Below are 47,617 nucleotides of genomic sequence, written 5' to 3'. Positions count from 1 at the left end.
TTATTAATAGGTTTTTAACAATGAATAATTATTAGCGTAGTGTATAATTAATTAAAGAAAAGCAATAAAACGTATGCAGAAAAAAATAGACTATTCTATGATTTTCTATTATTGGACAAAGCATATATAATATTTTCCCATGTTTCTTTTAGCTTGTACACCAGTCCGAAGAACCACTTTTTTGATTTTCTGACTTTAAAAGAAAATCATGAGATTCTTCGCTGACGCTCAGAATGATAACATTAGGTCATTCTTTGTCATCCTAAGGCCGAAGGATCTCATTGTTTTAATGTGTTTTAAAAAGAAAGAAACAAAAATAGGAGATTCTTCACCGGCTGCAGAATGACAAACAAGAAATACCATTATCAAAAACTTTTCAAAAAGTCTCATTCCTCATAGGTAGGCTACAAACTAAACAGAAGCCACAAGGACAAGAACGGTGAATGGAGTTTCAATTCCTCATAGGTAGGCTACAAACTCCAACAAATCCAAAATCTGATAAGCAAATGGCAGTAGTTTCAATTCCTCATAGGTAGGCTACAAACGATAACCAGGAGGATAAAATATTACAGGCGGGTATGAGTTTCAATTCCTCATAGGTAGGCTACAAACAAAGCAAGCTACACCGTATGGTAGTAGAGAGATTACTGTTTCAATTCCTCATAGGTAGGCTACAAACTTATAAGAATTTTCAAGATAATTTTTAAGATAATCGAGTTTCAATTCCTCATAGGTAGGCTACAAACGTTTTCTCTTGTTTTGAATGAGAAGTTTTTAAATTCGTTTCAATTCCTCATAGGTAGGCTACAAACCCGTTAAATTTTAACTCAAAAATAAATTCGCAAAAATCTTATTCAATTGCCAATGTGTAAAACATTATACCAAATTTTTAAAAAATCCGCAAGTTGAAGTTTTTTGCAGCAAACCTCGATATACAGAAAATATATTATTATATTTTATCCTTTAACATCCCATCACAAGCCTCCTGCTGAAGACCTAAAACTCAGAAGCCCGCTGCAAATATCACTCCTTAACTTCCCGATCTTAAAAAATTTTAAAATAAAAAACTCCTAAATCTCAAAAACTTAAATGCTTAAAATTTCAAAATCAAAAAATTTAATATAACAAATACTTACATTCACTTTTCAAAAAATCTTTTTAAAAACATCACTACACGAGCTTAAATCAAACATCAAAAAATAAAATCACATTACCAATACCTTAGCTTTACTGACTTTTAAATCACCCCACCAAGTCATCAATCAATCAGATAAAAATCACTAAATTATTGATAAACCAATATTTAACGTCTCACATCTCACGTCTCACGTTTTCACGTAAAACAAGCTTGTGCGGGCTAACCTATTCAATTTCCAAGGTACAGTTAAAAATCTAAAAAGCTAATATAAATATACAAAATAATTTTTAACCTGTCAAGCAGAAATGAGAGAGTGTTCCAAAATTCTTGTAAGTTTACCTTTCCGTGTCATCCTGAAGCTGTAAGTCGAAGGATCTACTCTTCTTATTTTTAATTTAAAAAGAAAAACATGAGATTCTTCGCTTCGCTCAGAATGACGATTTGGATTTTTGGAACAGCCTCAGCAGAAAATGAAAATGCTTATAAAATTCTCTTAAGCTTACCTTTCTGCGTCATCTTTTAAAAATTGAGAAAAATAGATTCTTCACCGGCTGCAAAATAACGGTATGGATTTTTGCAAGTCTTCTCTTATAATTCCTTGACTGATTTATCAGTCATATTATATAATGAAAGCAAGATAACCAAACGTTGGAGCAAATAATGTATAGCTTTTTTATAAGAAGACCAATCACAACATGGATGTTTATGTTTGCTTTCATAATTGCTGGTTTATACAGTCTTAAAAACATTCCAGTTGATAGAAATCCAAACGTAGATTTTCCAATTGTTTCAGTAACTACAACGTATAAAGGAGCTTCTCCTTACGTAGTTGATACAAACGTTACAAGAAAAATAGAAGACCAGCTTGCAACTATAAGCGGTATAGAGGCTATAAACTCAGCAAGTTTTACAGGAACTTCAAGAATAACAGTAATCTTTGACCTTGATAAAGATATTGATATTGCAGCTCAGGAAGTGAGGGATGCTGTAAACAGGGCACAAAGAAGTTTTCCTGTAAACGTTGACCCGCCGATTGTTAGAAAAGTAGATACCGGGATGGCTCCAACGATGGCTATCTTGCTTCATGGCTATACTGACTATGGAACTATGGCTTACTATGCTGATAAGGTAATCAAAAGAGAGTTTGAAAGGGTTAAAGGAGTTGGTCAGGTAGACCTTGGAGGTTTTAGAGATTATGTAATGTGGGTTAGAATAGACCCGTTAAAACTTGCAGGATTTAAATTAACACCTATGGACGTTGTTAATGCACTACAAAAAAATCATGTTGAAATTCCGGCAGGTAGAATAGACAGTCAAAATAGAGAGTACACAATAAGAGTCTATGGAAAGGGTCAATCTCCTGAAGAGATAAACAACATCATAATTAAAAACAATATAAGAATTAAAGATGTTGGAAAGGCTGAATTTACATTTGACGAAAAGAGGGGATTAGTAAGATTTAAAGCTTTTGACTCTAAGGAAGCGGAGCCGGGTATTGCTTTGATCATTTACAGACAATCAAAAGAAAATACGGTAGAAGTCTCTAAAAGAGTTATCGAAAAAATGAACGAGCTTAACAAACAACTTCCAGCCGGCTTAAGATTGGACATAAACTATGATGCTTCTACGTTTATTGAAAGAAGCGTAAACGATGCTTTGCATGAGATAGTCATCGGAGCACTGCTAACTGCTTTTGTAGTTTTCTTATTCTTAGGAAGTTTAAAGATGACTTTTATACCATCTATGGCAATTCCAGTGTCTGTTTTAGGGGCTATAGCTGTTTTATTCTTTGCCGGTCAATCTTTAAACACATTTACACTATTAGCTTTAGCCGTTGCGGTTGGTTTAGTTATAGACGATGCGATAGTTGTGATGGAAAGTATTTATAGAAGAAATGAAGAAGGATTAACAGGTATAGAGGCAGCAGAAAAGGGAACAAAAACAGTTATATTTGCATTACTTGCATCAACAGCTTCTTTGGTAGCTATTTTTATACCTGTCTTATTTGTTAAAAGTGTAATTGGTAAGTTTTTCTTTGGATTTGCACTTACGCTAATTGTAGCAATAGCAATTTCTTACATAGTATCTTTAAGCTTTACTCCAATGATTAGTGCAAGATTAGTTCAAGCTAAGGAGAAAAATATCTTTCAGAGAGCTTATGATAAATTTGAATCTCTTTTTGATGTTGCTTTAAAATGGTCTTTAAATCATAAAGCTATTGTTTTAGCTATCTCAATAGTTACAGTTATGATCGGTTATAAACTTGCAAGCTTTGTTCCAAAAGAGTTTACACCGGTTGTAGATGAAGGAAGATTTTTAGTCAGATTTGAAACACCTACCGGTTCATCTTTTGATTTTACAGATAGAAAGGCAAAGGAGCTTGAAAAAATAGTAGAAAAAAATCCATATGTTTTAAGGTACGGGGTTGCTTTTGGTGAAGGTATAGCAGGAAGACCGGAAGTTAACGGTGGAATATTCTTTATCACACTGAAAGACAGGTCAACAGGAAGACCACATCAAAAAGTAATCATGGATTGGTTTAGAAGTGAGTTTAGAAAGGTTCAAGATGTTAGGGCTATAGTAGATACACCATCAGCGGTAGGACCGGCAGCAGGAAGGTCTGCAGATGTTATGTACATCATCAAAGGTCCAGAATTGCCTGTTTTATCCCAAATAGCAAATAAATTGGAAGGACGGTTAAGACAAACGCCGGGCTATACAGACATTGATACAGATTTAAGAATAAATAAACCGGAGGTAAAAGTATTTATAGATAGAGATAAAGCTTCAACACTTGGTATTTCCGTTGAAGATATAGCAAATACGCTAAACTTTTTGTTTGGAAAGTTTAAAATTGGCACTTACGAAAAAGGGTCAGAAAGTTATGACATGATAGTTAAGGCTGATGAAGAGTTTTTAAAAAGCTTTGAAAATCTCTCGAAGGTTTACGTTAGAGGAAAAGATGGAGGTTTAGTTCCGCTTTCTAATGTAATCAAGCATGAATTGTCTCCAGGTTATAACGTTATCAACAGATATAACAGACAGTATAGCTTTACACTTTATGCTAACGTGACAGGTGGAAAGTCGGTTGGTGATGCAGTGGCAGAGGTAGAGAATTTCATAAAACAAACATTGCCGCCGGGATACAGCTATGAAATCGGAGGACAGACAAAAGAGTTTAAAAGAACATTTTCTTATTTAGGACTTGCTCTAATTGTTGCAATCATAGCTGTATATATGATTCTTGCATCATTATTTGAAAGCTTGCTACATCCATTTACGGTTTTACTAACTTTGCCACTTGCAATTTCAGGAGTGTTTGGATTTATTCTATTGACCGGTACATCGCTAAACGTAACATCATACTTTGGAATTATTTTGCTAATTGGCTTAGTTACAAGAGATAGTGTTTTATTCATAGAAAGAATTATTCAGCTTAAAAAAGATGGATTAGACACTTACAACGCAATCATTCAAGCAAGAAAAGAGAGATTAAGACCAATCTTAATGACAACTTTAACAATAGTAGCATCGTTAATTCCTGTTGTACTTGGACTTACAGAAGGTTCAGAGATGCGTCAGCCGCTGGCAATAGCTGTAATCGGTGGACTAATGACAGCACTTCCACTGAGTTTATTTGTAATACCAATTTTTTATATGATTATAGATAAAATAAGATACACAATGTCGTACCTTAAAATAGGAGGCAGTAAAAATGCATGACTTTGAGTTTTATAATCCGACAAAAATTATTTTTGGGAAAGGTAAGGAAAACCTTATCGGAAAAGTTTTGAAAGATTACGGCATCCAAAAAGTTTTATTTGTATATGGTCAATCATCGATTAAAAAGATAGGCTTGTATGATAGAGTGATATCAAGCTTAAAAGAAAATGGTATCCAGTGGATTGAACATGGTGGTGTTAAGCCTAACCCAGTGCTTAGCCATACAAGGGAAGGGATACAAAAGGCTAAAAAAGAAAATGTAGATGCAGTTTTAGCTGTTGGTGGTGGCTCTGTACTTGATGAAGGAAAAGCCATTGCAGTAGGAGCAAAATCAGATGTAGATGTATGGGAATACTTCCATAGAGACAAAGAGATCACAGATGCACTTCCTGTGTTTACAATTCTTACATTAGCAGCAACAGGAAGTGAAATGAACGGATACGCTGTTATCACAAATGAAGAAACGCAGGAAAAACTATCCATAGGCTCTGAGTTAATCTATCCAAAAGTTTCTATTTTAAACCCAGAATTGACTTTCACGGTATCCAAGGAGTATCAAGCTTACGCAGCAGTTGATGCAATAGCACACACAATAGAATGGTATTTTACTTGCACAGTCTGTCCTAATTTAGAAAACAGGCTTGTAGAAAGCATAGTAAAAACAGTTATGGAAACAACAGAGAAAATACTTCAAAATCCAACAGATTATGATGCAAGGGCTGAATTTATGTGGGCGGCAACTCTTGCACTAAACGGCATTACAAGAACAGGCTATGCAGGTGGTGTTTATGTAAATCATATGATAGCCCATTCTCTTGGAGCTTTATACGACCTTCCACACGGAGCTTGTTTATCCATCGTAATTCCTGCTTGGATGTGGTGGTATAAAGACAAAAACAGAAAACAATTTGATAGATTTGCAAAAGAAGTGTTTAACCTACCGACAGCAGAGGAAGGAATAAAAGCTTTAAAAAATTGGTTTAGTAAAGTTGGAGCACCAGTTTCACTTCAAGATGGAAAAATACCATCGTCAGATATAGATAAAATAGCCAACCATGTTTATAACACAACTGCAAAGCTATGGGGATTGGATAAAGTCTATACAGTAGACAAAATAAAAGAGATTTTATACTTGGCATTAAGGAGTAATACCCTATGAGCACAAAGGATAGAATTATCTTAGCAGCAAAAGAGCTGTTTTCTACACAAGGATATCACGAGACGAAAGTCTCTGACATTGTAGAAAAAGCCGGCGTTGCACAAGGAACATTTTATCTATACTTTAAAAGTAAAGAAGATTTATTCTTAGAGCTTATAAAAACTCTTCATCGCAGCCTTATGGAGGATTTAGAAAAATACTATCACAAAGAAGACAGCTTTGAAGTTAAAATAAAGAATCTTTTAGAAGAATTTATAACAGAAATCTACAACAACAAAGAAATAGCAATAATATTCTTCCATTATCTACTTGGAATCAATGAAGAGTTTAAAAATATCTACATTCAAAAAATCTCAGATTTACAGAAACTTTTAGCAAAAATCATAGAAAAAGACCTGCCAAGTCAGGACTCTTTTGTCGTTTCCAATCTTATCATCGGATACATTAGACAGCTTATTTTTAACTGTTTACTTATAAAAAATGAAAGCTTAGAGAAATTAAAGGACAGGTTAGATAAAGGTTTAAATATAATATTTAAAGGCATAAAATAAAGAGGTTTTGTAATGAAAAAATTAATTCTTCCCATCTTAGCAGCTTGGACGTTTTCCTACGGACTTACCTTACATGATGCTATAAATGAAGCAGTTGCAAATAATCCAGAGCTAAAATCCTATAGCCAGCAGATAGTAACTTCTGAGTATCAGTTAAAAGCAGATGAAAATCTCAAATTTCCAACTTTTTTTGCATCGGCATCAGAAAAATTTTATAACAAAACACCAATGACAAAAATTCCAAGCTTCCCAGTCTCCTTTAAACAGTCAAACAAAGACTTTTTTACATTTGACATAGGACTAAATCATGTAATCTTTACAGGTGGGCAGGTAAAAAACAAGATTCAGATATCAAAGCACAACCTTGAAGCTACTAAGTATTACTATAAAGAGATGAAAGATGAGATTACAGCACAAGTGATAAAAGCTTATTTAGATGTTTTTGTTGCATCGGCGCTAGTAGATGTTTATAAAAAAGAGTATCAAGCTGTTGAGTCTATCTATAAACAACAGCAAGAATTTTTTAAAGAAGGATTGATAACAAAGGTTGACCTACTACAATCAAAGGTAAGACTTGCAGAAGTAGAAAGGTCTTTAACAGAAGCAAAAGGAAATCTGAAAATAGCACTTGCAAGACTTTCAAAGCTAACAGGAAAAAATATACAAGAAGATGAAAAATTTGAAAAACCAATTTTAAACATAAAAGAGCCAGAAAATTATCAAGAGCTTTTAATGAAGGCATTAAATAACAGAAATATAATATCATTCTACAAAGAAAATATAAAGCAATCTCAGCTGTCAGAGGAGATAGAAAAGGCACAGTTTCTACCAAAGGTTTTTGTTCAAGGTGAATATCTATACACAACCCAAAGTCCCTACCTTGACCCAAAAGGAAATCTTATATTTACAGCAGGTTTGCAGTTAGAATTCCAAGGAGTAGAGCCATATTATAAATACCTGCAAGCAAAATCAAACACACAAAAGCTTAACTATGACCTTGAAAATATTAAAGAGAATATAAAACTTGAGATAAAAACAGCCTATGAAAACTACATCACTGCAAAACAAAACCTAAAAGTAGCAGAAGAAAGTCTTGCCTATGCAAAAGAGTACTTTGAGCTTGTAAAAGAGCAGTACGCTAACCAGCTTGCAACAAACACAGATTTATTAAATGCTGAAAGCTCATATACAAAAGCCTACGAAAGCAGAGAAATAAACTTCTACAATCTGCAAAAAGCATACGTTGACCTTATGAAGTCAGTAGGAAGATTAGAAGAGGTATTAAAATGAAGAAAAGTATAGGTCTTTTTGTTGTCTTGGTTTTGATTCTTATCTTTGCTTTTTTTGCCTTCACATGGATAGAACACAGAATGAAGTATGTAATATCAGATGCTGTTTTTGTTGAGACTGATTATTTATCTAATGTAGGATTTAATAGAGTAAGCGGGAAAATTATCCAGCTTTACAAAAAAGAAGGCGATTTAGTAAAAGCAGATGAAACAATAGCTAAAATAGATGATACAGATTACAAAATCCAACTTGAAAATATAAACTATGAGATAGAAAGTCTAAAAAAACAAAAATCACAATTAGAAAACCAACTTTCAAGAATCATACAAGAAAATGAATTAAATCAAAAAATAACAAGCTTAACCACGCAGGAGATTGATAAAAAAATAGAGAGCCTAAGCGCACAAAAATCACAAGTAGAAGCACAGATTGAAAAAGCTAAAAAAGATGAAGAAAGATACAGAAACCTTTTAGAAAAGGGTCTTGTACCAAAGGCTAAGTATGAAGAGATAAACACACAGCTAAAAGTGTTATTAGACCAGAAAAAAGCAATAGAAAAATCTATCTCAGAGCTTAATGTATCAAAGGCTAAATCTAAAGAGAGTGTAGAGCTTGTAAAAACACAAGGACAGGTAAGTAAAGAAATCCAAGATCAAATCTCAGCACTTGAAAATAAGATTTTAGCACTTACAAAACAGAAAGAAGATTTAGAAAATCAAATAAAATACACAGAGCTTAAATCTCCGTATAATGGCATCATTGCTAAAAAGTACGTATCCATTGGTGATATTGTAAAAGCCGGACAGCCGGTTTATGCAATAGTCAAAGAAAATAGCTTTTATATAAAAGTTTTACTTGAAGAGACAAAGCTAAGCGGTGTAAAGGTTGGCAACAAAGCATACATAAAGTTGGACGCATATCCTGACAAAACCTTTGAAGGTGAGGTGGAAAGTATAGATATTGCATCTGCTGCAAAGTTTGCACTAGTTCCAAGGGATATATCAGCAGGTGAGTTTACTAAATTGGCACAAAGGATACCGGTGAAAATAAGAATAACAAAAGGAGACATGAGCCTTTTAAGAGTTGGCTTGGGTGGAGAGGTAGAGATTGAGAAAAAGTGATGGAAAATAAACCTATCTACGAAACAATTACAAACTTAGAAAGAGGATTAATCACTTTTATAGTTATGACCGGAGCCTTTATGGCTATCTTGGATACAACCATCGTTGACATTGTTGTTCCAAAGATGATGGGACCACTTCAAACAGACCTTTACGGTATTCAGTGGGTAATAACAGCCTACATGATAGCTTCAGCTGTAATGCTGATTTTATCAGAATGGCTTGATAAAGTCATAGGTCTTAGAAAGGTATTTATAGCCGGAATAGTGGTATTTACGCTTTCATCTTATATGTGTGGAGTAGCACAATCCTTAGATTGGATGATATCGTCAAGAATCACGCAAGGTATCGGCGAAGCTTTGATTATGGCAACAGCACAAACGATTTTATTTTCTGTCTATCCGGAAGAAAAAAAGGGCTTAGCAATGGGAATTTTTGGGCTTGGTGTTAGCTTCGCACCAGCACTTGGACCAACTCTTGGGGGATACATTACAGAGTATTTAAATTGGAGATGGGTATTTTTTATCAACCTTCCGGTAGGAATTTTAACAACCATCCTTGCAATTTTTTATCTTCCGGAAACAAGCATGATAAGAGAAAAGGCAAGGCTAAATTTTATATCCTACTTTTTCTTGTCTGTCTTTACAATAGCTTTATTAATATTACTTTCAAAAGGGCAACAGCTTGGTTGGTTTATGTCTGATACGATAGTATATCTAACCATAATTTCAGGGTTTGCATTACTGTTATACATTCTTTCAGAGATCTTATCAAAAGAGCCGCTGATAGATTTTAAAATTTTTTTAATCAAAGAATACTTTGTAGGTTTTATGGTGTTTTTCTTACTTCTTGGATTTTCTATGTATCAGGTTTTTTACCTTCTTCCACTTTACTATGAAAACCTAAAAGGGCTTCCAACCTTTGAGGCAGGACTTCATATACTCGCCTTTGCGTTTTTTATAGCTTTATTCTCTCCCGTTGCCGGCATTTTGTCTGATAAGTGGAATGAAAAGTATGTTTTATACATAGCAACAGTTTTATACTTGATCACATCTATCTTTATAATTCCAAAGTTAGATTACTACACACCGACAGTTAAAGCTGCATTAATGACCGTTCCTCTTGGTATTTCTATGGGAATGTTTTTTGCACCGGTTACAACCTTGGCACTTAGAAAGCTTGGACCAAAAACATCTCTCGGTACAGGACTTATGCATTATGGAAGGTTTGTAGGTGGTTCATTTGGGACTGCAATAGCTACAAATGACTTATACAAGCACCAATGGGAGCATTTTGAAGGGATAAATGCAATGCAAAATTACAATTACGTCAGTCAGTTTATTGATAAAATCAAAGAAAATATGGTAGCAGTTCCGGAAAACGTAGCAGAGCTAAAAGCTAAGGCTTTATTTTATGGCGTCGAATATCTTCACAGTCTAAACTTTTCATTTCAAGATACATTTTTTATTGCCGGACTATTTGGCTTACTTGGAGCTTTACCGGTTATTTATATGTGGATTTCCGATTTGATTGACTTTAATTCTAAAAATACTTCCAATTAAAGTATGTCGGGGTAATAAATTAGGTAAAAACAGAAGATTTTTGCCGACTGCAGGATGACGGATAAAGGTTGAATGGTAAACATTAGAGAAAGGGTAACCTATTTTGTCATTCTGAGCGAAGCGAAAAATCTCATGCTTTTATTGATTTTCTCACCCTGACGCATTCGTTTTATTTTACTTTTACATTCATATATACTTGCTATCGAATATTATCTCTAAAATTATACCTAAATTCAAACTCTTTTTAGATATTAGATAAAGATGCCCTTACTTACACCATGAAATTTTATCAACCTCTTTTGTTATTTCTAAGTATTTATCCATACGATCTCTTTCAAAACCATTTTTTTGATAAAATATTTCTTTAAAGATGATTGTAAGCATGTAAAAAATATCAAGAAGCATTAATTTAATAAAAACTATATAACGCTAAACCAAGGAGAGATATGGCAATCTTACCGTTTTATAAAAAAGTTGATATATTTACAAAGCAATCGGAAGAAGCTAAGAAATTTTCAAAAGAATTGAAAGCATGGCTTGAAAGTAAAAACATAGAAAGCAATATTTTTGAAAATTTATCAGACCTTGAAAAAGAAGAAAACTTAAAATGCACGGATTTATTAGTTGTTGTTGGTGGAGATGGTTCTTTATTGATAACTGCAAGAAGAGTTGCAAAATTTCAAATTCCAATAATCGGAATCAATCTTGGAAGGCTTGGATTTTTAACAGAAATTAATAAAGATGATGCTTTTAAAGAGCTTGAAACCATACTATCCAAGCCACTTTGTATATCAAAGCGTATGATGTTAAGAGTAAGTCTTTTCAGAGAAGGAAATAAAATATTAGAAGCTGATGTATTAAATGATGTAGTTATCAATAAAGCAATCCTTGCAAGAATCGTTGATGTTTCAGTTTATGTTGGAGATAGATATATAACTACTTATAACGGAGATGGAATTATCGTATCAACGCCAAACGGTTCTACTGCTTACGCTTTATCAGCAGGTGGTCCGATTGTATATCCAATGATGGAAGTATTTGTTTTAGTCCCTATCTGTCCCCATACTCTAACAGACAGACCTATAATTTTGCCAACCTTAGAGCCAATCACCATTAAAATGGTATCTAAAGAAAAAGATGCATGGTTAACCTTAGACGGACAAGAAGGTACTCAAATTTTTTATGGTGATGAGATTGTTGTAAAACAATCTCCATATTATGCACATATCGTAAGAACTCCATATAAAAATTACTTTGATATTTTAAGGGAAAAGTTAAATTGGAAGTAAGAGTTGGTATCGGATACGATATTCATAAATTAGAAAGTGGTAAAAAGTTAATCATTGGCGGTGTGGAAATACCATCTGAAAAAGGTTTTTTAGCTCATTCTGATGGTGATATCTTCTTTCATGCTTTAACTGATGCACTTCTTGGAGCTATAGGATACGCAGATATTGGAGAGCTGTTCCCAGATTCAAACCCAGAATATAAAAACAAACCAAGTGAATACTTTCTCTTTTATGCTAAAAAATTAGTAGATGATAAAAAATATAAAATCTCAAACATAGATGGCGTTATAATAATAGAAAAACCTAAGCTTTTACCTTACAGAAGGCAAATTATACAAAACACAGCCAGAATTCTTGGAATAAGCGAAGACAGAATTTTCATAAAAGCTAAAACCAATGAAAAATTAGACAGCATAGGCAAACAAGAAGCAGCATCTTGTTATGTTGTAGTTCTACTGACAAAAACGGAGGATTAAATAATGAAAGATATAGATTTAAACACAACGGTAGAGCAAGTATTAAGAAAGTATCCATTTACAAGAAGATTTTTTGAATCTAAAAACATGTACTGCAATGTTTGTGCTTGCAAACCTCATGAAAGATTACAGATCGCAGCCATAAACTACGGACATGACCCAAATCAATTTGTAGAGGAGCTAAAGCAGTTTATAGCAGATTATGGAAAAAATCAACAAAACACTTGAAATTATTAGAACCGTTTTATCTTACAACGATAAACTTTTAGAAAGAGTAAAAGTATCCCAAGCTATACTTGAAAACGTAGGCGATATTCTTACTCCCGGATTAAAAGAAGATTTAAAATCCATTGATAATATAAACGTCAATAAAAAAAGAGAATTTTTAAAGATAGTCTTAAACTTTTTAGAAGAAGTAAAATCAAAGTATGAAAAACAAACTACACAAAAACAAGAAGAAGCTAAGTTTGATTTAGTCCAGCTTGCAAAGTTAAGCATTGAAAAACTTCAATCTTTGTTAGCTACAGAAAAGAAAGCCTTTAAAAAAATCCAGGTTAGCAATGTAAGAGATGCTCTTTTTAACCTTCCAAACAGATATGAAGACAGAAGAATAAAGAAAATACTAAAAGTCAAAGACGGAGAAACAGGAACATTCATCGCAGAAGTTGAGGATATAAAAAAAGTTGGCAGAGGAAAGTTAAAAGTAGAGGTCATTTTAAAACAAGACAATGTAAGATTTTCAGCATTTTTCACCCATGAAAGCCCTTATCTTTTCATAGCATTTAGAAAAGGTAAAAAAGTAAAAATATTTGGAAAAGTTAGCTTTTTTAATAAAAATATATCAATCATTCAGCCAGAGATTTTAGAGCCGGTAGAAGATATTATAGATAGAATAGCACCTGTTTACTCTTTAAGAGGAGACAGTTCTGTAAAAACAACAGGACAGACTTTAAACCATCTAAGAAGAGGAATGTATAAGATTGTAGAAAAATTCTCATCTGTGAAAGATTATATGCCTGATGATATATTAAGTAAGTATAACTTTCCATCACTTTCAAAAGCTATAAAAAATGTCCATTTCCCAGAAGACAGCTTTGATATAGATTTATTAAACAACTTTCAAGATATACATCAAAAGCGTTTGATTTTCGATGAGCTTTTTTTATTGCAACTTGCCCAAAAATACAGAAGATACTTACTACAAAAACATCCAAGCTATAAAATTAAGATAGATTCAAACTTTTTAGAAAACTTTCAAAAAAATCTACCTTTTGAACTAACTCAAGCTCAGGTTAGAACCATAAAAGAGATTTTAGAGGATATACAAAAAGAAATCCCGATGAATAGAATGGTCCAAGGAGATGTTGGAAGTGGTAAGACGGTTGTAGCAGCGGCTGCATCTTTGGCAGCGGCTTTAAACGGCTACCAAGCTGCAGTAATGGCACCAACAGAAATTCTTGCATGGCAGCATTATCATAATTTTAAAAACTTTCTCAAAGATTATCTGAAAGATTATGAAATAGCTATTTTAACAGGAAGTATGAAAGCTTCAGAAAAGAAGCAGGTATACAAAGCGGTAGAACTTGGAGAGATAAAAATCTTAATCGGAACCCATGCATTATTAGAAGAAAAATTAAAATTCAAAAACTTAGCTTTGGCAGTGGTTGACGAACAGCACAGGTTTGGAGTTGAGCAAAGAAAAGCATTGATTGAACGTTCAGACAAAATGCCCCATGTATTAGTAATGACAGCAACACCAATTCCAAGAACCTTAGCATTGGCAAACTATGGAGACTTAGATATATCTAAATTAGACCAGCTTCCAAAAGGCAGAAAACCCGTAAAAACAATTTTGCTTTTTGATGACGAAAGAGAAAAAATGTATGAAATTATAAAACAAGAGCTTGATAAAGGAAGACAAGCCTTTGTAGTTTATCCATTAATCCAAGAATCAGAAAAATCAGACCTAAAATCTGCTGAAGAAGGCTACAAACATTGGCAAGAAAGATTCCCGGATAAAAAAGTTTTACTACTTCATGGAAAAATGAGCCAAGAAGAAAAAGATGAGATAATGAAACAGTTTAAAGAAGGAAAAGCTTATATTCTTGTATCAACAACGGTTATAGAAGTTGGTGTAGATGTTCCAAATGCAACGGTGATGGTAATAGAAGAAGCTCATAGATTTGGACTTTCTCAAATTCATCAGCTAAGAGGTAGAATTGGAAGAGGTCAGTATGAAGGCTACTGCTTTTTAGTAGCCCCGGCTAATCTAAAATATCCACTGAAAGATAGTACAAAAGAAAAATCAAGATTAAAAACCTTAGAAAGATTAAAAATTCTTGTAAAAACAACAGATGGGTTTAAGATTGCAGAAAAAGACTTAGAGCTTAGAGGAACAGGAGAAATTACAGGAACAAGACAATCCGGCGAAAGCGATTTTTCTATTGCCGACTTAACAAGAGATAAAGAAATCTTAGAATTAGCTACAAAAGAAGCTGAAGAATTGATAAAAAAAGACCCAGAGCTTGAAAATCATAAAGAATTAAAGCAGATACTATTTGAAAAGTACGGTCAAAGATTCGATTTAGTTAACATTGCTTGAAAGGCTGCTTGTAAAAATCAACACGCTACCTTTGAGGCTGTAAGCCGAAGGATCTCCTCTTTTAAAAATTGAGGAAAAGAGAAGATTCTTCGCCGGCTGCAAAATGACAGCAAGATAATACCTTTATCATTTTTTAGAACAGCCTCATGTCAAATTATACTTTTATTCCTAAGAACTCTTTATCAACCAAGGAAGTTGTATAAGTTCCTTTTATAAATTCTGGATGTTCAAGCATTTTTAGATGGAAAGGAATGGTAGTTTTGAGCCCTTCAATAATGAATTCTTTTAAGGCTCTCTTTCCTCTTTCTATAGCCTCTTCTCTCGATTTTCCCCAAACGATAAGTTTAGCCATTAAAGAATCGTAGTATGGTGGAATAGTATATCCTTGATATATATGTGTATCTACTCTCACGCCATAGCCACCGGGAAGATATAGTTTTTCTATTTTCCCCGGTTGAGGAACAAAAGAGATTGGGTCTTCTGCGTTTATTCTAAACTCTATGGCATGACCGTTTGGTTTAATTTCTTCTTGTCTTAGGGTTAGCTTTTGTCCGTCTGCTATTTTTAATTGCCAAGAGACTATATCAACACCTGTAACCATTTCTGTAACAGGATGTTCTACTTGTATTCTTCCATTCATTTCAATAAAATAAAAATTCTTATTTTTATCAACGATAAACTCAACAGTCCCAGCACCTGTAAAATTAACAGCCTTAGCAAACTTAACAGCCGCTTCTCCCATCTCTTTTCTTATTTTATCATCTATAAATGGAGATGGAGATTCTTCTATAAGTTTTTGATGTCTTCTTTGGACAGAACACTCTCTTTCTCCAAGATGTATGACATTTCCAAACTCATCAGCTAATATCTGGATCTCTATGTGTTTTGGATTTTCTATAAATTTTTCTATATAAACTCGCCTATCACCAAAAGAACTTTCTGCCTCTCTTTGTGCTAAAGGTAAAAGCCTTGCAAGTTCTTGCTCGTTATGGGCAACTCTCATACCCCTGCCACCACCACCGGCTGCAGCCTTTATAAGTACAGGATATCCAATTTCAGAAGAAATTTCTAAAGCTTCTTTTAGTTCTTCTACTGGTGGACTACCGGGAATTATTGGAACTCCCGCCTTTTTTGCTGCTTCACGAGCCTGTGCTTTGTCTCCTGTAAGTTTTATTGTTTCTGAAGATGGTCCAATAAATTTTATATTGCTTCTTTCACAGATAGCTGCAAAGGTAGGGTTTTCTGCTAAAAAACCATATCCAGGATAAACTGCATCAGCATGGGTTAAATCTATAGCAGAAAGCAACGCAGGAATATTTAAGTAACTCTTTGTCGCATTAGCAGGTCCTATACAAACTGATATATCAGCTAAATCTTTATGAATACAATCTTTATCTGCTTCGGAGTAAACAGCAACACTTTCTCCGCCAAGCTCTCTAATGGACCTGATAGCCCTAATAGCAATCTCTCCTCTGTTTGCAATCAATATTCTTTTAATTCTTTTTAACAACTCCTTTACTCCTGACAAAAAATTATTAATAAATTATATTACATATGCTTGGGGTGAGAAATTACATCTAAAAAACTCCTTGGCGGTAGTTAAAATTGTAATAGCAAAAATTCCACCAAGGAGGCAAAAATGCAAAAATCTAATCTTTATTTTACAATATTTCAAAAAATCTATGATATCTAATATTCTTACACTTGCCAGATTTCTAATTTTTCCTTCTATTCAATCCTAGTATCTGTTTAGAAAATCAAAATCAGAAAGAGTTTATAAAGTCCTTAGAGAATATTGAGGGTGTTCCAAAATTTTCGTAAGCTTACCTTTCCGTATCATCCTGAGGACGAAGTCCGAAGTATCTTTTTTTGATTTTTTGACTTGGAAAGAAAACAAGAGATTCTTTGTCGGCTTCAGAATGACGGCGTGAATTTATGGAACCAGTCTCCCTATAACAACTTCCCAAAAAATACAAATTTATGATATAATACTTTTTTAACTTAAATTTAACAAGGAGGAAGCTTAGAATGATTCAAACCATAGAATGGAAAGCATTACCAAGAAAGAAAACTGTTAAAAGCGAATTAAAAAATTACAGAAAAAAAGGCTATTTACCGGCAGAGATTTATGGTAAAGGGCACCCAAACATTTCAGTTTACATTACTAAAAAATCGCTACTTTCAAGACCACACGGAAACTTTTTAATTAAGCTAATAATTGAAGGAGATCCAGAGCCAAAATTGTGCATTTTAAAAGATATTCAATACAGCTACTTAGGAGACGAGCCTATTCATGTTGACCTTTACGAAGTAACGCAGGGTGTAGAGCTTGATATTGAAGTTCCTGTTGAATTTGTTGGAAAAGTTAAAGGTGTGGAAAAAGGCGGTATCTTTGAAGCTCATTTACACTCTATCTTGGTAAGAACAACTCCAAAGAATATTCCAGAAAAAATTGTTATAGACGTTTCTGATCTTGATTTAGGAGACGTTTTCCATGTTAGAGATATAAAAGCTCCAGAAGGTGTGAAGATTATGACACATCCGGATGAAGTTGTTGCAGTAGTTTCTGAACCTGAAGTTGAAGAAGTATCAGCTGAAGAAGGAGAAGGAGCAACAGCATAATTGATTAAGGCAATAATAGGACTTGGCAATCCGGGTGAGAAGTATAAAAACACTCGTCATAATGTAGGCTTTATGGTTGCTGATTTGGTTGCCAAGTCTTTAAACTGCGATAAAAAATATAAAGAAAAAGCTTTTTCGCATATTTTCGAATGCCCTGATTACGATGTTATTATTGCAAAACCACAAACTTATATGAATTTAAGCGGTAATGCTGTATTAAATATACTTAAAGACTACAAAATAAAACCATCTGAAATTTTGGTTGTGTATGATGACTTAGACCTTCCGCTTGGAGTAGCAAGATTAAGGTTAAAAGGTTCAAGTGGTGGACATAATGGGATAAAATCTATTATTAATACAATCAAAACGGAAGAATTTCCCAGATTGAAAATAGGAATAGGCAGACCGGAAAAAAAGGAAGAAGTGTCCGATTATGTTTTATCACCTTTTACAAAAGAAGAAAAATTCATGTTAGATAAAGTTTTAGCCCATGCAAATGAATGCATTCTAAATGTGTTAAAATATGGTGTAGAAAAATCTATGAATATGTGTAATAAAAATGTAATATAAAGCCTTGCTTTCCTGCAAATTGGCGGGAAGGCTGATTTAAAAAATCATCCAAAAGGAGGAAGATGTATGAGACATTACGAGTTAGTTTTCGTGCTTAAGCCAACTTTGTCTGAAGAGGAAATCAAAACCAGAGTTCAGGCAATCAAAGATTTAATCCAGCAAAACCAAGGTGAGATTTACAACGAAGAAAACTGGGGAAGAAGAAATCTTGCCTATCCAATTAACAAGTTCAATTCTGGATACTATTTCTTAATCAACTACAAAACAGAAAATTATAAACTACCGGCGATCTTAGAGTACAATCTAAGAATCAATGAAGACATAATCAGATTTTTAAATATGAAATTAAAAACTCCTAAAGCTGTTGCTAAAGGAGAATAAAGAGGTTGCATAATTATGCTCAATAAGGTCATGTTAATCGGAAGGCTTACAAGGGACCCGGAAGTTAGGTTTCTTCCAAGCGGTGTACAGGTAACAAATCTTACTATAGCTGTAAATAGAAGATATAAAGACAAAAGCGGAGAGTGGAGAGAAGAGAGCTACTTTTTTGACATTGAAAGTTACGGAAAACTTGCTGAAAGAGTAGGATCTCAGCTTAGCAAAGGGTATCAAATTCTTATTGAAGGCTCATTAAGACAGGATAGGTGGGAATCATCTTCTGGCGAAAAAAGAAGTAAGGTAAAAATTGTGGCAGATAGAATAGCCTTACTTGGAAAGCCCGGCGATAGAAATGCTAAATCAACCTCTACAGAGGAAGACCTTGACATACCGCTCGAAGATTTTGAATCAGACGAGGATGTACCATTTTAAAAATTTATTTAAAGGAGGAGAATAAAAATGACTAATGCTGCTCAAAATAAACCATACTTTCCAAAAAGAAAAAAATACTGTAAATTCTGTGCAGAAAAAAAAGAACCAAGTTACAAAGACATTGAAACATTGAGAGAGTTTATATCTGAAAGAGGTAAAATAATTCCAAGTAGAACTTCTGGAACTTGTGCTAAACATCAAAGAAGGTTGGCTGTTGAGATTAAAAGAGCAAGACAGCTTGCTTTAATACCTTACGTAATTATTTAAGGAGGTGAAATATGAAGGTTGTTTTAACTAAGGACGTAGAAGGCTGGGGAACTATTGGTGATGTTATAGAGGTTAAAAGAGGTTTTGCAAGAAATTATCTTATTCCAAGAGGATTGGCATTAGAATTAACAGAAGAGAATAAAAGATTTATTGACAATATTTTAGCCCAAAAAGCAAGAAAGCTCCAAAGAGAAAAAGAGAAAGCTCTTGAATTAGCAAAAAAACTAAACGGCGTTGAGGTTGAAATAGGAAGACCGATTGGTGTGACCGGAAAAATGTATGGTTCTGTTACAACGTCAGATATTGCTGAAAAATTAAAAGAAAGAGATATTGAAGTTGATAAGAAAAAAATAATGCTTAGAAGTCCAATTAGAAATCTTGGAAGTTACAATATCCAAGTTAAATTACATCCTGAAGTATCAGCAACTATCAAAGTACACGTAGTACCAGAATCTAAATAATAAAAGCTATGGAAACTCTAAAGGATTTGCCCTTTTTGCCTTATGATGAAGATGCAGAAAGGGCAATCCTTGGAAGTTTAATCGTTTATCCTGAAATCATTGACTCAGTCCTTACTAAGCTAAAAATTGATGATTTTTATCTTCAAAAACATAAAATCATTTACGAGACCATTATTGATTTATTCAACCAAGGGAAATCCTTAGGATTGATCATCTTAAAAGACGGATTAGAAAAAAAGGGAAAATTAGAATTCATAGGAGGAATAAGTTATTTATACCAAATTTCCGAAGAAAGTGTTCCGCCTGACATAGCATTTCAAATTGTTGATATCATTAAAGAAAAATCCATTTTAAGGTCTTTAATAGAATCTGCGCAAAAGATAATTGCCAAAGCAAAAAATAAAGAATCTGATATAAACAGTTTATTAGAGGAAGCGGAAAGTATAATTTTTCAGGTAACAGAAAATAAAGAAGTAGTAAATTATTACAGTCTTGGAGAAGTTTTAAAAGAGACTTTAAAAATAATCAATGAACTTTCCAAAAAGGAAACAGTGGTCACAGGAATACCAACTGGATTTTATGATTTAGACAGATTAACCACCGGATTTCATCCGGGTGATTTAGTCATAATTGCTGCAAGACCGGGTATGGGAAAAACAAGCTTTGCATTGTCAATTTTACATCATCTATCCGTTGTAGATGAAGTTCCCTCTGCATTTTTCTCATTAGAAATGTCAAGACAACAAATTGCAATGAGACTTCTTGGAGAAGAATCTAAAATTCCACTTAAAAAAATAAGGTCTGGATTTTTAAATGAAAGTGAGATTGAGAAATTAACAGAAGTTGCATTAAAAATGATGAATGCGCCATTGTATATAGATGATACTGCCTCTTTATCTATCTTAGATTTAAAAGCAAAGGCAAGAAGGTTGAAAAAAGAAAAAGATGTCAAGATAATCGTTGTTGATTATCTGCAACTGCTTCGCTCCCATAGAAGAGTAGAAAATAGACAACAAGAAGTAGCAGAAATATCAAGAGGGCTAAAGGCTTTAGCAAAAGAGCTTGGAATTCCTGTTGTAGCTTTGGCACAGCTTTCAAGGCAAGCTGAAATGCGAGCAGACAAAAGACCACAGCTTGCAGACTTAAGAGAATCTGGTAGTATTGAGCAAGACGCAGACCTTGTTTTATTCATACATAGACCTGAGTATTATAAGAAAAATCCTTCGCCGCAAGAAGAAGGGTTAGCGGAGATAATAATTGCAAAGCAAAGAAACGGACCAACCGGCACGGTTCATTTAGCATTCATTAAAGAAATAACTAAATTTGAAAATTTAGCTAAAACAAGTCATAATATAGAAGAAGAAATTTATGAAGAAGAGCAGGAATATATAGAAGAGTCTGAAGACGGAGTAGATTTTTAAAATGGGTGTAATAAATTCTTTAATAGAGCATACAGGAAACATAACAATTTTTTTTCTTAGAACGTTATTATCTTTTAAAAAATTTCCAAAGATAAAGCATATACTTAAATATATGGAAGATATTGGCGTCAATGCTGCACCTTTGATAGTATTAACCGGATTTTTTACCGGTGGTGTTTTAGTTGTAGAGACTTATCCAACCTTTCATAAATTCAACGCTGAGTTTTTGATGGGAGCTTTGGTATCATTGTCGCTTGCAAGAGAATTATCGCCTGTTTTAGTAGCTCTTTTAGTTACTGCAAGGTCTGGTTCTGCAATTGCTGCAAATATAGGCACAATGAGAATAACAGAGCAGATAGATGCTCTTGAAGTTATGGCAGTAGACCCAATGAGATATCTTGTTGCTCCAAGAATAATTACAGCAATACTAATGGTGCCATTCCTAACAGTTTTATCCTATACAAGCGGTGTAATTGGTGGATACTTTACATCTGTTTATGTTTACGGAATAAATGAATACATGTATTGGGAAAAATTAAAAGATTTTACAGAGCTAAAGGATATTATGGGTGGTTTGTTTAAATCTGCTGTGTTTGGTGTTGTTCTTGTTACGATAGCAGCTTATTTTGGGTACATTACCAAAGGTGGTGCAGAAGGTGTTGGTAGGTCAACAACAACTGCTGTAGTTGTTGCATCAGTAGTTATCTTAATCCTTGACTATTTCCTAACTGCACTTATTTACTGATGCGAATTTTAGATGCTTACATTTACAAAAAGCTTTTTGTATATTTACTTATCATTTTTCCATCTTTCTCAATAGTCTCTGCTTTAATTGAGCTTATTGAGATTTTAAAAAAAGCAAAAAACATAGAATTTAGCACTTTAACTTTGTACATCCTAACAAAGCTTCCTGAAAATGCTTATTACATAATCCCAATTTCTTTAATAGTAGCATCTTTTATGTTTATCAATGACTTAATAAAAAGCAGAGAAATTTATCCAATCATACTAAATGGAATATCCTTAAATTATATCTCAATAAGAATTATGCTCTTTTCAATCTTGGTTGTGGTTTTACAAGTCATAAATTTAGAAACCGTTATGCCAAAGACTAATCAGATATATCAAACTTTATATTTAAAGTTAAAAAATCAGCAAGAAGATGAAAAAGTCAAAGGCATAGCTTATAAAATGTGGCTAAGGATAGGAGAAAACCAATTTTTATACTTTGATTTTTTTGATTTAAACTCAAAGGTTGGAAAAAAACTAATATTTATTAGCTTAGATAAGGAGTTTAACCCAATTTACAGATTAGAAGCAGAAGATTTTAAAGTTAGCTTAGATAAAATTGAAGCATCAAACGGAAGGTTGATAAAAATAAATAGCTTAGATAACATTATAGTTGAAAAATTTGATAAAAAAATTTTAGATATAAATATTGATGTAGAGAACATAAAAAAAATTATCCTGGCTAAAAAGCCTGTGTCAATTTCAGAGTTATACAAAATAGCTTCCATATCTCAAGCTTATGGTTATGAATCATATTATTTTTGGAGCAAGTTTTATGAAAAGTTGGCTACTGTTATAGCACCTTTTATTTTAACGGTTTTCATTCTTGGATTTATATGGACTAATAATAAGCTTTACACTGCTTTAGGATTTTTGGCAACAGTATTTTACTGGTATGGAACATCACTAATATCTGCCGTTGCTGAAGTTGGCAATATTCCGTATTTTTCTATATTCTTTTTTGACGTTGTGTTTTTAGTGATTGGTCTTTATATTTTAAACAGTAAAAAGGTTAGTTTTTCGTGATAATTATCAAGCTCAACTAAAATTTATAACACCTGTAATCTCACGTTTTTGTTGAATTTCTTGTAAGATATACTTCTCTGATATGTTTTTTACCTAATCTACTTACTCACTTGTTTAACGCCTTCTTGATAATCTCTAATCTATCTTTAACTTTTTCTATTTCTTTTTCATCTTTAAAGAATTCCAAGACTTCTTCATCTTTAAACTCAACTTTACCTTTTTGTTTTATTATCTCTGCAACATAATCAGCAACTGCAAGTAATTTTTTACATCTTTTGGATGAGTTGAATTTAACATCAGTAATTTTACCATTTTCTTCTTTAATATAAAAACTAACCGCATGACAACCGCTTTTACATTTTCCAATTTCTTTATAATCTGAAGGAGTAACTTCTACAAAATTTTTTAATCCACCTTCAATATAATCCTTTACCTTCATAATTTCACTCCTCTTTTATATAAAATCTACTGAAATCAAACATTTTTAAATAACGCGATTCTTCTCCTTTGTGAATTAATTGAGTTATTAATTTTGCTGTAATTGGAGCAAGTAATATTCCGTTTCTGAAATGGCCTGTAGCATAGTATAAATTTTTTATCTCAGATTTTCCAAGAATAGGAAGACCATCGGGAGTTGCTGGTCTAAATCCATACCAAGTTTCTGTGATTTCATAGTCTTTCGTAGATGGTAAAGTTTCTAACAAACCTTTAAGCAGTGAAAATATTCCGGATACCGTATTTCCTTCTTTAAAAAAAACATTTTCTTGCGTAGCACCAACAACAACTAAATTGCTATCTTTTCTTGGAATTATGTAAGCTCTACTGCTATATAGGATTTTTGAAATTTCATTTTTAGTTTTTGTTTTGAATGACAACATTTGTCCTTTAACTGGAAAAACTTTGATAGGTTCTATTTCGCCCGACCAAGCTCCAGCAGCTAAAATACAAAAATCTGCTTCAAAAGCCCCATTGTTTGTGATCACTCTTTGAAATATTCCATTATCAGCCTCTATAAATTTAACTTCTGTAAACTCTTTCACAGTTATATTAGAATTTTTTACATATTTAACTAATGATATAACGAGTTTTCTATTATCAACCTGCTTATCCTGTGGGAAAAAAGCTCCACCGATAACAAAACTTGAGATTTTAATTCCCATATCTAAAATTTCTTGACGAGTAAGAATTTTTGACTCTAAGCCTAATTCTTTGTAATAATCTACTCTTTTAGATAAGTTTTCCATTTCTTTCTCTGAAAAAGCAGGACAAACAATTCCACATTCATAATATGAAACTTCATTCCCTGTCTCTTTTTCAAGCTGCTTTACGAAATCTTTATACATCTCTCTAGATTCAACGGCAAAATTTAGAAAATTTCCGGTTAAACCCTCTGCTTGAGGTGCAAGCATACCACCGGCCGCCCATGATGCCCCTCTTCCAAGTAAATTTTTTTCCAAAATCGTAATTTCATAACCCAATTTGTTTAATTCTCTTGCTATCGAAAGCCCTATAATTCCACCGCCGATGATTATACCTTTCAACTATACACTCCTAAAAATCCACCTTTAATCCATCATACGCAGCCATTACTTTTAAACCTGTTCTGTCTGACATTTCTTTTGCAACCTTAGAAGGTGTATACTTTAACATCTGTATACTGAAATGGGTCAAAATGGTTAGTTTAGGTTTTACTTTTTCGATTATCCTTTCTACATCTTCGGCAGAAAGATGATAATAGTTTAAATTGGGTTTTACAAATGTAGTGTTAAAAACCATAACATCTGGATTTTCTGGGTATGCATACAACATATCTTCGTAAAATCTTCCGCAAGCTACATATATAAAAATTTTTTTGTTATATTCAAACTGTAAGCTGTAGGTATCTGCACCCTGGTGTATGTGCTTGATTAAGGGTTTTATTTTTATGCTTTCGTATTCAATGGTTTTTCCAAGCTCTGTTATCTCAATTTTTTTAAAGCCTTTTTTAGTGTATTTTAAAACAACCGGGTCATCTCCATCTACTGCGTCTTTTGGGGCAAGCAATAAATCTAATTTATTTTTATTGCTATCTGTGGCAGACTCTACGACAGATGCTACATCTGCTACATGGTCTAAATGTCTATGGGATAAAACTATTGCGTTTAAATCTCTTGGCTCTAATCCTCTTTCAAAGATTCTGATTAAGCTTCCAGGTCCTGGGTCTATCAGTATGTTTTTACCGGCAAAATGAAGCCACATTCCTCCAGAATGTCTGAGCTGTCTAAAAACTACAGTTCTACCACCACCAGTACCAAGAAAAATTATATAATCTAAAATATTAACCTTCCTCCTTCTACAGGGATTAAAGCTCCTGTTGTAAAATCAGTTTCTATTAAATATTTTACAGCCTTAAAAACTTCTTTTCCACCCGCCCATTTTTTAAGTAGTGTCTTTTGAAGTGGCTTTTCTATGTCATCTAAACCTTCTGCCGGTATGATTGGACCTGGTAGTATTCCATTTACAAGTACGTAAGGTGCAAACTCTTTTGCAAATGCTTTTGTCATGGTAACCATTCCACCTTTTGATATACTGTAAGGTGTAAAATCTTTGTAAGGAAGAATTGCTGAATAATCTATTATGTTTATAATCCTTCCTTCTTTCCTTTCATACATAATTTTTCCAAATTTCTTTGACAAATAGAATGGTGCTTTTATATGTATCTTGTAAAATATTTCTAAATCTTCAAAGGTAGCTTCTTCTAATGGTTTTTTGTAGTAGATTGATGCGTTGTTTATTAGAATGTCTATGTGTCCAAAAATATTAAGTGATTGGTTTACTAAACTTATAAGCTGGTTTTCATCAAGTAAATCCGCCCTTATAATCTCTGCTTTTACTCCAAAGCTTTTTGCTTGCTGTAATACTTTTTCAGCCTCTTCTTTGGAAGAGTTATAATGAATCAGTACATTACAGCCATGCTCAGCAAGACCTAAAACAATCTCCCTGCCAATCCTTTTAGAACCACCTGTGATTAAAGCGTTTTTCCCTTTTAAGTCCATCTTAATCCTTCATAAGATTTATTAGAGTTTAAATATAGTCATAAAGAGTTATGATTCAAGGACGAGATTATTTTGACTAAAGTTTTCAGGCAGGATTATCGGAAAAGTGGAGTAATCATATTTGAGTTTAATACATTTCAATTCCTCATAGTTGAGGGTGTTCCAAAATTATTTTCTCAGTTAAAATTAAATACACAAAATCAGATATAATTTTATGATATTGCAATTAAATTGTAAAAGTTTTTGGATAATCTCAATAGCTATATTTCTATATCAAACACTAAAACAATATTCTTATAGAGAAGTCCTTTAAGAACCTAAATATCTTGGCTTTAAAACTATTGCTGGAAAAACAGGACAGTGCTACATAGCACATGCTACAGATTTTGCCTATGGAGATATGAGGGTGTTCCACAAATCCACATCGTCATTCTGCAGCCGGCGAAGAATCTTATATTTTTATTGAATTTCTCTATATAAGACTTAGAAATATATATTTTAACCCTAAGTTTTTGTTAAAATAGTTTACAAGTTTTTTTAAGGAGTATCATATGAGTAAATATCAAATTTTAGAAGATATGCTAAAAAAATCTGTTGTAGAAGATGTTGGTAATCAACTGAAAACAAGAGACTCAATCTATTTTGACCAAATAGACATAGAATACAAAGTATTCATAAATGATGATTATAAATTGGATATAGAAATTACGGAAATAAAAACTACAAAAGAATATTTACTAATAGATCTGATCGCAAATGAAATGAAAAATAAAATAAAGAAAGAGCTTGAACATTTAACAGCATTAATGAACGAATCCTACTGTTTAAACGAGTTTTTTATTAAATTGGAAATATACTCTTATGAAATCCAATCTTTTGGAGATAGTTTTTACAGAGATAGCTACATAAAAGTAAAAGTTCAAGACTGTGAAGCAGAGAAAGAGGAAGTTAATGTGCTAAAAAATGCCATAGATAGATTAAGTAAGAAGATGTACTATATAATAAATCAAAGTACTGGAATAGTTTTATCTGATATTTTTAATTTTGCAAATAATAAGGATATAGATTTTGAATCTCTTGATGATATTGATGATGAAGATATTCCTTTTTAATAAAAATGGAAAATAGTTTAGAAATTCAAGAAGTCTTTAATAAAAATGTTAAAAATTATGATGAATGGTATGAGAAAAACAAATATATCTATCTCTCTGAAGTAGAAGCTCTTAAAAAAGCTATTCCTCATGGTAAGAAAGGGCTTGAAATAGGAGTAGGAACAGGCAGATTTGCTGCAGTTTTAGGCATTGAGTATGGAATAGACCCATCGGAAGAAATGTTAAAAATTGCTAAAAAAAGAGGGATTAAAACGTTTTTAGGTTACGGTGAAAAATTACCGTTTAATGATGAAGAATTTGATTTTGTAGCCATTGTTATAACAATTTGCTTTGTAAAAAATCCTGAAAATGTTATAAAAGAAGCTGAAAGAGTTTTAAAAATTGGCGGAAGACTAATTGTTGGAATCATAGATAAAAATAGCCCTTTAGGTCAGTTTTATTTTGAAAAGAAAAAACAAGGACATTTGTTCTATAAATACGCTAATTTTTATTCTGTCGATGAAATTGTTAAAATGTTAGAAAAATATGGTTTTGGAAATTTTAAATTTTATCAGACGATTTTTAAGCCAATAGAAGAAATTAAAGAAGTAGAAATGCCAAAAGAAGGATATGGCGAAGGAAGTTTTGTCGTTATATCTGCTGAGAAATTATAAATAAGAGTGTTCCAAAATTATAGTAAGTTCTCTTTTCCATGTCGTCCTGAGGCCGTAAGACTGAAGGATCTCCTCTTTTAAAATAAGAAAAAATGAGATTCTTCGCTAACGCTCAGAATGACAACATTGATTTTTGGAACAGTTTCAATTATAAATTAATTCTAAATACGTCGGATGAGAAATTCAATAAAAGTATGAGATTCTTCGCCGGCTGCAGAATGACAAATAAGGTTACCTTTTTTCTGATTCTTATCATTCAACCTTTCTTTGTCATCCTGAGGCCGTAAGGCCGAAGGATCTCATTTTTTAAATTTTATAAAAACCGCTAATTTCTCACCCAAGGTATGAAATTTGAAAAAATTATTAACAAATTTTAACCATTCTTTCATTAAATCTTAAAATTCTTTTGATATAGTGATATGCGAATAATATTTTTAGAGGAGGTTGTTTAGATGAAGAGAACTTTAGCAGTGATGGCTCTCTTAGGAGCTGTAGGACTTGCAAACGCACAAGTTGTCGAGAACCCTATTCTCAAAAAACTTGTTGAGAAGGGTATCTTAAAAGAAGATGAAGCTGCAGCAATTGACGAGCAGCTTGCAAAAGAAGAGGCAGAAAAGGCAAGATACCAAGCGGAAATTGACAAAACAGCAATGGAAGCAAAAGACAAGTTGGCAAAGCTTGAGAAAAAATGGGGAGACATGCCAGCATTAACAGGTAAGTTTAAGAAGTTTGAAATTGGCGGAAAGGCTTACTTAGGCTATACTTATCAAGCTAGTAAGAAAAAATACAACGGAGGAATTAACGACTCAGGGGATTTTGAAGCAAGAAGATTTTACTTTGATACAAAGGCTTACATCTCAGACAAAGACTATATCAGATTTACAACTGATTTATCAGCAGGTACAGACTATAAACTCAAAATTAAATACGGTTATTTATGGAAAGATATCTCAGATTTAATACCTCACACTGGCTTTGAGTTTGGTATAGTTCATACACCTTGGATTGATTATGAAGAGCATTCTGGATGGTGGTACAGGTCTATAGATAAAACATTTATGGAGTCTGGAGATGGAATGGGATTATGGCCATCAGCAGACCTTGGAATTAACTTCAAGACAAAAACTCCATACATCACTTCTGAAATAGGAATGTTTAACGGAGAAGGTTATGACAAGATCAATACAAGTTCTAAAAACTCATCTGGCTTCCACAACTCTTTTGAAGGTAGAGTAACATATCACATATTTGGAAACGGAGATAAAAAAGTAAACCCAACAAAAGACCAATACGCAAACATATCTTTACACTTAGCAAGCAACATTGGATATAATGATAATAATTTTAGTGACTATATCTACCAAACTACGTATAATTATGTTTGTAATGGTCCTAATCCATCAGATTGTCATGTTAATTCAGATCCTAAAGGCAAAATTGTAGGACAAAACCCAGCTACTCACAAAAATCTTAACCTCTATCACATCCATGCAGTTTATAACCATCCAATGTTCTTAATCGCAGCACAGTATGCAAAAACAGATTATAACTCACTTTCTTCACAAGCAGGTGATGGATACTCTGTAAACGCAGAAGTAAGACCAGTTCAAGATTGGGCTATTTTTGGAAGATATGACTACTGGAAGTTTAAAGACGGATATCAAAAAACAGCTTTCTATAAAGATAGAAAAGCATATTATGCAGGCGTGGCATACACTATGAACAAATATGTAAAATGGATTGTAAACGTAGCATCTTTTGATTATAAGGCAAGCTCGTATTGTACTGGAGCTACATGTGATACTAAAAACAATGATAAAGACAGAACAAAATACATGTTAACAGCTGAGCTTAGCTGGTAATCCTACTGCTTTTTGTATGTTTGGGAGGGAGAGGGGAAATTGTTAAAATTTCTTAACAAAAAATTAATAAAAAATAAACATTTTCATAGTATCATAATCTTAAAAATTTAACGGAGGTAAGAAGAAGATGAAAGTTAAAGGCTTGAAAAAACTTGCAATAGCTGGAATTTTAGCAACATCTACTGCAGCAATAGCAGGAGTTACAATTACAGGTGCAGGATCAACATTTGTATATCCAATCATGTCTGCATGGGCTTATGCTTATGAAAAAGCAACAGGAAACAAAGTTAACTATCAATCAATTGGTTCTGGTGGTGGTATCAGACAAATTGAAAACAGAACAGTAGACTTTGGTGCATCAGACGCTCCATTAACACCAGAAGAATTAAACCAAAAGAAATTACTCCAATTCCCAACAGTAATCGGTGGAGTAGTTCCAACTTACAACCTACCAGAAGTAAAACAAGTTCTTAACTTCGACGGAAAAGCTCTCTGTGATATATACATGGGTAAAATCACTAAGTGGAATGACCCATACTTACAACAACTAAACCCTGGCGTAAACTTACCGGATAGACCAATCACGGTAGTTCACAGGTCTGATGGCTCTGGTACAACTTGGATCTGGACTAACTACTTATCAAAAGTTTGCCCAGAATGGAAAGAAAAAGTTGGATACGGAACATCTGTTAACTGGCCAACCGGTGTAGGCGGAAAAGGAAACGAAGGAGTAGCTAACTACACTAAGAGAATGAGAGGAGCAATAGGATACGTAGAATATATCTATGCAAAACAAAACAATATGCCTGCCGGAAAAGTTAAAAACAGAGAAGGAAACTTTGTTGCTCCATCTATGGAAAGCTTCCAAGCGGCAGCTGCTAACGCTAAATGGGATAAAAAGAAACATTTCTATGAAGTATTAACAGACCAACCAGGTAAAAATTCATACCCAATAGCTGGAGCTACATTTATTCTACTTGCAAAAGATAGACCAGAAAACTCAAAAAAAGCTGTTATGTTCTTTGACTGGGCATTTACAAACGGAGATCAAGAAGCAGAGAGATTAAACTATATCCCATTGCCACAAAACGTGAAAGATTTAATCAGGTCATACTGGAAAGAAAACGGATTGATGTAATACTTTTCTCATGTCTAACCTCCAATTTTGCCCTACCTCTAAAAAGGTGGGGCTTTTTGTTTTTTAAGAATAGCAATATTGTTTTTGCTACATAATAGTGTTTTAGGATTTTCTAAAACTATAAAAGTGTATATGTAAATAAGCCGGGTGAGAAATTGGGTAAAAGTAGGAGATTCTTCGCTTCGCTCAGAATGACAAATAAGATCGACTTTTCTCTTATGCTTATTAATCAATCTTTGCCTGTCATACTGAGGACTTTAGTCCTAAGGATCTTCTTTTTGGGTTTTTTAATAGAAAAATACTAGATTCTTTGCATGCTGTAGGAGTAAGATAAGAAAGGTGTGAATGTATACCTTTTAATTTCTCACCTGACGTGTACTTAATTTATAATAATTGTTTAACAAACAGTAAAGTAAGGAGCTTAAAGAATGGAAAATACAGCACTAAAAAGGGCGCTTCTTGTAGAAAAACTTTTAAAAATAATACTTGGATTTGCAGCAATATTTATAGGCTTTATACTTCCTGTGATTATATTCATTGTACTGTATAAAGAAGCATACCTTGCTATCCAAACTTTTGGAGTTTTAAACTTTTTAACATCTGCTGAATGGGACCCGGTTGCACTTAAATTTGGCGGGTTGGCTCCTATAGTTGGAACGTTGATAGCAACATTTTTATCAACATTATTCGCTGCTCCAATTTCAATTGGTATTGCTATTTTCTTGGTTGAACTTTCACCAAACAAACTAAAGCCAATCTTCTCAACTGCAATAGAGCTTCTAGCCGGAATTCCAAGTATCATTTATGGTATGTGGGGATTGTTTGTAATTGCTCCGTTATTTGGCGAAAAAGTAGAGCCATGGCTTCAAGCTAAGCTTGGCGGAATTCCTTTAATAGGAAAGCTTTTTGAAGGTTCTCCTACAGGAATTGATGTTTTAACAACATCTCTTGTTCTTGGAATAATGATAATTCCATTTATGAGCTCTGTTGTTAAAGATGCGTTTAACATGGTTCCGCCGATAATGAAAGAATCAGCTTATGCCCTTGGGGCTACAAAATGGGAAGTTATAAAACAAGTGATGATACCCATCACAACATCAAGTATCGCAGGTGGTTTTATCTTATCTACCGGTAGAGCACTTGGAGAGACGATGGCAGTTACATTTTTAGCAGGAAACGTAAACCAAATACCAAAATCACTTTTAGACCCATTTACAACCATCACCGTTGCTTTGGCAAACCAATTTACAGAAGCAGACACAGCTGTTTATCTTTCTTCTTTATATTACCTTGCATTGATACTTTTTGTTATGTCATTTATTGTTTTATATCTTTCTAAAATTATGCTTTTAAGATTAGAAAAGAAATGGAAGGTGTAAGCCATGGTTAAAAGAAAGTTAGAAAATTACATATTCCTTACATTATCGGGTTTTTCTGCATTGCTTGGATTATTTTTCTTGTTTTGGATACTTGGAGATTTGCTTATTAACGGTTTTAAATACATAAATTTAGATTTATTTACAAAAGACCCGGTTCCACCCGGTATGGAAGGTGGTGGATTAAAACATGCATTTATCGGTCATTTAATCATTACTACCCTTGGAACTATGATAGGAACGCCTATTGGAATATTAGCCGGTATATTCTTTGCTGAGTATGGTCAAAACTCAAAAGTGTTCAAAATTGCAAGAAATATAGTTGATATAATGGTAAGCAATCCATCTATCGTCATAGGTGCAGTAGTTTATGCGATACTTGTTTATCCTGTTGGTCATTTTATGGGAATAGCCGGTTCTGTAGCACTTGCATTGCTTATGATACCGGTTATAGTAATCACAACTGACGAGATGATGAAATTAGTTCCACGGGAAACAAGAGAAGCAGCTTACGCTCTTGGAGCTCAGCCATGGCAGGTTAGCTTTCAAGTTGTTTTAAAGGCTGCTAAAGTAGGAGTTTTAACAGGTGTAATTCTTGGAGTAGCAAGAATATCCGGAGAAACTGCACCATTATTATTCACATCATTTAACAACAACTTTACAACCTACAATATCACACAACCGATGGCATCTTTAACAGTTACGGTCTTCCAATATGCCATGGGACCGTATGATGAATGGCACAGACAAGCATGGGCAGCATCATTTATTCTTACATTTTTCGTATTGATTGCATCAATCACAGCAAGATACTTAATCCAAAGGAAAAAACACTCTTAGGAGGAAAACTAAATGTCTGAAAATGTAAAATTACAAGTTAAAAACTTAAATTTTTATTATGCTGGCAATAAACAGGCTTTAAAAAATATAAACATGCCGGTTTATGAAAATAAGATTACAGCACTGATTGGACCCTCTGGATGTGGTAAAACTACACTACTTAGATGTTTTAACAGAATGCATGACCTATACCCGGGCAACAGATATGAAGGAGAAATAATATTTGAAGGCAAAAATATTCTTGCAAAAGATGTAGATTTGATGATCTTAAGAAGTAAAATTGGTATGGTGTTCCAAAAACCAACGCCGTTTCCAATGTCTATATTTGATAACGTCGCATATGGACTGAGACTTCAAGGAATTAAAAACAAAACAGAGCTACAAAACAGAGTTGAAGAAGCTTTAAAAGATGCTGCACTCTGGGACGAAGTAAAAGATAGACTTAATGCATCAGCTTTTTCTTTGTCAGGTGGGCAGCAACAAAGGTTATGTATAGCAAGAGCAATAGCAGTAAAACCAGAAGTCATACTATTTGACGAGCCAACGTCAGCACTTGACCCAATATCAACATCAAAGATAGAAGAGCTTATAGTTGAATTAAAGAAAAATCATACTATAATTATTGTTACCCATAACATGCAACAGGCAGCAAGGGTTTCAGACTACACTGCATTTATGTATCTTGGAGAGCTTATTGAATTTGATTTAACAGATATTATATTTACTAAACCAAGTAAAAAACTTACAGAAGATTATGTTTCAGGTAAATTTGGTTAAGATGAGACTTTTTAAAAAATTCAATAAGTAATTATGAAGGAGGATATTGCATGTTAATAGAACCAAGATTAAATGAAATCAAAGAAAGACTTTTAAAAATGGCTGAAATTGTAGAAAATATGATAGATAACTCAATAAAAGCTATCATAGAGCATAACCCGGAGTATTTAAAATATGTTGAAGAAAATGAAAGTATAGTTGACCAGATGGAAGTAGAAAATGAATCATTGATAATAACAACCATGGCAAGATTTCAGCCGGAGGCAAAATATTTAAGAATGCTTGCAATGGACTTGTTTGTAAACAGAGACCTTGAAAGAATAGGAGACCATGCAGAAAACATAAAAGAGCATGCCCAGTCTATATTAACGAAGCCAAAGTTAAAAGAATATGTAGATTTACCAAAAATGACTGAGTTAACAATACAGATGGTTAAAGATGCAATAAAAGCCTTTGCAGAAAATGATACAAATCTTGCAAGAGATGTAATAAAGAGAGACGACACAATAGATGCATTAGAAGACCAGATAATAAGAGAGTTATACACTTACATGGTAGAAGACCCGTCAACGATAAAAGTTGGATTAAGACTTATAGACGTTGTTAAAAACATAGAAAGAGTTGCAGACATAGCAACAAACTTAGCAGAAGAAGTTATTTACATGAAAGAAGGAAAAATGCTAAGACATCAGGAATTAGACGAAAATGGAAAGTAATACCCTAAAAGACCAGCATTTAGATTATGAAATACTAATAAGTTTTCTTGACTATTTAAAAGAAGGCGTCATTGTCGTTGATGAAAATAAAAATATCTTGTTTGTAAATAGATTTGCACAGAGATTTTTAAATACTCCAGATTACGAAGGTAAGCATTTTAAAGAAGTTATAAATGATAATTATCTTTATTCTATAATTTCCCATGATTACGACAAAGACACAAAGTTGGAGGTAAACATAGATAGTAGTAAATACTTAGTCAACGTCTATCACATTAAAGGCAAAAAAATAATTCACTTACAAGATATAACACCATTTGAGATTTACAAACAAGCAAAGAAAGATTTTGTATCTAACGTATCTCATGAGCTAAAAACTCCAATCTCTGTTTTAAAATCTGCCATGGAAACAATAGAAGAGGAGATAAAAGATTCTAACATCCTGAAATTTGTAGACATGGCAAAAAAAAGAATAAACCAAATGGACTCTCTCATAAATGACCTTCTTATACTTGCAAGACTTGAATCTCAAGAAGATTTAGTAAACAAGAGAAAGTATTTATTATACAAACAAGTTGAAGATATCTTTGAAGATTTACAGCATTTAACAAAAGATAAAAACATAAAACTTATAAATAATGTTCCTAAAAATTTTGAAGTTTATGCAGACGAACAAAAATTAAGCATAGCGCTAAAAAATTTAATTGAAAATGCAATAAAATATAACGTTCAAAACGGTACAGTGGAAGTAAATGCAAAAACCGACGGAAAGTATGACATTATAAGCGTCATAGATACAGGTATAGGAATACCACCAGAATCAATTCCTCTTGTGTTTGAAAGATTTTACAGAGTTGATAAATCAAGAAGTAGAAACATCGGCGGAACAGGTTTAGGATTATCCATCGTTAAACACATCACAGAAGCCCATAAAGGCAAAGTATGGGTAGAAAGCCAAGTAGGAAAAGGAAGTAAATTTTATATCAAAATACCCAAAACATGAATCCTTCTTAAAAGATTGTTGTAAAAATTAACATTGTCATTTTGAAGCTGTAAGCTAAAGAATCTTTTCTTTTATTGTTATTCAAATAATTTCTCACCCAACGTATGAAAGGTATCTATTCAACCTATTTTCTTACTCCTTACTTTAAATACTTTTTCAAAAACTTTCCTGTATAAGATGTTTCATTGTTTGCAACCATGTCTGGCGTTCCTTCTGCTACAATATAGCCACCCCTATCACCGCCCTCCGGTCCAAGGTCTATGATCCAATCTGCACACTTTATAACATCAAGATTATGCTCTATCACAACAACAGTGTTGCCCTTTTCTACAAGTTTGTTTAAAACCTGTATTAGCTTTGCTACATCATGAGAATGTAAGCCTGTTGTTGGCTCATCTAACAGGTAAAGAGTTTTCCCTGTATCTCTCTTTGACAGCTCTCTTGAAAGTTTTATTCTTTGAGCTTCTCCACCGCTTAACGTGGTTGCCGGCTGTCCAAGTTTTATATAATCAAGACCCACATCATGCAAAAGTTTTAATTTGTTTCTGATAGATGGTATATTTTCAAAAAATTCTAAAGCTTCCGCAACTGTCATATCAAGAACATCTGCAATACTTTTTCCTTTGTATAAAACAGATAAAGTTTCTTTGTTGTATCTTTTTCCACCGCAGACTTCACAGGTTACGTATATATCCGGCAGAAAGTGCATCTCAATTTTAACCACACCTTCACCTTGGCATGCTTCACATCTTCCTCCTTTTACGTTAAAAGAAAACCTTCCCGGGTCGTATCCTCTTATTTTTGCCTCAGGAGTAGATGCGTAAAGCTCTCTTATTAAGTCAAAAACTTTTGTGTAGGTTGCCGGGTTTGACCTTGGCGTTCTTCCTATGGGTGATTGGTCTACGTTTATAACTTTGTCTATATGCTCCCATCCTTCTATTTTTTCATGCTTGCCTACGTATTCATTTGACCCATGGAATCTATTTTTTGCTGCTTGCCATAAGATATCGTATATCAGCGTTGATTTGCCACTTCCTGATATTCCTGTGATAGCTACAAACAATCCAAGTGGAATTTTTACATCTATATTTTTTAGATTATGCTCTTTTGCACCACGAATGATTAAGTATTTATCATCATTCGGCGGTCTTCTTTTTGCCGGTAGTGGAATTTTTAGCTTTCCGCTTAAATATTTACCTGTTAATGAATTTGGATTATTTTTTATCTCTTCAACAGTTCCAACTGCTGTAATATAGCCACCGTATACACCGCTACCCGGTCCAATATCAACAATATAATCTGCCTCTTCAATAGTCTCCGGGTCATGCTCTACTACTATGACAGTGTTTCCAAGGTCTCTAAGCTCTTTTAATGTATTGATTAGTTTTTCTGTATCTCTTGGATGAAGTCCTATAGATGGCTCATCAAGAACGTATAAAACACCCGACAATTTAGAGCCTATTTGAGTAGCAAGCCTAATTCTTTGAGATTCTCCACCGCTTAAAGTTGTGGCTGTCCTGTCAAGGGTTAGATAATCAAGTCCAACATCTAATAAAAACTTTAATCTTTCTTTTATCTCTTTTACAATCTTTTCTGAGATTAGTTTTTCTTTTTCTGTTTTTGGTATACTTTCATACTCTTGGAAAAACTCAAAAGCTTTGGCTATATCCATTTTTACAACATCGTAAATATTCTTGCCGTTGACAAGTACAGTTAGAGCTTCTTTTCTTAACCTTGCACCTTTACACTCTGGACATTGAATTTCTTTAATGTATTTCCCTATTTCTTCTCTGTATTTTTCGTTATCTGTTTCTAAGAATTTTCTTTCAAGATGCGGAATTACGCCTTCAAAATATCTACCGCCATAAAGAATCTCTTTTTTTACATGCTGTGGTAGTTCTTTGAATTTTTTAAGCCTTGGAATTCTATTAAAAGTTAAATAATCACTAACCATTGCTTTTATGTATTTAAAAGAGATATTCTCGGCTATCCTAAAAGCTTCTGTGGCTACTCTTTCTTCATCTATTAAAAGATTTTCATCAATTTTATGAATAACTCCAAGACCTTTACAGGTTGGACAGGCTCCATAAGGACTGTTAAAAGAAAAAAGTCTTGGCGAAAGCTCAGGAATGGAGAAGTTATGAATAGGACATGCAAACTTTTCACTGTAGATAATATCTTTACCTTCATCTACAAGATTTACGACCGCAAGCCCATCAGAAAGCTTTAAAGCCTGCTCCACAGAGTCATTAACCCTTGTTCTTGAACCTTCTTTTATAACAACTCTATCTATTACAACTTCAATTGTGTGTTTTTTGTTTTTATCAAGCTTTGGAACTTCTTCTGTAAGATAAACTTCTCCATCTATTCTTAATCTTGGATATCCAAGCCTTTTTAACTTTTCTAAGGTATCTTTATGCTCCCCTTTTTGTCCTCTAATGATTGGTGCGATTATCTGTATTTTTGTTCCCTCCGGCAAAGACATTATACTTTCTGATATCTCTTGTGCAGATTGTGATGAGATTTCAACCCCACATTCCGGACAGTGTGGTTTTCCTACCCTTGCAAATAAGAGTCTTAAATAATCATAAATTTCCGTTATTGTTCCAACTGTTGAACGTGGATTTTTAGATGTGGTTTTTTGGTCTATTGCTATTGCGGGAGATAGTCCTTCTATACTGTCTACATCAGGTTTTTCCATTACTCCAAGAAACTGTCTTGCATAAGCTGACAGGCTTTCTACATATCTTCTTTGACCTTCTGCATAAATTGTATCAAAAGCCAATGAAGATTTTCCGGAGCCTGATGGTCCAGTAATAACTATTAATTTATTCTTTGGAAGTTCTAAATCTATATTTTTTAAGTTATGTTGTCTTGCACCATGGATTACTATCTTGTCCATTTCTCTCCTTCTTTCAAAAGCTGTTTTGCTAAATTTAAAGAATTTTCATCAATCATTCCTGTAAGCATTCTTGCTATTTCATGACTTCTGTCTTCTTCAAGAAGACTTACCTTTGCAACGGTTTTACCATCCTCAATCTCTTTGCTGATGTAAAAATGTCTATCTCCAACTACTGCAATCTGTGGAAGATGAGTAATTAAAATAACTTGAAAATCTTTTGACAGCTCTTTCAATTTTTTAGCCATCTCTATGGCTGTTTTTCCGCCAATTCCTGTATCTATCTCGTCAAAGATTAACGTTTTAACAGATTTTTTTGATATTAGTTTTAATATTAAAGAGATTCTTGAAATTTCACCGCCGGATGCAACTTCTGAAAGCGGTCTTGGTTCAAATCCTAAGTTTGCAGAAAAATAAAAAGTTATCTTATCTTTTCCGTATCTGTCTATTGGCTTTTCTTCTATCTTAACTTTAAAAATAGGTGTCTTAAACGCCAAATCCTTTAAACCTTCAACCACTAAGTCTTCAAACTCCCTTACTTTGCTTTTTCTAATGCTTGATATTTCATCCGCTAACTGATTAATCTTATTTTCTAATGTTTTTAACCTATCTTCAAGCTCAGGCAGTTTGTCTTCTAAACTCATAAGTGTTGAAAGCTCGTCATTTAAACTCTGTAGCAAGTTTGACATCTCATCAGCTTCAACATGATACTTTCTCTCTAAGTTATTGATAAGATTTAGTCTTTCTTCAACCTCTCTAAGCTTATAATCATCTGCATAAAAATCTGTATCTTCAAGCTTATAAAAAGCATCTTCAATTAAAGCTTTAGCTTCTTCAAGATTTTGTAAAACTTTGCTTAAACTCTCGCTTAAATCAGAAATTTTTGAGATATTTTTTATCACCAAGCTTAAATTTGATAAAACGCTGTTGTCTTGAATTGATAAAACACTTTTAGAAAGCTCTACAACTTCTTTTATAAGTGCTATATTTGATAAATATTTATATTCCTCTTCAAGCTTGTGTTTTTCTCCCGGCTTTATGTTTGCAGATGAAAGCTCGTTTATCTGAAATGTTAAAAAATCAATCTTTCTTTGATTTTCTGCCTGTTTTGATAGAATGTCTTCATACTCTTTTTTGACTTTTGTATACTCTGAATATAACTTTTGAAACTCTTCAAGTTTATCTTCTACTTTTGAAAATTTATCAAAAATTTCTCTTTGATAGTCTGTATCAAAAAGCTTTTGGCTTGCATGCTGTCCGTGAATCTCTATAAGGTTTTGAGAAATCTCACCAATGATAGATTTAACAACCTTTCTTCCGTTTAGATAGTATATATTTTTTCCATTTTTTACCTGCCGTGCAAGAATCAAAATTCCATCTTCTGCATACTGATTGTCTGCTTCAAACATCAGCTCAACATAATCATTCTCTTCAAAGCTTCCTCTCTCTCCAAGAACAAACGATATAGCATCAATGATTAGAGATTTACCAACGCCCGTCTCACCGGTAAAAACATTCAGTCTATCAGAAAGAGAAATCTCAACATCTTTTAAATAAAGGAATTTTTTAATTCTAATCTCTGAAAGCAAATAATACCCCGTTTGATTTTAAAGTCTCAATTTTAAATTATAACATAGTGAATTTTTAAATTATTATTGTTTGATAGTTTTTCAAGATTTTGAAAAATTACAATTTTGTAAGCTGTATTTAATTGTTTTGTAATACAAGAAGTGTATCTTGAATGCTAATAATTTTGTCAGGAGGCGAAAAAAAAATGAAGAAAAGCTTATTAAAAGCAGTGGCATTTATAGGATTAGGTTTTGGTACAACTTTAGCAAATCCAAATTCACAACCAATGCCAACAGCTCCAAATCAGGGGCAAAACTTGCAGAAAGTTATAGATATCGAAAGCTACTCACACCAAGAAAGAATAAGAATTCTACAAGAAGCAGACCAATGCATACATAATGCAAAAACAAAAGAAGAGTATAGAGCTTGTGAAGAGAAAGAAAAGCAAGAAAGAGAGCAGTTGAAACAAAAAGTTTTTGAAATGAGAAAACAAAACTTATTGAATGAATTAAGCAACCATCCAAACGTTCCACAAAGTATTAAAGATTGTGTAGCTAATGCAACCAATCACGAACAACTAAAAGCATGTCATGAGCAATTAAAAGCTTTAAGACAGCAATTTAAGCAAGATAAAATTCATTAAAATAATTTGATTGGGGGCGATTTCTCACTTCCATAGAGACCTATTAATAATTTTGTGTCTGGATTAAAAATTTTTTATTAAACAATTGTAAAATTTCATAAGAAGCTCCCTTTAAAGCAGGTATAGACTTTTTCCGTTTTCCATTTTTTAATTATCTCTCTGAATAAGCAGATTTACCTCAAGAATGACAAGGAAAGGTAAATTTACAAAAATTTTGCAACGCCCTCATGCATCAACTAAGACTGTTCCAAAATTCTCGTAAGCTTACCTTTCCGTCATCGTATATTGAACCCCAGATATTGATATTAAGAATCATTACTAATAATGCTTGGCTTTGCAAAAAATATTTTAACAAAATCAGTAGTGATGCAGTCAAGACCAAACCTAACGGTGCATGCTAACGCATGCAGTCTTGACTGCATCACTGATTTTGTTATTAGATAACTAAGCAAAGCCAAGCATTATTTAGCTCTTAAGCTTAAGAGATAGTGTTTATTCAATCAGACGCGTGCTCCTCTATCTATCTCGTGCGCGCGCTACCAGATATAACAAAAATGCAATAATGATGACAAACAAACAAGTAAAATCAATAGTTAAAGATTACAAGAAGATTACAAAAAGATTACAAGTTTGTAATGTTTTATGCTTGATTATCAACAAGTAAGGTGAAAAATTACAAATTTGTAATGTTTGATGCTTGATTTTCAAGGTTCTAAGGTTGTGTCGTACTTTAATTAGATTATTAACAAGCCCCTATAGCAGACATAGAACATCCTGAGGCTGTAAGCCGAAGGATCTCCTCTTTTTAAAATAAGAAAAAATGAGATTCTTCGCCGGCTGCAGAATGACGATGTGGATTTTTGCAACACCCTCATGCATCAACTTGACTATTTAAAGCCAAATAGTTAAATTATTTATCATGAATAAAAATTTTGATTGGGCATTAGAGTTTATAAATAAAGCACCGGAGGAGCCGGGCGTTTATCTGTTTAAAGATAGTAAAAAGCAATATGTTTACATCGGAAAAGCTGTAAATATAAAAAATCGCCTAAAAAATCATTATCAGCAATTAAAAGTAGACCCAAAAGAAAGAAAAATTTTTAAAGAAAGCTCAAGTATAGAATGGATAATAACAAAATCAGACTACGAAGCATTCGTCCTTGAAAATGAACTTATCAAACAGTACAAACCAAAATGTAATGTAAGATTAAAATCAGGAAGTAGTTATCCTATGCTTGTTATCACGGATGAAGAGTATCCAACTGTTAAAATCAGCAGAAAGTTTGGAGAGATAAAGGGAGAGTATTTTGGACCTTTTCTTCCTGCAAGAACCGCAAGAGCTATGAAAGAGCTAATTCATAAACTGTTTAAACTAAGAACCTGCGACCCACTGCCAAAAAGAAGCTTAGTATGTTTTGATTATCATCTTGGGCTTTGCTCTGGTCCTTGTGCAGATAAAATATCTATGAAAGAGTACAAGGAAGATGCAAAGGTTGCCAAAGCCTTCTTATCGGGAAATGTTAAAAATGTTATTTACGAACTCTACGATAAAATTAATGACTATACGAACAAGCTTATGTTTGAGAAAGCAGCAGTCATTAGAGACCAAATCAAAGCTATTGAGATGACAATAAAAAAACAAGAAGTTATAGGTGTTGGCGTTGAAGAGGCTGATATTTTTTATTTTCTCAGAAATAGAGTTTATCTGATTATCGTAAGAGGAAATAGAATTGTTGGAAAGGATGAGCTAAAGGTTCAAAATGAAGAGTTTGAAGAAGGTAATGAGATAGCCATCATCACTGATTATTACAGTAAAGACACATACATACCAAAAACAATCATCACAAACAAAGATTTAGAAGACTTGGAAAATCTTAAACAATGGCTTTTAAAAGGGAAAAATAAAGAAGTTGAAATACTTACCTCTTTGCCGGAGCAAGTGGAAGGGTTTATAAAAAGAAACATAAACATAGAAAACATAGAAAATCTTAAATCAGAGTTTGAAAAAGTGTTTGGATTTGGTCTTCCAAACAGGGTGGAATGTTTTGATATTTCCCATCTTGATGGGAAGTTTACGGTTGGTTCTTGTGTTGTTTGGGAAAATGGAAGCATGAATAAAAGAGAGTATAGAAGGTTTAGAGTTAGAACGGTCAATTATATAGATGATTTTGCATCATTAAGAGAAGTTTTAACACGTAGATTTAGAAGGTATAAAGAGATGGATAACCCGCCGGAGCTTGTTTTAATAGATGGTGGAAAAGGTCAGCTAAGCCAAGGATTGGCTGTAAGACAAGAGCTTGGGCTTGAAAATCTGCGAGTCTTCTCGATAGCAAAAAAAGAGGAAATTATCTATACAGATGACGGAAAAGAGGTTAGATTGTTTGAAAATCAAGAACTTTTAAAGTTCTTTACCAAAATAAGAGATGAAGCCCACAGATTTGCCATTACTTACAACAGAAAGTTAAGAGAAAAGGAAGGTTTAAAAAGCGTTCTTGATAACATTGAAGGTATAGGTGAGAAAAGAAAGGAAATTTTATACAGGACTTATAAAACATTGGACAATATTTTAAAGGCAAGCGACGAAGAGTTAAAAAAGCTTGGAATTCCTACATCTGTAAGTCAAAAGATAAAGGAATATTTAAAGTTTTAACATAGGAAAAAATGAGTAAATACGATTGATGAATCGCTCAAACGGTAAGAAAATGAAAGTTGAAGTTTATAATAAAGATTTTTTTAAAGCTAACAGATACGGATACGTCATGTAAAAAATTCAATAAAAATAGGAGATTCTTCGCTTCGCTCAGAATGACAAATAAGGCTATCCTTTCTCTGATATTTATCATTCAAACATTCGCTGTCATCCTGAGGCCGTAAGTCCGAAGGATCTCCTCTTTTAAAAAGGGTAAGTAAGTAATGAGGTAAAAGGACAGGGATTCTTAGCCAGCTGTAAAATAACGATACTGTTTTTTGGAACTCTCTTTAGCTTTATCCAAACACTGTAGCGACTTTTTATCTTTCTTTAAAATATGCTATAATACCTTTCAAACTCAAAAATCAAAGATTTTTAAAGATTTCTCCGGAGCCTTTGTTTGGATACTAAAAAAATAGATTACAATCTCATATTGATAGGCTTATTTTCTTTTTTTCTATTTTCTTTAAACATCGGTGGAGTATCAATCTTTAGTCTTGATGAAGCAAAAAACGCATCCTGTGCAAGAGAGATGTTAGAATCTAAAAACTTCATCGTTCCAACATTCAACTACGAATTAAGAACGGACAAACCACCACTACATTACTATTTTATGATGCTTTCTTATCTTATCTTTGGAGTAAGTGAATTTTCAGCAAGATTTTTCTCATCAGTCTTTGGAAGCTTAACGGTAATGATTACGTACTTCTTTGCAAAAAAAATATTTAGCACAAAAACAGCCATTTTATCAGCCATTGTTCTGATTTCATCACTGCATTTTGTTTTTCAATTTCATATGGCAGTTCCAGACCCGTATTTGATATTTTTCATAAACTTAGCATTTTTTAGCTTTTATCTTTTTTATAAATTCAACGAAGAAAAATATCTTTGGACTTTATACATAGCCCTTGGCTTTGGAGTGTTAGCAAAAGGAATAGTTGCGTTAGTTTTACCATTTTTTATAATTTTTGCGTTTTTACTTTCAGCAGAAAAAAGCATATCAGCCATTAAAAGCTTGAAAATTCATAAAGGTTTAATTTTAACAGCTTTAATATCTCTTCCTTGGTATGTGTTAGTTAGCATAGAAACAGATTTTCAATGGACAAAAGAATTTTTCTTGAAGCACAACATTAGCAGATTTACAGACTCAATGGAAGGGCACGGGGGAATATTTCTGATTACAATCCTTTTTATTCTTATCGGAATGCTTCCATTTAGCATTTTTACTTACCAATCAGTCAAAGAGACTCTAAAAAATAGATTAAATCCAGACTATCTTTACTTAGGCTTGATAGTATTAATATACACAGGATTTTTTAGTGTTTCTAAAACAAAACTGCCAAACTATACAGTACCTGCATATCCAGCCTTTGCAATACTTCTATCTCTTACACTTTTAAAGATTAGAAACTATTTATCTTCTTTAATTTTTTATCTCATCTTTACAGCATCACTGCCTTTTGTTTTATACACAACATTAAAGAATGACAAAAATCTATATCTACTTGTAAATTATAGTTTTTACTTTCTTATTTTGGTAGTTGGCGGATTGTTTACTTTAATCTACTTTAAAGATATCAAAAAGGTCATTCTTTCTCTTTTTATTTCAAGCGTTGCAATGAGCATTACACTTTACACAGTTATTTTGCCGGAGATTGACAAATACTCATCAGTTAGAATTATACTAAATTACATGGAAAAAGACAGACCCGTAGGCTATTATAAACGATACAATCCAGCTTTTTCCTTTTACTTAAAGAAGAAGATAGTTCCTCTAAACTCTAAACAAGATGTTGAAAATTTTATTAAATCAGGCAGAGTTTACGTCCTAACAAGGGATGAGTATTTAGAAGAGTTAAAAGACATTAAAGACTTAAAAGTTATCATTCAAAAAAAAGATTTGTTTGAAAATTCAGTATCAGTTTTAATTTCAAATTGAAGGTGGATTTATGGAAAGGATAAATCATATTGGCGAGTTTGGACTGATAGAGAGATTAAATCAGATACTGCCAATACATGATAAAGATGTGTTGGTTGGTTATGGTGATGATTGTGCATGTGTAAACATAAATGGTAGGCTGATTTTGTTTACCGTTGATATACAAGTTGAAAACTCACATTTTTTAAAAGGTAAAATCAAACCGGAGGATTTAGGTTGGAAGCTTGCAACGTCAAATGTTAGTGATGTGGTTGCTTGTGGTGGTTTGCCAAGATGGGCTTTATTATCCTTGGCACTGCCGAAGGATTTAGAATACAGCTTTATTGAAAAAGTTTATCTTGGAATCAAAGAAGCTCAGGATTATTACGGTTTTTATACAATCGGCGGCAATTGTTCATCTTCAAATCAAATCATGATAGATATGACAATGGTAGGAGAAACTGAAAAATTTATCTCAAGGTCTACGGCTAAACCAAATCAAAAAATTTATCTATCAGGCAACCTTGGATGCAGTAAAGCAGGCTTAGAACTTATTCTAATGGATAAACAAGAGTATGAAGACTTTGAAATTGCTTTAATCAACAAACATTACAGACCAAAAGCAAGAATAGACTTGGTAGAAAAAATCAAACAAGCTTCAGCATGTATAGACATTAGCGACGGCTTGACTTCGGATTTAAGTCATATCTCTAAAAAAAGTAATGTAAAAATTATCATTGAAAAAGAAAAATTAAAAATAGATGAAAACTTAAAAAAGTTTTGCTTAAAGTATGAAAAAGACCCATTAGATTACATCCTAACAAGTGGTGAGGAGTATGAAGTAGCTTTAATTTCTGAAAAAGATTTAGATTTAATGGAAATCGGCTATACAGAAGAAGGCTTTGGAGTGTTTCTAAAAGAAGGTGATAAAGTAGTAGAATTGAATAAAGAAAGTTTTGACCATTTTAAATAGTGAGAAGTAAGGGGGGTAGATCCTTGCAGAATTGAGAACGATATTATTACTCTTTCTGTCATCCAACAGCAAAACTTCGTTCAGAATGGCATCCAAGATTATCCTTCCTTTAGTGCTTATCATTCAACCTTTCTATGTCATTCTGATGGCTTTAGTTCGAAGGATCTTATGTTTTAATACTTTTAAAAATTAAAATAAGATTCTTCCCAAGGCTGTAGAATGATTGTGTGGATTTTTGGAATAGCCTCTCAGAATATTTTACTTCTAAATTTTCATCCTCTTTTGCTCTCATTATTTAAATACCTCGGGTGAGAAATTCAAATATAAATAAAACATCTAAAAAAACTCCTTGGTGGCAGTTAAAATTGTAATAGCAAAAATTCCACCAAGGAAGTAAAAATGCAAAACTCTAATCTTTATTTTACAATATTTCAAAAAATCTATGAGCATTTAACTATACTTTTAAACATTCAATCAAAAAGGAAAGCAGGTAGACCACTTAAGGTATCTGATTTACAGCTTGCAGCTTTATATATTACATCCTACATTTCAAACACTCCTATTCTTACACTGAGGCCGTTCCAAAAATCAAAAAAACTTCTTTTCAAAATCAAGACTGATAGAATAGACAAAAATACATAAATTAAAATCATGTAGAAATTCCAAAGAATAGCCCAAGCAATAGCTAACTTCTTAGCTATATTCTTTGATAACTGTCTCAATAGATGCTTTATTTTTATTCTAAGAGTTTGCTTTATCTTTATAGCAGGAATAAGTCCAATGTCTAAGATTTTTTGTATTATGCTTATTGAATCATAACCTTTATCAGCTATAAAAGGTAGTCCTTTGATAAAATCTACTTTGTTTAATATCTGATTTAACATCTTTATTTCACTTGCATAAGCTTTACCTGTTTCACATCCTAAGATTAATGCTTTACCTCTATTCCTCTTCTCCATTTAAGGTTATAAATATCTCCATAGGCAAAACCTGTAGCATCTGCTATGTAGTACTGTATTTTATCTTTGATTTTTTCAATAAAGTGCTGCCCTATTTTTTCCAGTAATAATTTTAAAGCGTTTTCATTAATCTGTTTAATCCTATAATGATAGTCATTTAGAGAAGGAGTTTTAAAGCCAAGATATTTAAGTTCTTGAAGAACTTCTCTATAAGAATATTGTTTTAGTGTTTGATATAGAAATATAGCTATTATAAATTCATCTTTGTATTTTCTTGGTCTATCTCTTTGACTATTTTTCTTTTCCTTATATTCAATCTTTTTTAAAAAATCTTTTTGTAAGCTTATAGATTTGTTTAAAGGATATTCCTGTTTTTCTCATGCAAACATTCCATTTTTTGATTTTGTGTATTTAATTTTAACTGAGAAAATAATTTTAGAACACCCTCACAACCCCCTTGACAATCAAGAAAAAATGGATATAATAATTAGTCCAATTTGAAAAACGAATAAGAAGAAAGAAAAAACCTCTTGACAAAAGAAATAAAAAGTGATAGAATTTTTGTCTGTTTAAAAAAT

At 32.9% G+C, this 47,617-nt stretch carries 39 protein-coding genes, 2 pseudogenes and 1 CRISPR repeat array; of the genes and pseudogenes, 33 read left to right on the top strand and 8 right to left on the bottom strand.

The annotated features are described in order from the left end of the window. Positions 1 to 382: 382 nt before the first annotated feature. Positions 383 to 812: a CRISPR direct-repeat array (repeat unit 30 nt; unit sequence GTTTCAATTCCTCATAGGTAGGCTACAAAC). A 986-nt stretch (positions 813 to 1,798) separates the two neighbouring features. The 10 genes from Q0929_RS02205 (at position 1,799) to recG (ending at position 14,911) form a co-directional block, all read left to right on the top strand. Then, positions 1,799 to 4,861: an efflux RND transporter permease subunit gene (locus Q0929_RS02205; RefSeq protein ID WP_299237958.1), complete on the top strand. Its 3,063-nt coding sequence runs from the start codon at positions 1,799 to 1,801 to the stop codon at positions 4,859 to 4,861. Continuing rightward, positions 4,854 to 6,020, top strand: coding sequence for an iron-containing alcohol dehydrogenase (locus Q0929_RS02200; RefSeq protein WP_299237957.1), 1,167 nt, complete (start codon positions 4,854 to 4,856; stop codon positions 6,018 to 6,020). The genes Q0929_RS02205 and Q0929_RS02200 overlap by 8 nt, the downstream gene beginning before the upstream one ends. Beyond that, entirely contained in the window at positions 6,017 to 6,571 is a 555-nt protein-coding gene (locus tag Q0929_RS02195; protein ID WP_299237956.1) for a TetR/AcrR family transcriptional regulator, read from the top strand. The genes Q0929_RS02200 and Q0929_RS02195 overlap by 4 nt, the downstream gene beginning before the upstream one ends. A gap of 12 nt (positions 6,572 to 6,583) precedes the next feature. After that, on the top strand, positions 6,584 to 7,861 hold the full coding sequence (locus tag Q0929_RS02190; protein WP_299237955.1) for a TolC family protein: 1,278 nt from the start codon (positions 6,584 to 6,586) through the stop codon (positions 7,859 to 7,861). Continuing rightward, the gene (locus Q0929_RS02185) at positions 7,858 to 8,982 is read left to right on the top strand and encodes an HlyD family secretion protein (protein WP_299237954.1); all 1,125 of its coding nucleotides are present in this window, start codon (positions 7,858 to 7,860) and stop codon (positions 8,980 to 8,982) included. Before Q0929_RS02190 ends, Q0929_RS02185 begins: the two co-directional genes overlap by 4 nt. Next, positions 8,982 to 10,544 (top strand): DHA2 family efflux MFS transporter permease subunit, encoded by a 1,563-nt coding sequence (locus tag Q0929_RS02180; RefSeq protein WP_299237953.1) that lies wholly within the window; start codon positions 8,982 to 8,984, stop codon positions 10,542 to 10,544. The genes Q0929_RS02185 and Q0929_RS02180 overlap by 1 nt, the downstream gene beginning before the upstream one ends. 446 nt (positions 10,545 to 10,990) lie before the next feature. Next, positions 10,991 to 11,833, top strand: coding sequence for an NAD(+)/NADH kinase (locus tag Q0929_RS02175; RefSeq protein ID WP_299237952.1), 843 nt, complete (start codon positions 10,991 to 10,993; stop codon positions 11,831 to 11,833). Then, entirely contained in the window at positions 11,824 to 12,309 is a 486-nt protein-coding gene (gene ispF, locus Q0929_RS02170; RefSeq protein ID WP_299237951.1) for a 2-C-methyl-D-erythritol 2,4-cyclodiphosphate synthase, read from the top strand. The genes Q0929_RS02175 and ispF overlap by 10 nt, the downstream gene beginning before the upstream one ends. A 3-nt stretch (positions 12,310 to 12,312) precedes the next feature. Then, positions 12,313 to 12,537 carry a hypothetical protein gene (locus tag Q0929_RS02165; protein ID WP_299229956.1) on the top strand — a complete coding sequence of 75 codons (225 nt, stop codon included), beginning with the start codon at positions 12,313 to 12,315 and terminating at the stop codon, positions 12,535 to 12,537. Then, entirely contained in the window at positions 12,512 to 14,911 is a 2,400-nt protein-coding gene (gene recG / locus Q0929_RS02160; protein ID WP_299237950.1) for an ATP-dependent DNA helicase RecG, read from the top strand. The genes Q0929_RS02165 and recG overlap by 26 nt, the downstream gene beginning before the upstream one ends. 154 nt (positions 14,912 to 15,065) lie before the next feature. Here recG and accC read toward each other — a convergent pair whose 3' ends face one another. Continuing rightward, the gene (gene accC, locus Q0929_RS02155; protein WP_299237949.1) at positions 15,066 to 16,421 is read right to left on the bottom strand and encodes an acetyl-CoA carboxylase biotin carboxylase subunit; all 1,356 of its coding nucleotides are present in this window, start codon (positions 16,419 to 16,421) and stop codon (positions 15,066 to 15,068) included. A gap of 521 nt (positions 16,422 to 16,942) precedes the next feature. On the opposite strand from accC, the gene Q0929_RS02150 reads away from it, so the two are divergent. The 9 genes from Q0929_RS02150 (at position 16,943) to Q0929_RS02110 (ending at position 22,877) form a co-directional block, all read left to right on the top strand. Further along, positions 16,943 to 17,533 carry a 50S ribosomal protein L25/general stress protein Ctc gene (locus Q0929_RS02150; protein WP_299237959.1) on the top strand — a complete coding sequence of 197 codons (591 nt, stop codon included), beginning with the start codon at positions 16,943 to 16,945 and terminating at the stop codon, positions 17,531 to 17,533. Continuing rightward, entirely contained in the window at positions 17,534 to 18,103 is a 570-nt protein-coding gene (gene pth / locus Q0929_RS02145; protein ID WP_299237948.1) for an aminoacyl-tRNA hydrolase, read from the top strand. It begins immediately after the preceding gene. Between the two features lie 66 nt (positions 18,104 to 18,169). Continuing rightward, positions 18,170 to 18,484: a 30S ribosomal protein S6 gene (gene rpsF / locus Q0929_RS02140; RefSeq protein ID WP_299237947.1), complete on the top strand. Its 315-nt coding sequence runs from the start codon at positions 18,170 to 18,172 to the stop codon at positions 18,482 to 18,484. Positions 18,485 to 18,499: 15 nt separating this feature from the next. Beyond that, on the top strand, positions 18,500 to 18,913 hold the full coding sequence (gene ssb, locus Q0929_RS02135) for a single-stranded DNA-binding protein (RefSeq protein WP_299237946.1): 414 nt from the start codon (positions 18,500 to 18,502) through the stop codon (positions 18,911 to 18,913). A 27-nt stretch (positions 18,914 to 18,940) separates the two neighbouring features. After that, positions 18,941 to 19,180: a 30S ribosomal protein S18 gene (gene rpsR / locus Q0929_RS02130; RefSeq protein ID WP_299237945.1), complete on the top strand. Its 240-nt coding sequence runs from the start codon at positions 18,941 to 18,943 to the stop codon at positions 19,178 to 19,180. Positions 19,181 to 19,191: 11 nt separating this feature from the next. After that, positions 19,192 to 19,641 carry a 50S ribosomal protein L9 gene (gene rplI / locus Q0929_RS02125; protein WP_299237944.1) on the top strand — a complete coding sequence of 150 codons (450 nt, stop codon included), beginning with the start codon at positions 19,192 to 19,194 and terminating at the stop codon, positions 19,639 to 19,641. Between the two features lie 8 nt (positions 19,642 to 19,649). Beyond that, the gene (dnaB, locus tag Q0929_RS02120) at positions 19,650 to 21,062 is read left to right on the top strand and encodes a replicative DNA helicase (RefSeq protein WP_299237943.1); all 1,413 of its coding nucleotides are present in this window, start codon (positions 19,650 to 19,652) and stop codon (positions 21,060 to 21,062) included. 1 nt (position 21,063) lies between these two features. Beyond that, positions 21,064 to 21,807: an ABC transporter permease gene (locus Q0929_RS02115; protein ID WP_299237942.1), complete on the top strand. Its 744-nt coding sequence runs from the start codon at positions 21,064 to 21,066 to the stop codon at positions 21,805 to 21,807. Further along, positions 21,807 to 22,877, top strand: a complete 1,071-nt coding sequence (locus Q0929_RS02110; protein ID WP_299237941.1) for an LptF/LptG family permease — start codon at positions 21,807 to 21,809, stop codon at positions 22,875 to 22,877. The genes Q0929_RS02115 and Q0929_RS02110 overlap by 1 nt, the downstream gene beginning before the upstream one ends. A gap of 106 nt (positions 22,878 to 22,983) precedes the next feature. On the opposite strand, the gene Q0929_RS02105 is transcribed toward Q0929_RS02110, so the two are convergent. From Q0929_RS02105 to Q0929_RS02090, 4 genes are all read right to left on the bottom strand, one after another. Beyond that, complete coding sequence (locus tag Q0929_RS02105) at positions 22,984 to 23,316, bottom strand: nicotinate phosphoribosyltransferase (RefSeq protein WP_299237940.1); 333 nt, start codon at positions 23,314 to 23,316, stop codon at positions 22,984 to 22,986. A gap of 4 nt (positions 23,317 to 23,320) precedes the next feature. Further along, positions 23,321 to 24,418, bottom strand: coding sequence for a glycine oxidase ThiO (gene thiO, locus Q0929_RS02100; protein WP_299237939.1), 1,098 nt, complete (start codon positions 24,416 to 24,418; stop codon positions 23,321 to 23,323). Positions 24,419 to 24,428: 10 nt separating this feature from the next. Continuing rightward, positions 24,429 to 25,115: an MBL fold metallo-hydrolase gene (locus Q0929_RS02095; protein ID WP_299237938.1), complete on the bottom strand. Its 687-nt coding sequence runs from the start codon at positions 25,113 to 25,115 to the stop codon at positions 24,429 to 24,431. Between the two features lie 71 nt (positions 25,116 to 25,186). Beyond that, on the bottom strand, positions 25,187 to 25,912 hold the full coding sequence (locus Q0929_RS02090) for an SDR family NAD(P)-dependent oxidoreductase (protein ID WP_299237937.1): 726 nt from the start codon (positions 25,910 to 25,912) through the stop codon (positions 25,187 to 25,189). A gap of 244 nt (positions 25,913 to 26,156) precedes the next feature. Here Q0929_RS02090 and Q0929_RS02085 point away from each other — a divergent pair. The 10 genes and pseudogenes from Q0929_RS02085 to Q0929_RS02040 form a co-directional block, all read left to right on the top strand. Further along, positions 26,157 to 26,315, top strand: a pseudogene (locus Q0929_RS02085) (IS5/IS1182 family transposase); the annotation flags it as partial. A 148-nt stretch (positions 26,316 to 26,463) separates the two neighbouring features. Further along, a complete protein-coding gene (locus tag Q0929_RS02080; protein WP_299237936.1) occupies positions 26,464 to 27,024 on the top strand; it encodes a hypothetical protein in 561 nt (186 codons plus the stop codon). Positions 27,025 to 27,029: 5 nt separating this feature from the next. Continuing rightward, complete coding sequence (locus Q0929_RS02075) at positions 27,030 to 27,677, top strand: class I SAM-dependent methyltransferase (RefSeq protein WP_299237935.1); 648 nt, start codon at positions 27,030 to 27,032, stop codon at positions 27,675 to 27,677. A gap of 452 nt (positions 27,678 to 28,129) precedes the next feature. After that, on the top strand, positions 28,130 to 29,539 hold the full coding sequence (locus Q0929_RS02070; protein WP_299237934.1) for a hypothetical protein: 1,410 nt from the start codon (positions 28,130 to 28,132) through the stop codon (positions 29,537 to 29,539). A gap of 127 nt (positions 29,540 to 29,666) precedes the next feature. Further along, positions 29,667 to 30,677: a phosphate ABC transporter substrate-binding protein PstS gene (pstS, locus tag Q0929_RS02065; protein WP_299237933.1), complete on the top strand. Its 1,011-nt coding sequence runs from the start codon at positions 29,667 to 29,669 to the stop codon at positions 30,675 to 30,677. A gap of 428 nt (positions 30,678 to 31,105) precedes the next feature. Then, positions 31,106 to 32,056 (top strand): phosphate ABC transporter permease subunit PstC, encoded by a 951-nt coding sequence (pstC, locus tag Q0929_RS02060; RefSeq protein WP_299237932.1) that lies wholly within the window; start codon positions 31,106 to 31,108, stop codon positions 32,054 to 32,056. Between the two features lie 3 nt (positions 32,057 to 32,059). Next, the gene (gene pstA, locus Q0929_RS02055; protein ID WP_299237931.1) at positions 32,060 to 32,893 is read left to right on the top strand and encodes a phosphate ABC transporter permease PstA; all 834 of its coding nucleotides are present in this window, start codon (positions 32,060 to 32,062) and stop codon (positions 32,891 to 32,893) included. A gap of 12 nt (positions 32,894 to 32,905) precedes the next feature. After that, entirely contained in the window at positions 32,906 to 33,670 is a 765-nt protein-coding gene (gene pstB / locus Q0929_RS02050) for a phosphate ABC transporter ATP-binding protein PstB (protein ID WP_299228665.1), read from the top strand. A gap of 50 nt (positions 33,671 to 33,720) precedes the next feature. Beyond that, a complete protein-coding gene (gene phoU, locus Q0929_RS02045) occupies positions 33,721 to 34,386 on the top strand; it encodes a phosphate signaling complex protein PhoU (RefSeq protein WP_299237930.1) in 666 nt (221 codons plus the stop codon). Next, entirely contained in the window at positions 34,376 to 35,389 is a 1,014-nt protein-coding gene (locus Q0929_RS02040) for an ATP-binding protein (RefSeq protein WP_299237929.1), read from the top strand. The genes phoU and Q0929_RS02040 overlap by 11 nt, the downstream gene beginning before the upstream one ends. A gap of 139 nt (positions 35,390 to 35,528) precedes the next feature. Here Q0929_RS02040 and uvrA read toward each other — a convergent pair whose 3' ends face one another. Further along, positions 35,529 to 38,291 carry an excinuclease ABC subunit UvrA gene (uvrA, locus tag Q0929_RS02035; RefSeq protein ID WP_299237928.1) on the bottom strand — a complete coding sequence of 921 codons (2,763 nt, stop codon included), beginning with the start codon at positions 38,289 to 38,291 and terminating at the stop codon, positions 35,529 to 35,531. Next, on the bottom strand, positions 38,279 to 39,877 hold the full coding sequence (recN, locus tag Q0929_RS02030; RefSeq protein WP_299237927.1) for a DNA repair protein RecN: 1,599 nt from the start codon (positions 39,875 to 39,877) through the stop codon (positions 38,279 to 38,281). The genes uvrA and recN overlap by 13 nt, the downstream gene beginning before the upstream one ends. Positions 39,878 to 40,062: 185 nt before the next feature. On the opposite strand from recN, the gene Q0929_RS02025 reads away from it, so the two are divergent. From Q0929_RS02025 to thiL, 4 genes are all read left to right on the top strand, one after another. Further along, positions 40,063 to 40,500: a hypothetical protein gene (locus Q0929_RS02025; protein WP_299237926.1), complete on the top strand. Its 438-nt coding sequence runs from the start codon at positions 40,063 to 40,065 to the stop codon at positions 40,498 to 40,500. 919 nt (positions 40,501 to 41,419) lie between these two features. Next, on the top strand, positions 41,420 to 43,150 hold the full coding sequence (gene uvrC / locus Q0929_RS02020) for an excinuclease ABC subunit UvrC (protein WP_299237925.1): 1,731 nt from the start codon (positions 41,420 to 41,422) through the stop codon (positions 43,148 to 43,150). A gap of 439 nt (positions 43,151 to 43,589) precedes the next feature. Further along, complete coding sequence (locus Q0929_RS02015; RefSeq protein ID WP_299237924.1) at positions 43,590 to 45,128, top strand: glycosyltransferase family 39 protein; 1,539 nt, start codon at positions 43,590 to 43,592, stop codon at positions 45,126 to 45,128. A gap of 10 nt (positions 45,129 to 45,138) precedes the next feature. Continuing rightward, a complete protein-coding gene (gene thiL, locus Q0929_RS02010) occupies positions 45,139 to 46,080 on the top strand; it encodes a thiamine-phosphate kinase (RefSeq protein ID WP_299237923.1) in 942 nt (313 codons plus the stop codon). 542 nt (positions 46,081 to 46,622) lie between these two features. Here thiL and Q0929_RS02005 read toward each other — a convergent pair. Next, positions 46,623 to 47,420 (bottom strand): annotated as a pseudogene (locus tag Q0929_RS02005) (transposase). Positions 47,421 to 47,617: the final 197 nt, after the last annotated feature.

The sequence above is a fragment of the Sulfurihydrogenibium sp. genome (genome assembly GCF_028276765.1).
GTDB lineage: Bacteria > Aquificota > Aquificia > Aquificales > Hydrogenothermaceae > Sulfurihydrogenibium.
This window is presented reverse-complemented; position numbering and strand designations above follow the sequence as displayed.

What these genes read in the sequence shown, in the direction of transcription:
- pstB (WP_299228665.1), top strand. Translation starts at nt 32,906, where the DNA reads ATGTCTGAAAATGTAAAATTACAAGTTAAAAACTTAAATTTTTATTAT.
- Q0929_RS02205 (WP_299237958.1), top strand. Translation starts at nt 1,799, where the DNA reads ATGTATAGCTTTTTTATAAGAAGACCAATCACAACATGGATGTTTATG.
- Q0929_RS02025 (WP_299237926.1), top strand. Translation starts at nt 40,063, where the DNA reads ATGAAGAAAAGCTTATTAAAAGCAGTGGCATTTATAGGATTAGGTTTT.
- rpsF (WP_299237947.1), top strand. Translation starts at nt 18,170, where the DNA reads ATGAGACATTACGAGTTAGTTTTCGTGCTTAAGCCAACTTTGTCTGAA.
- Q0929_RS02110 (WP_299237941.1), top strand. Translation starts at nt 21,807, where the DNA reads ATGCGAATTTTAGATGCTTACATTTACAAAAAGCTTTTTGTATATTTA.
- dnaB (WP_299237943.1), top strand. Translation starts at nt 19,650, where the DNA reads ATGGAAACTCTAAAGGATTTGCCCTTTTTGCCTTATGATGAAGATGCA.
- Q0929_RS02180 (WP_299237953.1), top strand. Translation starts at nt 8,982, where the DNA reads ATGGAAAATAAACCTATCTACGAAACAATTACAAACTTAGAAAGAGGA.
- rplI (WP_299237944.1), top strand. Translation starts at nt 19,192, where the DNA reads ATGAAGGTTGTTTTAACTAAGGACGTAGAAGGCTGGGGAACTATTGGT.
- Q0929_RS02095 (WP_299237938.1), bottom strand. Translation starts at nt 25,115, where the DNA reads ATGTGGCTTCATTTTGCCGGTAAAAACATACTGATAGACCCAGGACCT.
- Q0929_RS02185 (WP_299237954.1), top strand. Translation starts at nt 7,858, where the DNA reads ATGAAGAAAAGTATAGGTCTTTTTGTTGTCTTGGTTTTGATTCTTATC.
- Q0929_RS02165 (WP_299229956.1), top strand. Translation starts at nt 12,313, where the DNA reads ATGAAAGATATAGATTTAAACACAACGGTAGAGCAAGTATTAAGAAAG.
- recG (WP_299237950.1), top strand. Translation starts at nt 12,512, where the DNA reads ATGGAAAAAATCAACAAAACACTTGAAATTATTAGAACCGTTTTATCT.
- pstC (WP_299237932.1), top strand. Translation starts at nt 31,106, where the DNA reads ATGGAAAATACAGCACTAAAAAGGGCGCTTCTTGTAGAAAAACTTTTA.
- rpsR (WP_299237945.1), top strand. Translation starts at nt 18,941, where the DNA reads ATGACTAATGCTGCTCAAAATAAACCATACTTTCCAAAAAGAAAAAAA.
- uvrA (WP_299237928.1), bottom strand. Translation starts at nt 38,291, where the DNA reads ATGGACAAGATAGTAATCCATGGTGCAAGACAACATAACTTAAAAAAT.
- Q0929_RS02175 (WP_299237952.1), top strand. Translation starts at nt 10,991, where the DNA reads ATGGCAATCTTACCGTTTTATAAAAAAGTTGATATATTTACAAAGCAA.
- Q0929_RS02190 (WP_299237955.1), top strand. Translation starts at nt 6,584, where the DNA reads ATGAAAAAATTAATTCTTCCCATCTTAGCAGCTTGGACGTTTTCCTAC.
- Q0929_RS02075 (WP_299237935.1), top strand. Translation starts at nt 27,030, where the DNA reads ATGGAAAATAGTTTAGAAATTCAAGAAGTCTTTAATAAAAATGTTAAA.
- thiL (WP_299237923.1), top strand. Translation starts at nt 45,139, where the DNA reads ATGGAAAGGATAAATCATATTGGCGAGTTTGGACTGATAGAGAGATTA.
- Q0929_RS02200 (WP_299237957.1), top strand. Translation starts at nt 4,854, where the DNA reads ATGCATGACTTTGAGTTTTATAATCCGACAAAAATTATTTTTGGGAAA.
- Q0929_RS02195 (WP_299237956.1), top strand. Translation starts at nt 6,017, where the DNA reads ATGAGCACAAAGGATAGAATTATCTTAGCAGCAAAAGAGCTGTTTTCT.
- pstS (WP_299237933.1), top strand. Translation starts at nt 29,667, where the DNA reads ATGAAAGTTAAAGGCTTGAAAAAACTTGCAATAGCTGGAATTTTAGCA.
- Q0929_RS02115 (WP_299237942.1), top strand. Translation starts at nt 21,064, where the DNA reads ATGGGTGTAATAAATTCTTTAATAGAGCATACAGGAAACATAACAATT.
- Q0929_RS02090 (WP_299237937.1), bottom strand. Translation starts at nt 25,912, where the DNA reads ATGGACTTAAAAGGGAAAAACGCTTTAATCACAGGTGGTTCTAAAAGG.
- Q0929_RS02080 (WP_299237936.1), top strand. Translation starts at nt 26,464, where the DNA reads ATGAGTAAATATCAAATTTTAGAAGATATGCTAAAAAAATCTGTTGTA.
- Q0929_RS02105 (WP_299237940.1), bottom strand. Translation starts at nt 23,316, where the DNA reads ATGAAGGTAAAGGATTATATTGAAGGTGGATTAAAAAATTTTGTAGAA.
- Q0929_RS02040 (WP_299237929.1), top strand. Translation starts at nt 34,376, where the DNA reads ATGGAAAGTAATACCCTAAAAGACCAGCATTTAGATTATGAAATACTA.
- ssb (WP_299237946.1), top strand. Translation starts at nt 18,500, where the DNA reads ATGCTCAATAAGGTCATGTTAATCGGAAGGCTTACAAGGGACCCGGAA.
- uvrC (WP_299237925.1), top strand. Translation starts at nt 41,420, where the DNA reads ATGAATAAAAATTTTGATTGGGCATTAGAGTTTATAAATAAAGCACCG.
- pstA (WP_299237931.1), top strand. Translation starts at nt 32,060, where the DNA reads ATGGTTAAAAGAAAGTTAGAAAATTACATATTCCTTACATTATCGGGT.
- Q0929_RS02070 (WP_299237934.1), top strand. Translation starts at nt 28,130, where the DNA reads ATGAAGAGAACTTTAGCAGTGATGGCTCTCTTAGGAGCTGTAGGACTT.
- phoU (WP_299237930.1), top strand. Translation starts at nt 33,721, where the DNA reads ATGTTAATAGAACCAAGATTAAATGAAATCAAAGAAAGACTTTTAAAA.